This window comes from Bacteroidota bacterium (assembly GCA_017303905.1).
In the GTDB taxonomy this organism is placed as follows: domain Bacteria; phylum Bacteroidota; class Bacteroidia; order B-17B0; family Aurantibacillaceae; genus JAHEYG01.
This window is the reverse complement of sequence record JAFLBH010000005.1, coordinates 1-57671: the sequence shown is the minus strand read 5'-3', so window position 1 is coordinate 57671 and position 57671 is coordinate 1. Positions and strand designations below refer to the sequence as shown.

Genomic DNA, 57671 nt, shown 5'->3' with positions numbered 1-57671 from the left:
GCAGGTGGTGAATGGAATAAAATCACAAAAGAAACTAACTATAAAATTAAACCTGATAAAGAGAGTCCTCTATGGAATTCCTATTCTCCGATTATTTATTGGTGGACATCAACAGAAGTGGATAGTAATTCGGTTTACCGTATTGTGTATAACGGCACATTTCAAAAGATAAACAAGAAATTAAAAATGGGCAGCCTCGGATTCAGGGCGGTAAAAGATGTCCAAAATAACAAGAATTCAAAATGAAGTACTCAATTAAAACAGTAAAGGTGATCTGCATAACTGTTGTTTGCAGTTGGATTACTAATATCAATGCTCAATCAGTAAGCATTACAGATCTTTCTGAGGTAAAATACATAACAGAAAAAAGTGATACAGTAAAAATAATCGCTAAATTAAGTACAACCTCTGTCATAAATCAAATTCCTTGTGAAAAAGGATGGATTCATTTTGATAAGCGCTTTAATCCGGTAACATTTAAATTAAGTGAGGATAAAGTGCTCAGTAATTTTCAATATCCTAAGGGAACCTGGATCTACTTGAAGCAGGAAGGAATTGTCTGCGTGTTTCCAAATGAAACCCTTGTACAAGGATTCAAGTGTCGCGGAGGTGGAGGTATCTCAGGGGTACAAACGGCATTTTATAAAAGTGGCAAATTAAAAACCTTTTTTAGTGCTGATGAAGTAGAGCTTGAAGGAAAAAAATGCAAAGGTGGCTCAAAAAAGTACATCGAGCTCTACGAGAACGGAAAACTTAAAAGCTGTAATTAATGCAAGTGGCTTTGCTTATAGCTTCTCTACTTCATGTATTTGAAGAATTTGTTTATCCGGGTGGCTTTGCTTCTAAGTTTAAAAGCATGATGTCTAAGATTGGTAAAACCATTTCAACCACTTGGCTTATCATTACAAACCTTATGTTTCTCTTAGCTGTGTCTTCTGTACTTTTCATCCAAAACAAACTTTATATAATGTCAATTGTATCAATTGTATTTCTTAATGCTTGTTTACATATTGGCAAATCAATACACGCTAAAGGTTATTTTCCTGGTCTGTTCACGGCATTGTTTCTCTACATTCCGATTTATATTTTAGGCATCATTTACACGCATCTAAATTTTTCTCAAGTAATGATTTGCCTTTCTGTTGGTGCACTTCTTCACAGTTTCCCTTTTCTTATTCTTTGGTATCTTAATCCAGGTAGCAAACGCCGCTGAGTATTTCATTAATTTAAACCTTGTATGTATAAACCTATTTATTTGTCTCCTATGATTCCCTCGTATAACTTGGGTATAACGGCCAATTTCTTTATCAACATCCTCGGCTTTACAACTGTACTGAATTACGACAGTTATAAAATTCTTGTAAAAGATCATATATCTGTTCACTTGCTCAGTGCAGGCGAAAATATAGGACAAATGGAATTTTACTTAGAAGTCGATAACGCTGATGTCCTATGGAATTCAATTAAAGATAAAGTCATCGGCTTAAAAGTAAAACCGCCGTTTGATCAGGATTACGGCATGCGTGAAATTCACATTGGCATTCCTGAAACTAATACACTGATGTTCATCGGCAGTTCAATTGTTAAGTCTTCCTAAACTTATGTCTAACAATACTGAAATAATAAAAAATGCTCTACATCAAATGGAGCTACATTCGCCGGAAGGACTTCAGTTATGCTTTCAGGACGGCCTTGATTCAAATACTGTTTATGAAGGATCTTCACTATTGGAATTGTTCCTGTCAATGTACACGCGCTCTCCAAGGTTTACTGATTGTATTCGCGTCCTTAGCAAACATAACTGTGCTAGTAACGATAAACTACTTAACTATCTTTTGCTTGATGATGTATCTGGAGTTTCAATTGTATTGAACGAATTCCCGGGTATGTTAAATAAAACCTATTCATTTCGTTCTGCTTACACGCCGCTTTTTCAGGCTTCCTTATTGCACATTTGCGCCGAATTCAATCTGATAAAATGTGGGAAATTACTCTTGGCTAAAGGAATGAATGTAAATACGCCTGCCGGTAAGGATGATTTTGGTTTTGGAGGTCAATCACCGATTTTTCATACTGTGAATCAAAATTCAAATGCCTCTAAGGAGATGTTTCATTTGCTGCTTGATTACGATGCTGATCTTAATTATAACGTTAACGGGATAATTTGGGGTAAGGGCTTCGATTGGGAAACTTTTATTCCGGCTATCAACCCAATCAGCTACGCAATGTTTGGTTTACTTCCGCAAATGCACCGTAACCCAATGGAAATTGCCACCACAATCGATATAATGCAGTACAAAAAATTCGGTTTTAGTTTCAAATTACCCAACATTCCATGTAAATACCTTCAACAGTAGAACTAATTCTCTTCCAGTAAAGCCATTCTGTTTCCTTCGCTGTCAATAAATAAAGCCATATACGTATTTGGCTTTATGTTGGTTTTTTCACGAAGTATTTTCCCTTTCGCGGACGTTATTTTTAGTTGCATAATATCTATACTCGGATTTGCAGTCAAATAAACAAGTGGTCCGTCAACGGAGGGTTTATAATATTCAGAATATTTACACAAGGCTCCGGCCACTTCACCGGTTGGCGACGTAATAAAACTCATTTCAAGATCATTGGCAAGTTTCATTCTTTGTAGCTTTATTCCTAGAACCGTTTCGTAGAACATTACAGCTCTATCCATGTCAATCACGGGAATTTCTACCCAACTGAATATCGATTTATTCATAGTTAAAACTGCAAAATTATAGGTGATCGATAAAACTTTAATTACAAACGTCCTTTGTCAAATAATTTTTGTGGAAAATAGAATGTACACTACCTTAAGAAGGGTAACATAGCCTCTTCATCTATGATTTCGAATTAAATTATTAAGATATGGAAACTACAGAATTTGATAACTATAAAAGCAAAACAGAAAACGAGATTAGGTCACTTAAAAGAGTTAGCAAGATACAATCCACTATGCTCTTCGTCGGCATACTTTGGGTATTAATTTCAGGTTTTGTCACCCAGGGTAATCAGAATTTTGACTCCATTAGAACTAACGAAATCGTAGTTCAAGATAAGTATGGAAATGACAGAATAATAATATCTCCTGAAATCGTGTCTCCTAAAACAAGGCTACGAAAAGATACTTTATCCGGGGTATTGATCTTGGACGCTTCTGGTCATGATCGCGTTATCCTGGGAGCCTCACCATATGCTAATATAAAAGGTAAATTAACGAAACGTGCTATTAATGGTCCGTATGGTTTAGCTTTTAATGATAAAGAAGGACTCGAGAAAGGCGGATTTGGTTATTATGACGATAGAGGATTATCCGCGCTTGGTTTAGATGGTCCAAGCGGTGAAGGCATTGTTCTATTCGTTCCAAAAGAAGAATTGTTTGGACAAAAGGTTGGTATACTTATTAACGATCCTCAAAAAGGCGGCCAATTATTTTACATCGGAACAAACATTAAAGGACAAAATTTATTCAATATGGAAGCCCCTGGTAAAGGACAATTCTCAATTCAAACTGATTCATCTGCCTGTATAAAATTCTACGATTTTAAAAAAGCCAGTGAAGAAATAATGCTTAAGACGAAATAAATTGCTGTATGCTAAATCTTTTTGTAAAATCTTATGCTTCCATACTTATTCTGAATTTAGTTTGTATCATTATGCTTGAATCTTGTTCACCAAAATTCACGTCCACAATTATGCAAATGAATAACCCTGCAAATTTGAAGAATTCTTGTAAGTGGGATTCGCTTGCCACCGCAAACATTACCCTATACTACTATTCGGGCTTATCAAGGAAGACAGTTTCAAATTTACTCCAAAAACAAATTCAAGGTCAGGATACTTTATTAAACATAATGAATATTTCTAAGCCTGATTCTGATTCAAAAATATATTTTTGGATGTTTAAATCTCAAAAGGACAAGTACAAGTACACACAAGTAAGCTCTAACGCGCATTCTATTCAGGATTATAACTCTATTTACTGTACTTATAACAACGCAACCTCATGGCACGAACTCAGCCACATTTTATCGCAAAAATACTGGGGCCTAATACCAAAAACATCTACATACTATACCTTGGTGAATGAAGGTTGGGCATACCTGGCCGACGAAAATAACTTCTTTAAATTCTCATACTACAAAAAAGCAAAGGAGTTAATGAATAAGAATCCCGGCCTGGATCTATCACTTGTTGTTTCTAATGGTAAACAGTACAGTAGGCTTGTTCAGGAGAAGTCTTTATTGTCTGCCGCTTTCTTAAAATATCTCATACAGAAATATGGAATTGACAGTTTCGCTGAATTCTGGAAACAGCTTTCCTCTAATGATAGTGCTTTTCAATTAATTTACGGAGAGAGTTTTGATGCACTTGAAGATGATTTCAAGGTGTTTTTAGCAAATTGGGAATTAAAGTAAACACATTAATTTCATTAGGATCATTTTAGTATCTTAATACGTCTAAAAGATGTACAATGGAAAATTCGGAATTAATAGCTAAAGCAAAAGCTGGTGAAATAGCTGCTTTTCATCAACTCTTTAATCCATTTCAAAAGGAGTTAAAGGCATATGTATACAGGCTGGTTACTGATCGCAGTGATGCTGAAGATATAACCCATGATGTATTCGTTAAAGCCTTCGAAAAAATCGCTCTTTTTCAAGGAAGATCCAGCCTCAAAACATGGGTATTTAGTATAGCAACGCACATGTGTATTGATTTTTTAAGGGGGCGTAGGCGATGGGAATCTGATTCTCAGGATAGGGCTCGATTACATGCTGAAGCTAGCATGGATGTAGAAGAAGCACTCATCAACAAGAATAAGTATTCTCAATATGGTCTTTACGAAATAAAAGAGCACATCGATTTCTGTTTTACTTGTATGTCCAAAACACTTCCAATCGAACAACAAATCGCTTTAATACTAAAGGACATGTTCGACTTTACCGTTAAAGAAATAACAGAGATCATAAAGTCAACTGTTCCTACTGTAAAACATTATCTGCACGATGCTCGTAAAACTATGACTATTATTTTCGATCATCGATGCGCGCTTATCAGCAAAAAAGGAATTTGTCATCAGTGTTCCGAATTAAACGGATACTTTAATCCTAAACAAAATTCACAATATGAACTAATGAAGTTGGAGCTGGTTAAAAATGCTGATTCAAAGCAAAAGGAAGAATTATTTGACCTACGAACTAAATTGATCAAACACATCGATCCCCTCAACGCTGAGGGTTCTGATTTGCATGAAGTATTCATGCAGCTAACTCGTAAGGTGGAAGGTGAAATTGAAGATATTGACTATTAAATATTTTCAAGGCATTCTTGTTAAGATCTATTTTCTAAGCATCAGACTACCGCAGCTATCTTCCTAAGGGCATCTGCAGCTTCAACTATCTCGGGGCAGCCAATAAATATCACAGCGGCTATTACTTTACTAAAAACTTTAGATTCCTGTAGCCTTTTTTACTCTCTAAATTTTACTTTTTCATTTTTTAAGGATCATTTCCATAGTCTGTTTCGTCTAATTGGTATGAAACTTAAATTCCTATTATTTTTTTTCACAATTAAACTACTTACGATGGCTCAAAATGATTCTCTAAAATACTGTCAAACCGAAAATGGTACAATTTGTTACCGGGAGTTTGGTGTCAATAACGATTCTGTTATTTTACTCCTGCATGGTATCCCCGGTTCCTCGCATTGTTTTGATTCCTTAGCTTCTTTCCTTAGCAATCGATACCGCGTAATTGTGCCTGATCTTCTGGGTTTCGGTAATTCTTCTAAACCCAAATTCGATTATTATATGACTGCTCAAGCCGAAGCTGTTTCCTCTCTGCTAACTGATAAAGGCGTTAAGGAGCTAACTATTTTTGGTCACGATTTTGGCGGACCGGTAGCTTTAACATTCATGCGGCTTTTCAGCTATCCTAAGGTAAATAAACTAATTCTTTCGTCTACTAATGTATTTACAGATACTTACATTCCACCACCACTTCGGATGGCAAAAGTCCCTATTCTCCGCGATCTTTTCTTTTGGATGATGGCTGGTAGTAGAATGGGTATGAATATGACTTACAAACAAGCCGTAATTCAAAAGGATACTTATACGCATCAAATGTTCAATAAAAGTATAACTAAAAGCGGCATGCGTTATACCAATCGCATTTTCAAAAAAAGTTTATCTAATCTCAAATTACATTATAAGGATATTCATAATTATCTATCCGAAATTAAAATACCTGTATTGGTACTTTGGGGCGATGCTGATCCATTCTTCGCTGTAAATGTGGGCGAACGTACAGCTAAAGCAGTGCAAAAGGGTTTACTTATCGTTTATCCCAAAACCGGTCATTACGTTCCCTCAGAACAACCAAAAGCAGTTAGTGTTGATGTACTAAAATTCTTAAATGATGGAAACTAAAACATGGCTTAATAGAAAAGAGTACCCTTTCAAGTCTAATTTCTTTGAAACGGGTATTGGTAAAATGCACTATATCGACGAAGGGGAAGGTGATCCGATTTTATTCATTCATGGCAACCCCACTTGGTCATTTACGTATCGTAAAATCATCAAAGTACTTTCTGTTAAATACAGATGTATTGCTGTCGATCTCATCGGTTTTGGTTTATCTGACAAGCCTTTTAACTGGTATTACAAACCCGAACATCACGCCAAATATATCGCTGCTTTCATTGATCAAATGAACTTAAAGAACTTAACCTTGGTCGTGAATGATTGGGGTGGACCTATAGGCTTATCTTATGCTGTAAATAATCCCGACAATATCAAATCACTGGTGTTATTCAATACCTGGATGTGGTCTGTAAAAGGCTATGGTTACTACGAGAGATTTTCGGGTTTCATGGGCGGTAAATTGGGACGTTTTCTAATTAAATATTTCAATTTCTTTGGTCGTTCAGTTGTTCCAATGGCTACTGGTAATAAAGCGAATTTCCCTAAAGAAATGCAGTACCATTACTTTGCACATCTTGAAACAAAACAAGATCGGAAGGGCAGCTGGGTATTTCCAAAAGAAATTATTAATTCATCAGATTGGCTCGATTCTTTATGGCAAAAAAGACAAGCCATCAAAAAAACGCCGGTGCTTCTTTTATGGGGATTAAAAGATATTGCGTTTCGCAAAGATATCTTAAAGAAATGGGAAGATTTTTTTGACTGTTCTGAGTCTCATGAGTACCTAGATGCAGGTCACTATCCACAAGAAGAAAAAGGAAATGATGCTGCTGAACGTATTTTTAGTTTCTTGCATTCTATTTAATTAGATGACAAACGCTATAATAAAGTAAGAAATTGTATTACCTAATCCGTGTGCGATCCAACCGGGTATTATACTTCCTTCTCCGTACTTCTCTTTAACAAGCCCAATCAAATATGCACCAATACCTGATATTAAGAATATGTATAATAGAAATCCCACGCTCGAATTCGTCATCGCTGCGAATAAAACCAAATGCAAAACAGCAAAAATAAGTGATTGTGTAATGTTACCAATTAAATATCCAAAGCGCTTCATCAATCTCTTGGCAACAAATCCCCTGAAAAATATCTCCTCTGCAAACGAGGTTTTAAAACAAGCTATTATAAATAAAGATAACATTGTTATTGAACTTAATCCCATCTGATGTAGCTTACCTGTAACACTGGGTGGATTTGTCATTACAGCCTTTGTATTTTCATTGGTTAATACTAATACAAGAGTCCCTGCGATAAATACAAATGAAATCGCAACCGAGAGTAAAATAGCTTTTTTGGTTGTTTTAACTAGACCAATGTATGCCAAGAACCCTCTGGAAGTTTTGTGAATGATCAGATAAACAATAAATGGAATTAAGGTAAATACTAAAATTTGCAGTATGGCCGAAATAATTTCGCTTATCAGAAATGTCATAAGCACAAATTTAATTAAAACAAGAGTTTTCTATAATAAGAATGACAAAAGCCCTTCATCAAATTTGCCACAAAATTTAACTTAATACCTTTAACTTTGAGTAACGGTTTTCTGGATTATCTATTATTCCTTACTCTCCAAATGTTACTATGAAACATCTTAGTTATATATTAATCCTTCTCCTAAATTATATAACGCTACCCCTTCTTTCACAAATGACTTTGAATGATAGCATCGCTATGTACTTTGATGAAACAAAACGGGCTTGTACATCAAATGAAAAGTTATGGGATAAAAACATTTACGGCCCTCTTCTTATTGTAGACCCTATCTCAAGGAAAGCTTATGCCAATGAGCCTGATACATTAGGCATCCTTAAACCGGATGGTAAAATATTCATTGGTAAATTGCCTTATAATGTTGTTATCGCTAATGCTAATGTTAAATGGAGTGGTAAAAACTGGGCAATGGTTCTTTTGCCTTTCATTTCTAAAGTAAAGGAAGACCGTATTAACTTATTGGCACATGAACTTTTTCATCGTTCTCAACTATCTCTTGGATTTGAAAATAAAGATGCCAATAACAATCATCTAGATACCAAAAATGGCCGTGTATATTTAAGACTGGAATTAAACGCACTTATTAAAGCTCTTGAATCAAAAAGCAAAAAGGAAGCTGCTCGTCATTTAAATAATGCAGTTTTGTTTAGAAAACATAGACACGCTCTTTTTCCTGGCGCTGACTCTACCGAAAATGCAATGGAACTTAATGAAGGTTTGGCTGAGTATACAGGAACATATATCAGTCGTGGTTCCTTAAAGGAAGCCACTCCAAATTTGATCAGAAAGATTAAGGATTTCCAAAACGGTGGCACTTTTGTCCGTACATTTCCTTACAGAACAATTCCGGTGTATGGCTTTTTCCTGCAGGAAACTAAGAAGTATTGGAATAAAGAGATAAAGATGTCGACCCCACTTACTGAGTATTTCGTCTGGGAATTAAAATTGTCCATACCTGATGATATTGCAAAAATAGTTCTTCAAATTTCAAAGGAGTACGATTTCGATAGTGTAAATGCGCAGGAAACTGAACGGGAAGAAAAAACAAAAGCCTTATTAAATGAGTATAGGAAAAAGTTTATTGAGCTGCCCCATCTAACCATTACTTTCGAGAACAAAAAATCCTCATTCGACTCCCGAAATCTTACACCTCTTGATGATAAAGGTGTTGTTTATCCGACAATGACGGTGAGTGACAATTGGGGTGTTCTCACAATAGATAAGGTTGGTGGATTAATGAGTCCTAACAGAGATAAAGTTACGATCACTGCACCTAAGAACATTGATGGCCTAAACATTACAGGAGAAGGCTGGACAATCAAACTTACCGAAGGCTATCAGGTTTTGAAATCGAATGATGGCTCTGAAAATTACATTTTACAAAAGAAGTAGGCGCTATAGCTAATATATGTTTCGAAGCGCAGATATTAAATCTCATCTTAAATTCGCACTCTCTCTATATGCAGGTTTTTGGATTGCGGTTTATGGCTTTGTCAAAGTAGTAAGTATTCAGTTTGCTCCACCCGAAAAATTAGCTTCTAAAGTATTGGGCGATCTTACAGGGATGGAATTGACCTGGTATTATTTTGGATATTCTGGTTCGTACACTATTATTATCGGGTTATTGCAGATGGCTGGTAGTCTATTGCTCATTATTAATCGTACCCGTATCATTGGCGCTTTGATGCTATTCCCAATTATGCTTAATATTGTTTTTATTGATTACTTCTATAGAGTAACACTCGGCGCATTCGGTAACGCCATTTTTTATACACTTATTCTGCTCTTCATTCTTTACTTAGAAAGAGAAAAGCTCTTCAACGCATTCCGAAATCTTACTTTAAAGATTACATCACAGACATCGGATTCCATTTGGAAAAAAATTGGCTTTAGCGGATTATTTATTATTGCAGCTATTGTATTAAACCAACTCACAATTAATATTCTTATTGGAATTTACTCGCTATGCGAAAAACTGTAACAATAGTTTCAATGCTGTTTTCCTTTTTTGTTGTACAGCTATTTTCAGCGCAAGTATCCTGTCATTGCTATGGTAACGGCCCCTATACGATGGTGTTTGATGCAGGAATGGGTAATTGGTCAGTTTTTTTTAAGCCTTTAGCTGAAAAACTAAAAACCAAAGTTAAGGTATGTTTGTTCGACAGATATAACTACAAAAGCAGAAAGCTCCCAAAATACCGTGATCTCAAAACTATGGCAGCCGAATTTAATAGCGAATTGGAAAGGAACAACATTACTGACTCCATAATTCTGGTCGGCCATTCTCTAGGTGGCTTATACGTAAGAATGTTTCACGATTTGTACCCTCAAAAGGTGTCAGGCATGATCCTTCTCGATGCTGCCAATCCTAATTTATTAGATAGTATACCGGCACTTCGGGAAAATATCACAAAACAAACCAAACAGATCAATAAAGTCATTAACCTTGCCAATTGGGGGCTGCTGCGATTGGGAAAGAAGAATATACCCACTTTCGGCTTGCCTGAAAATTGTCTCTCTGAATATTATAAGGTAACTACCCGTAAACCCTACTACTTGATTTATCGTCTCGAGCTCGCTTCGTTTGACAAAATACTTTTGGAAAGTAAAAGCTTAGGCAAAATTGTAGATAAACCGCTACTGGTGATTGCAAGCAACGTTGGATTAAATCCACCTATTAATTCGGATTCTTCAACTGCCTCAAAATATTCTAATACTTGGGTCAATCTTCAAAAAGATCTTTTAACTATATCCACGAGATCAATTTATTCCGAAACCAACGCTGATCACTTCTTTCATGTTTCCAACCCGGATTTCGTATCACTTCAAGTTAGCAACTACCTCTTCCAAATGTTCGGGTTTAAGTAAGCACTCATTCTTGATTAATGGCGTTCGTCATTTTAATTTCTTCATTTTTGATTTTACTTCCTATATTTAAGGGTTAAATACTACCATATGAACTCATTAAGCATGATTTTCTGGTACTGATTAAGATATTATGTTTTGTTATATTTTAGAAAGAACTCTTTGGAGTAGAAAAGCCTCGGTAAAAACCGGGGCTTTTTTGTTTGTAGCTATGGCATAGCTACAATAACCGCACTTGTTTTATGTCACGAACTAAAGCACTTATTGGATACCGAATTAAAGCGAAAAGAATTGAAATGGGTTTAACGCAGCAGGAATTGGCTGCAAAGCTCTTGGTCGACCGCCAGTACATTTCAAAATTGGAGGGTGGTAAGATCAATATGTCACTGGATTATTTAGACAAAGTACTAACTGAATTAAATTGTACTGTAGATGAACTTTTTATTAATAATAAATAAAGCAGCAGTCTTCCCTACAGGTGTATTAAATGGGTAAGGCTTATGATTACTGAAATATTCGACCATAATGCAGTCTTTATGGAACAGTTTGAGAAGGTAAATCAAAGTCTTGAGGAACAATTGGCGTTCATTGCTCAGGAAACGCTTAGCGCAGTAAAACAAGCTGAGCTCTCGGTACCGGTATGCATTAAAGCTTTGGATGCGCTGAAAAAATTGGTTCAAAAGCAAGGCTTCAAGTCTGAGAAGAATGAAATATTTTTCTTTAAGTACCTCAAACCAAAAATTGCTTGCAAACTTATTTATCACATTCAGGTTTTCAATATCGAAACCGGTCGTCCTTCTGGAACAAAGAAACAGCAGAAAAAGTATTTCGAAAAACATTTAAAAGCCATAAACCGTTTTACTGAAAACAATATTGATTTGTGCCAGTATTATCGGAGCGATAGCACATTTCTCGATGAAAAGTATTTCGTCCGCGGTAAAGCCGATCTTCATTTGATCCTTGATAGCAACTTCTTTAATTTCGATTCAACCTTTAACACATCTCACGATCATTTAGTAGCACAGATTCTCGCTAACGATATGCTTTCATTATACATTCGTGAGGCCATTACAAACATAGATGCCCGCTTAAATGAACCGGAGCAAAACCAACAAAATCGCCTCACCTGGACCGATTCCAAAGCCCACTTGGTTGAACTCATATACGCACTCCACGCCACCGGTTCCTTCGAAAACGGCCGTGCCGATATCAAAGAAATAGCCTCCAGCATCCAAAAAGCATTCAATATCGACCTCGGCAACTACTACCACGTATACTTAGAGATCCGTAACCGAAAAACAAATCGCACTAAATTCTTATCTTTATTACAGGAATCCCTGTCTAAACGAATGGACGAGATGGATGAAAAGTAATGGCAAGAAAAATCATAAAACTCAACTCCTACAAAACATCATTGGGAGACTTAAGCCGATTTCGCCGAGATATTTTGGAATCGATAGGCGATGATATTGTCGAAATAAAGAATTGGAATACATTTCTCTTTACAACCTTAAACGTAATTTCACCTGTAAATAAAGGCCTTAAAGACAATCCGGAATCAATTACAAAAGCAGCTGCAAAAATAGTCTCATACTTTTATGGTAGAGTAAAGAAAGCTAAGCTCTATAAAATTACAGATGCCGGTCGCGAGGAAATTAAGATCATGGAGAAGGATGTTTTAAAAAGGTATTATGAAGATATTTTATACATAGATAAACTACCCCATCCAATTTATAGAGATTTAGAAGTTAAAGTCAAAATCGATCTAAGCTCCATTAATTCACTGATCAATCGATACGAAAAGGATTCGTACATAAAAAAACTAGTTTCAGCCAATCAACCTCCATACGATCATGAAGAGAGAATTAAGCATGACTTCTATAAAAGATGTGTTGCTGAACAAAAAAATATTTTAAACTATTATCTCTCTGGAATTAAACAAAGGGCTCTTAGCAAGGCCGGATATGTTTGGCCCAGTTTCAAAAGTATTTTTGCAGTGGGAGAGTCCTATCGAGATTTCCCGTATAAATTTCACAATCAACCTGAGATGTTCGATCATCTACTAATAAAAGAGGCTCAGCACCGTATAAATAATTTTTACATATCGGAAGCGTTAAGGCTTGAGAAACTATATCTAAAGAACAAGGAAAGCTTTTATCGTAGTTATTTCAGGAAAAAGAAGCCAGAAGCAATATTTAGTAGCATCGACTTTAATTTGGCACATGTTCCTCTCAATCCTGGCAGAAAACCAATATTTGATGAATTAAAAAGGCTCTACAAAGGTAGAAAATGGATGGCTTTCTTTGCGCTGGCAATACCTCAGGTAGAAGGTCTGTTTAGTGAGATGCATAATGTAATCTTTGATGGTCAAAAAGCAAAGTCGTTGACAGATAAGGTTCAAAAAATTCGGCCATTTCATAATTTAAGTGGTTACTATTTCGACTATTATCAATATATAGTTCCACGTCTTCGTAATCGATTTATGCATACTGGATATGAGGAGAGTTTCAAACTAAAGGCAAATGACCTTTTGACTGACCTTGAACATTTACTTCAAGTATTTTATGAATTGGAAAACCCCCTCGTGAAAATAAAAAGAATACACACTTCGCGCAGACAAAGTGAATTTGTTAATTTCAAAGGTTACGCTTCATACTTTACTCTATTGAGTTCTTTACTTCCCGCCCAGAAAGCAGCAATTAAAAAAGATCAAGAGGATTTCGAGAAGAATTTCCTCTTAGGTCATTGTGACTCCGAATTCATTTGTTTGGAACTAATTGAGCAACTGCCGAAAATGATTGATGAATGCAAAATTAAATTAGAGTATTCTGTTGAACTGAAAGGATTTGTTACTGAGTTAGAAGACAAAAACTTCAAAGAAATGAAATTAAGATTCGAAGATCCAAAGTTGTTAGAGAACGTAACAGATGCATTTCGGATTTCTTCTAATGAAATAGAAAATATTGTTTGTTCAGCTGAGTTTTTGGCTGGATATGGCAAATATTTACATAGTCTTAAAAAGGAAATAGTAGAAGGACTTAATGCTCTAAAAAAGCAGTACGGAAAGTTTACAATGAATGTCCATCAAGTCAAAACGCTTATTCTTGATAAACAAAATGAGGCTGAGGAATAATATTTCTCCCAACTCTTGATTGCCTCTTGAACTAAACCGTATCATTCTGTTCATTTTTGCTGCCTAATCATTTATTATGGCAGTAGATATCCTTACTAAAGAAGATCTAAACAACTTCAAAGCAGAGTTATTTGAAGAGATCAAAACACTAATCAGAACCAAGCCATCCTATTCAAATCACAAAGAATGGCTCAAATCTTACGAAGTCCGTAAGCTCCTCGGTATTTCACCGGGCAAGCTTCAAAATATGCGGCTTAATGGCACGCTCGCATTCACCCAAATAGGCGGCCTCATGTTTTACAGGTACGAAGACATTGTAAAACTCATGGAAGACAACAAGAAAAAACGTCCGCTCATCGCAAGGCAATCTAAATGAATTACATCATTCATTTAAATAAAGCTTTCGGAATATTTTGCGAGGATGAAAGATTAACACCCTTCCATGTGAGTTTGTATTTCAGTTTGTTTCAATACTGGAACATGGCGAAGTTTCGCAATCCCATCTCTATAAGTCGAGATGAATTAATGCGCGCTTCAAAGATAGGTTCTGTAAACACTTACATCCGCAGCATTAAAGAACTGCATACTTGGAACTACATAAAATACATTCCGTCTTATAATCCGCAAAAAGGTTCACAGGTTTACTTGTACACATTTGATAATAGTAGTAATAATTCTAAAAGTAATAGTAACGATAATGGTACTGATATATCTCATTATAAAGGCACTGGTAAAGCTGGTAACAAAGCCAAAGAAAAACCGGTGATACCTTCTATAAACAATTCAAACAAAACAAATAAACTAAAACATAATAAACATGAGCACACACGATCAAAAAATCCTAAGAAAGTTCTTTCTTCAGGTGATAGGTATTCTGTTGAGGGAGGAAAAAAGAAAAAAGATTCCGGGCAAAAAAGAAAAAAGCCATTGTCACATAGCGCAAAGACGGGATGCGAGTGGCCGCTTCTCTCACAAGTCCGCACCTACTTTATCGAGCAAAAATGGCCACTCATTGAAGCTGAAAAATTCTTCAATCACTATTCGAGTAACGGTTGGCTTGTAGGCGGCAAAACACCAATGAAAAACTGGCAAGCCTCCGCCACAAAGTGGATGCTTAACAGCGCTAATTTCTCCCTCTCCTCAGGGAGAGGGATCAAGGGTGAGGGGAAAAAGGGGGAGGTAACCCCGGGCAAACTCCAAACATCAAACGAAAAAGACTACAATGAACCCTTATGATTACGATAAAGCAATAGCTTGGCTACAAGAACGTGGCTCGCAAATATATGGTCCAGGATTCAAAATCCTGCAATCCGACCACGAACTCATAAAAAAACTGTTAAGCTATTTTTTAAACGATCAGGTCACTGCAAATAAACTCGGTATCGATCTTCACAAAGGAATTCTTCTAACAGGTCCAATTGGCGCCGGCAAATCCTCCCTCATAAATCTCATGCGCTTCTACCAACCCGCAAACAATCGCTTTATTATCCGTTCTTGCCGCGATGTAAGCTTCGAATTCATCAAAGAGGGTTACGATGTCATTCATCGATACAGCCATCGTAGCTTTCAAAACTCAGAGCCAATAATCTATTGTTTCGATGATCTCGGAACAGAAAATAATCTCAAATTCTTCGGTAACGAATGTAATATCATGGCAGAAATCCTCCTTAGTCGTTATGATCTATTTGTGTCTCGTAAACTCATCACGCACATCACAACAAACCTCTCGGCCTCCGAAATAGAACAATACTATGGCAATCGCGTTAGATCCCGTATGCGGGAGCTATTTAATCTCATCGCTTTCGATAAAACAACTAAGGATAAGAGAAAGTAACAGTTAAATATGATAAACGACCTTGGTCAAAGCATTGCCTGTTAAGACCCTTTGTTAGTTCTTTTGTATTGGTAAAACTACCTAATTTCATAGGTATTTTTACTGGTTTTTTACCTTAAACAAAGCTTTTCTTGCTAATCTTAATTGCCCTTCTTAATTTTATTCGTATTGAATAAACTAATGTAATAATTTGAATTTCTCTATGAAACAAATAACCAAAACTTTTGCTATGGCTTTTTTGCTGATAGCATTCTCGTTGCGTTCTCAAACCTATAAAATATATATGGGGCTTCTTCACGCACACTCTTCAATTTCTGACGGTAGCGGTACTCCTGAAGAAGCTTTCTTAATGGCTAAGCAAACCGGGCTCGACTTTTTTGCTCTTACCGAACATAATCACCTAGAAGCCGATGGTAAAGGTGATCGTAAAGATGGAATTTTAATTGCAAAGGATAATAAATTGTATAATGGTTCAACTACCCTTACTGTCACCACCACAGCCGGTAAAAAAGTTGTTATAAAGCCACTTATCAAAGCTGCTAAAGATGCAACAACAACCAAATTCCTTGCTTTATACGGACAAGAATTTTCAACAATTTCCTCTGGTAATCACGTCAATCTTGTTGGTATTGATGAAGTAATAAAATGTGAAAACGGCAATTATAAGGAACTGGTAGAAATGTTGGATAAAATGAAAACAGATGGCAAGAAGTTACCAATTATGCAAATGAATCATCCGGATGTATACGCTGATCTGTTTGCAAATAATCCTGATAAAAATGCATTCAACGACTACGGTATTGATGAAGATGATCTTGGGCCGCATTTCAAAAATCTAATTGCTAGGTTAGATCCATACGTTAGTCTTATTGAAGTTTTAAGTGGCCCCGCTTTAACAAAAAACATAAAACCAAATTACCATTATGATGAAACTTACGAAAGCGATTACTTTTTCTATTTGAAGCAGGGTTTTCATATCAGCCCTTCGGCTGGTCAGGATAATCATTATTACAATTGGGGCAAAGGTACAGATGCGCGTGTTGGCGTACTTGCCACTACACTAACCGAAAAAGATATATTCGATGGTATAAACAACAACAGAACTTTTGCAACCGACGATAAAAATCTTACTGCATACTTCAGTGCTAATAAAAATATCATGGGCTTATCTATTACAGCAAATGAAGATTCTGAAATAGATATTGAATTAGTTATTAATGATAAGGACGAAGCTACGAGTGAGTATAGTATAAAAGTATATGGCGGCAGTATAAAACCAGAATTAAGCACAAATGCAACTTCAACTAAATTAAAGGACGGCTTGTTGTTAGAAACAGAGGTTACCGGAAACGGTACTTTCAAGATCAAAGGGGTTAATGTTCCTGATGGACCTGCATTCATCTACATCAAAATTGTACAAGATGATGGTGGTCGCTTATGGACTGCCCCGGTTTGGATAAACTACAATACAACTACAGGTAATGTTACCTCAGGTGGAAGCGAAATATATTACTGGAGCGCTTCAAAATCATCAAAAGTTTATCACAAAAAAGGTTGCTCATCAGTCAATATGATCAATTCTGAGAATCTTCAGGAAGGTACAACGCCGCCGGAAGGTCGTACGCTGCATGAATGCAATAATCAAAGCGAAGATCATTAATAACAATAACAGCTTGAAGTTTGAAAATGGAATGTGTAAGCCTGAAATACTACCTTAATAGTGTTTAACAGAATAGTTTTTGTGATGTAGTCCTTTTGTCAAAAAAGATATATACTGGGGTAAACCCTAGGTTTTATTTATTGACTTCTTCACTAATTCGGCTTAAATTTAATGTTCCCAATCATTGAGTAAAAGGTAAGAAGTATTGAGAGTTTTGATTGAAAGTAAGTTTGTTAAGTTGTAAGAAGCAGTTTTTATTATTGACCCAGATAAATTAATTATCTAAACACAGTTGTATGGCTATATATGGTATAGGCGCTTACTTTGACGGTGAAAGAGATGTAAGTGGAGATTTTATCTCGAATAACATCGTGGCCGTAGGGTGGGGAATAGATAATGCCCCTGAATTGCACCATTATTTAAGATCCTTGAAAGTTGGAGACATTGTATACATCAAGGCAGCTTATGGCGGCGGTGATATTACTGTAAAAGGAATAGGTATCATCAGTGACAATGAAATACGCGAGGGTTTAGAATTAGCTCCTATTGCTCGGAATGTGAATTGGCTCAATACCCAAAAGTTTGTTATACCTAAACCTCAAGAAAAAAACAATGTTCGTAGTAATACAATTTACGAAGAGTTTCACCCGGAGGTGCTTAAATTGATCATTAACAGAATTAGATAAGAAATTGTATTTATGAAAGATCTTCGAATCGGTTTAGCTTTTTCAGGCGGAGGTTTTAGGGCATCAGCTTTTTGCTTGGGTGTACTAACTTATTTGGATAGGGTAAAGTATAAAGAGCAACCTCTATTAGAAAAAGTTTATGCCTTATCTACGGTTTCTGGTGGAACTATTACTGGAACGCGCTATGCTATTGGGATTAAGAATGGTGAATCGCTTGAACAAATTTACAAAGACCTTTATGATTTTTTGCGTAATGTAGATTTGGTTAATCTCAGCCTCGATCGTCTTATATCAGATGAAGGCTGGACCAACGATAGAGTAAAGAGTATCATCAATGCGTTTGCCGACGTGTATTCCAAGCAATTATTTAAAGATGCTAAATTTGGCAATCTGCTTTCGGCAAGCTCGTCAATTCACTTGAAACATATTTCCTTTAACGCTACAGAATTTGCTAATGGTGTACAATTCAGATTTCAAGTCTCTGAAAAGATCATTAAGCCCGAGCCTGGCGAACCTGATAAAGGCATTATAGGCAACTATTATTACAGAATTAGTGAATCACTGGCCGATCAAATTAGAATGGGAGATATCTTAGCATCTTCCTCATGTTTTCCGGGAGGTTTCGAGCCAATAAACTTCCCAACAGATTTTGTCTTGCCCGACAGTGATGAATTATCCAAATTAAAAAAAGATCAAAATTATCCCGTTGGGTTAATGGATGGTGGTATTGTAGATAACCAAGGCATCGAGCCTCTGCTTTTAGCAAATCAACGCATTAAAAGAAATGAACCTGAATTAGGAGAATCTAATGCTTTCGATCTCATGATTGTTTCCGATGTAGCTAGCCCTTATATGGAAGACTATAAGGCTACTAAAGTAAAACCTTTAAATTGGTTCAGAAAACGTACTCCATCTTTTTTCCTATCGCTCAATTCTTTTCTTTTGCTATCATTTTTAGCGCTTCTCTGGTATTCTGTTTCCAACCAAAAGCCGGCCTTCATTATCCTTTCCACATTTTTTATTACTTTAAACATTATTATCATCTTCTTAGCACTACTAGCACAAGTCCTTATAAAAAAAGCGAATCCTCCTAGTAAAATTCTAAGTGCATTAATCAAACTATTGCGTTTGAAATTCGGAGTGTATGATACAATTATCACCAACAGAATTAACTCTGTTATAAAAATGGCTAATGAAGTTTTTCTTAAACATGTCAGAGGTCTTCAATATTCAAAGCTTTATAAAGATAAGAGCTGGGAAAATAGAAGGATAATGAATGCTATTTATGAGCTCAGGAAAGACGAAAGTAAATTACTCGATAAAATAAAGAACGGTAAGATTAGTAAGGCCCTGGAACCTTCCGCCAAAATCCAAGAAATTTCAGCATTGGCAACAAGTATGGGTACTACACTCTGGTTTTCCGAAAGTGAATTGAAGAAAAAGAATATGTTAAATGCACTTATTGCCTGCGGACAATTCAATCTCTGTTGGAACCTTCTTGAATATATAGAAAAAATTGAAAAGAATAAAGATAACACAAACCAAAACCATCTTGATCTTATTAATTGCAAGCAACAATTAATGAATGATTGGTTAGAATTCAATAAGGACCCCTTTTGGATGGTCAAACAATCTAATTAAACAATTAAACAGAAATAAAATGGAGTTAAAGAAAAAACACACACGTCTTCGAGCGTATCAGCTTAGATCAAAAGGATCGTCATTCTCGTATTGGGACGGGACAAATCTTACGCTTTGTGAAGCCAGATATAATGACGATAATAAAGCCTCAATATGGCATGAAATAAAACGATGTGGTCAGAACAAAATCGATTTCCTTCATATAACGAGTTGGGATGCGGATCACTGTTCTTCCTCCGAATTAGAGGCGATTTTAAAGGAACTTAAGCCTAGAGAAGTAGAAATTCCAGGTTATGAAATTGATAAAAATATTCAAAATCAGGTTGATTGTTTAAAATTAATTGAAGCATATAAACTGCAAAGTACAGGAGAAACCGCGGCGCCTAAAGTTATTAAAGTAGATAAAACATTTGTCACTGATTTAGGCAATGCAACCGAATGGGCTTATGAGTCTATACACTATAATAATAGGAAAGATTATTCCAAATCAAACAATAATTCCACAGTTAAATTATTTAAGAACGGCTCTTTTTCTTTACTTAGTTTAGGAGATTTGGAGGAGGAGGAAATAAGTAATTGGTTAATCCAATTCTCTACTATAAAAAATGAGGTTGACGTAATGATTTTAGCTCACCATGGTTCTGATAATGGTTTCACATCAGAGAAATTTCTGGATGCTGTCAAGCCAAGCGTAGGTCTTAGCTTATGTGATTGGGGTAACCAGCATGATCATCCTAGCAGAACTACAATTAAAAAACTTGAGGACAGAAAAATATATAACTGTACTACTAAGAATGGAGATGTGATTATTGAATCCATAGATGATCACACAGGAGATTTTAAGGTGTGGGACTTTATGGCGGGGGGGAAAGAACTAAAGGAGGCCCCGCGGCAATTTACTTCCAAACGAAAACTGGCGAATAAGTGATGATAACGCGCACATTTCAACCAATTGGTCAAGGCGCTTTTTATACCGAAAAGCACTCTTACCCAAACGGCAATAAGTTTAATGTAGTCTACGATTGCGGTAGTTCAACTTTAACAAATAAAGAGTTACAGAATCGCATTCGCTCAGCTTTTGCAAAGGGAGAAATTATTGATGTGTTATTCATCTCTCATTTTCATAGCGATCATATAAATGGGATAGAATTTCTTAAAGACTACTGTCGCATTAAATCGGTCATACCTCCTCTTATTAATGCACAAGATAGTATCATATATGGTATCGAAAACAGTGCCGCATTTGAAAATGAAGAGAATGATTTTGATGATTTGATAAATAATCCCACTGAATATTTTTCTCCTAACACAACAATTATTCGAATAAACCCTTATGATAATGAAAATTCTAACGAACAAGAAATTATCAATTTACAGGAATTGAAAGAAGGAGATAGAAGGAATGTAAATAGTACTGTCAAATTTCAGATTGCCCAATGGATCTATGTACCTTTTAATTTTGAGCAAAAAGATCGCACCCGGCAACTTGTAGATTCATTAAAAAGACAAGGTCTCGAATTAAATAGCCTTACTTCAATTGACAGAATTCTTGGCAGTAAGGCTAAGATAAAGGAAGCCTATAACGCAATAGATGGAAATTTGAACGAAAATTCTATGGTGGTTTTTTCTGGGCCTTTAGATGGGGTTAAGTTATCTGCAAAAATTCAATTCAATGCTTTTACTGCTGGGCACTGGCATTATCGTTATTACGCTTCCTGCTTATATACGGGTGATTTTAATGCAAAGGCTTTGCCAAACGTAAAAGCAATTATAACTTTCATAGGGCAGTTTGCTCAACCTTTGGGCACTCTTCAAATTCCGCATCATGGTTCTGCGCATAATTTTTCAGATTACATTTTAGGAACACATCCATGTTTATGTGTAGTTTCAGTAGGTAACTTTAATACTTATGGTCATCCTTCTCAAGATGTTTTAAATTCCATATTAAGAAGCAATGGCCGACCGCAAGTCGTGACCGAGAACATTGAATCTATCTACATTCAAACAATTGATAATAGTTCTGGAAATTAATTTAATTGAATTAATACAATGGCAAAGAAAAAAAGCAATCCTGGCAAAAAGATAGTTAAATCAAAAAAGGCTACAAAAAAGCCTATTGATAAAAAGAAGTCCGTCTTGGTTAACAAGAAAAAGACGAATGCGCCAACTAAGATAAAAGAGTCTCTCCCAACGCGCCATTCATCTCATATAAAGGAAGATCAGTCGCTTATTCACGTCAAACAGGCAGTTCTTCCATGGGTAGTAACTGATATAAAAGGCAATGAGGATTATGGTATAGATGCAATTGTTGAGATTACAAAGGATAAACTCAAATCTGAAAACAAATTAGCCACTGGGAAAAAATTTAACATTCAGATAAAATCCACTGCCGAAATTGCAAACGATTCAGACTTGTCTGTTCAGGTGAAACGAACTACCTACTTGTATTGGTATCAAAATACACTTCCGGTTTACATTTTCTTAGTTGATTTAAAAGCAAAGTGTATTTACTATCGGTTCGTCAATGAAAAATTGATGAATGAAATTTCAAAAAGGCGACCCGATTGGCATGCGAATGATCATGTAACAATTAAATTTGATAAAGAGTTAGTTCTTGACGTTAAATCTATTGCTTCAATTGAAGAAACAGTTTACCAATGGACATATAAGCCTAAAAAAATAATAACGCCTGGGGAGTATTATTCTCATGTCAATGAAGCCGTAGATTTTGTTAAGTCACTTAAAGAACTCACAACACAACATAGTTTTACAGAGTATAATACTCAAATCGATGCCAATCTCTCCGAAATAAGTGATTCTATTTTTAATATCTGTATTATTGGCCCAAGTCGGGTTGGTAAAAGTACACTTATCAATGCGCTTACCTATAGAGAAATGTCTCCGGTTGATACTTTACCTACAACGGGCGTGCCTATTATTATGCTGCCCGGTCACCCCGAAGAAGTTTGTGTTCATTTCGCTGATGGCACAAAGAAAACCAGTGAGATTAGTTTAGACTTTGTTTCAGAATTTGCAGACCAAAAAAGAAACAAGCATAATCATAAAAAGGTAAACCTTGTAAACGTAAAGCTGAATAGCTCATTTCTTGAGAAAGGTTTCTCGATTACTGATGTACCGGGTATCGATGACATTAATCAGGGTATTAAAGATATTGCTAAATCGACCATTTATAGTGCAGATGCAATTCTTTATGTTATAAGCGTTGCTCCTCATAAAGACGGTGAATTTAAAATTACGGATCAGCACCTGGCAGACCTAAAGGAGATCAAAGAAAAAATGAATCGTGTTTTTCTAATCTTTAATAAAATAGATAAACTAAACGAAGACGAAATGACTTCGCTTAAGGTTTATATAAACGATACGCTTAAAGATTATGGTATTTCAGATCTTCTTGCCAATGAACCAATTTATATTTCTTCAAAGCAATCATTTAACCATCGTGTATTGAATGAAAATTGTCACGATTCTGTAAATGATTTAGAGGACGTTATAGTAAAATATTTAGTGAACGGCAATCTCAATGGAGTTAATAATCTTCTGTCAAACTTTGCAAATTCAATGGAGTTGGTAAAGCAATTACTTAATGTGAGTGAAGTGCGCTTAAGTAACACTGTTATTGGTAAAGATTTACAAACAAAGATCACAACAGTCCGCAAAGAACTAGGCGAACTGCAGATCTTTATTCGCGAGCAGAGAACAAAAGCTTATAATGAAATAAACACGTACATAAATAACAATTTCCAGAATATTCTCTCTAATCTCGATACCGATTTAAAGGGTAGAAGAAATAATCAGGCTTTACCTTCTCAAAGTGATATTACAACTTACTTAAAGAATGAATCTGACCTATGTGTAAGTAAAGTTTACGAGTACGTACAAAGCGTTACTTATGAGTTGCAGTCAAAGGTTAATGTTTGGGTAGGAGATAAACTAAGTAAAGTAAAGATTAATTTGAATGAGATCACAGCTGATTCTACTTTAAAATTGCCAAGTATCGAAAGATTTACTGGAAAAATATTCAATATATATCGGATCCGAGAAGATTTATCTTCAAACGTTTTGGTAACTGCATTCAACTTTATTGGAAAGGTATTTGAAGGTCTTTTTGGAGGTCTCTACAACTTATTTCGGTCAGACGATTCGCTTAAAAAAGAAAATATCGCCAAGTTAATTACACCAGCTAGGGAACATTTTAATAAGATCCAGGTCGATTTTCTGAATTCAATAAGTGATCATTTGAACAAAGTTTGCCGTTCTATAGAAAATAAAACAGTAGAGCGCAGCAAAATATACCTTGATACAATGCAAGCGGAATTGGATAAAGTTGGAACTCCATTAAATGAGCTCGAACGTAAAAATCTTGCACAATTAAAAGAGAAGTTAGTTTTATTAGAAAAGCAAGGCACAAGCCAAATGCTATCAATAAAAGATTACGCTCATGGAATCCTTTAGAACAGGTAAAGCGGTGTTCCTCCTTCCTTGCACGCAAAAGATCACGCCAGACACCGCTGTATAATTTGCATAGAGTGCAATTTTTTAAAGGTCTATGCAAAACATACAGCGTCCCTTCGGGCAAGCTGCCTGTCATGCCTTTTGCAAGTGCGGCGTCAGTCCTCACGGCAACCTTTTCCGTCCTTAAAACCACTTCGCTTCATTCGCCTTCATTTCACCCGCGCCAAAGGGCGCTGGGTTTCATTCCGTCTCCTTCACCTCAGTAGTTTTAAGTCCGCCGGCTGCCAATATTAGGCTCGCCTGCTGGTCGCTTGGGCTTCGGGCAAAGGGTCGCAAACCTCTTGGCAGTAGATAATTTTTTCTTCGTTTGCGTCTCCTTTGCCCTCGTTTTGCAGGCGCATGGCATAACTTAAAGCCCCTGCGGGATCTTTTAATGCCTGCCTGCCGAAGTACACGCAGGCAGGAGCCACGCTGGCAAAATAGGTCGCAACCGGCTTGGGGTCACCCACCAAGCCTCCTTTGCAGCCCACCCTCGCTCCACTCGCAGATCGGCTCGCAGGCACAGTGTCCGCAAACCGTTCCGTAGCTAAGCGTAGCAAAATAGCTACACTATAGCTACTCCTCTTTTTGCAGCCACTTTCCCAGCGCACGCTTAAGGCTTTTTACCTATAAATTCAACTTGAAATCCCCTGTATTTTACGTAATTTAGTTAACCAAACATGGCTCAGCAATTTCTCTTCCCCGAAGGCATTTTAGCCGAATACATAAAGGATTTTCACCTTTCAAGTGTAACTCACATACGTAATATCACAGAGTCCATTCAAAATTGGATCAATGAAATAGAATCTGGTAAACTCGCGAATCAAAAGGAAGAAGAAGTTAAATCACGATTCATCTTGAATTTCTTTGGCGATGTTTTAGGATTCAATTATGGTAACTCTCATAAATGGTCATTGCGGGAAGAAAAAAAGTCGGTTACAGATGGTACGAAATCCGATGGAGCACTAGGTACTTTTTTTGCGGATGGAAAGAATGAGATAGTAAAAGTGGTAATTGAAATGAAAGATGCCACTACAGATCTTGATAAAGCCCAGGCAAGACCAGACAAACAGACTCCAGTTGAGCAAGCATTCACTTATGCTTCAAAATCCGGTGGAAATTGTAAATGGGTCATTGTTTCGAACATGCTTGAAACAAGAATCTACGACTCTTTGGACCAGTCTAAATACCAAGTGTATTTTCTTAAGGAACTAGTTAATGATGGTAAGCTAAAAGAACTACTTTACTTATTTCATAAAGATAGGTTCGTTAAGGAGAACGAAATTTCTCATACCGAAAAATTATATGAGTATATAAAAACCCTTAAACCGAAAGACCTTAAACCGCTTCATATAATTGACCGAATATACATGTCTTTGAAAAGATTTCAAGGATTAGGTTTCGTTGATCCTAACTACTTAGCTGCTATTCCGCCATTCAACATTTTATCTGATCATGTGTGGCATTTCGAACCATGGTCGCTGTTCACTATAAATCCGGAGATAAACGACCTTATAAATGGAATAAATGTTGAAAATGGTGTTGTCACAATCACTCCGGAATATCAAACCGAAATTACAAACGCCAAAGTTGAAAATGCACAAAATAAATTAAAATGGATATTTTCATTTTTAAATTGGTCAATTATCCATGAAATTTCAGCAGTTAAAGATCATGTTGCTGTTGCAAATAGGCAAAAAAACGTGGTGAACTTTTCAAAGCGCCACATCTTCTCCTTTATTGAAGGAACCGAAGGCGTAACTAAAAACATCAACTTGTTGAATAATACTGAATGCGATTGTCTGATCTGTAACTATAGAAATTTAGAAATAGGAAAGTTTTTGAATAAGCTAAAGGCAGCTGATGGTAACGAAGACCATAATACCTTAGAGTATGCCTATGCTCATTATCTCGCTGCAACTAATGACTTTAAAAAATCCTATTTGATATTAAAAGCAATTGAAAAAGCCACTAAAGGGAAACAAGATAAGGGCGTAGAGTATTTTTTGGTTAAGCATAATATTAAACTCTTACACAATTTGATGCGCGACTATAGATTAGCAGATGCTAAGGAGATAATGAATGATATCAAGTCTATCGACTTGGATAAAGTTATTTATGATGAAATTGAGTTTGATGTCGAAAAGGAAGTGAAAAAGTATCTGGTAGATATAAAAGAAGACGTTCTGGTTTACAAGTTACAGGATGAGATAGATGATATTCTTTTTAGAATTCAAAAATTGAAGAAATTGTACGAGGATGGGGGAGCGCAAGAACTAGGTCCTCATTTGTATGTGATCCTAATGCAAAAGTACGCTATACTTTATACTCACGTACATAAGAACTATATATTTTACGATATTTTCAAGAGATACAAAGCCTTATCTGAGAAAGTTTTCAAAGGACTTGTAGTAAGCCATGATACTCCCGCATTCAACTTGCCTGAATTCTCTTCGTTCTATTTAACAGAAGCTATACTTCACGTAAGCCCATCAAACCTCAAAGAAATTGTCAAGAATACTCCGAATATCCGAATACAAGCGGGAGTTATTCAACAAATCCTCACTATGTTGAATAATTATACATCATCAGCATTTTCAGTTGGAATGATGGGTACCTTAATGGAAAATACTCTTCTAACAGAACAACTAAACAACACCAGGTTCGAATATAGATTTAACGACATATTTTCCAACCTGTTCACCATTTTAGTCAGATTGCCAATATCAAAACAAGAATTTTCTAACAGCATCCCGCCTTTGATCAATTTTCTTAAAGTGGAAAAAACGCTAGGTTGGAATAACATGGAAGCTTTAGCATATTTCATTTATAAAAAAGGCGATTTGTATGAATCAAAGGACTTAATGGATATACTACAGATCGGTATTAATGGTCATGGATATGGTTTAAATAAATACGCAAAGATTATTCAGTGGATACCACTATCATTAGAAAGTTTTCATCCTAGATTCGAGATCAATAATGATATTTTGATTCAATCCGCAATTTTAAAATGCCATCAGGAAGGAGGATCAAATGTCCATTATACTGAAATTGTGAATTTATATAAAGTGTCTAACAGCAGTGGAAAGGCACTTTTGCAAACTGCATTTGAAAACTTACTGAATCAGAAATTTAATTACTCACTATATGAGGATCTGGTAAAAAACACCGACTATGATCACAATCGAAGTAATTATTTCCAACAATACATTAAAGAGATTAATGCCGTTCGTGGTAATGCGTATAGATATGGCGAATTGGAATTAACCGATGTTATTTTCTTTGATTGCATATTCATTATTTACAAAAAGAACATTGACTTTTCTAAGGATGAGCTTAAACTATTTACAAATCTAAATCAGTTTGAAACATGGATATTAAACCCTTTGCAATACGATTATAAAAATTTCGATGCAAAGTGGTTAATTGACGTAAATATTCCGGTGATAATAGAGAGGATCAAGAACAATAAGCAGGTCGCTGAGGCAATTGAGCAAGAACTCAAAGTTAGGTTTCATCCTGAGCTGGCGAAAATAAAATATAAGTACTTTAATTAAAATGGCTAAAATTCTCTAATACAAGTTCTCAAACCGTTCCATTTCGTTAGTCGCACCTTTTAGGATGCATCTCCTTTCATTTCACTATTTGCAGCCACTTTCCAAAGCAGCTCAAGGCTGTTTTACCTGTTCGGTACAAAATAATCCTAAGCGGAAATTAATCTAGGCAAACTAGATTTATACCTTGTTTTTCGTTATCGGTATTAATAAGAATTTTAGGCAGGTCAAACTGGATATTACTACTAAACTTTAAAGTGAAATTTAAAACCATTCGTTTTTCTAAGTTTTCATAATAATTATCATTTTTCTGGGCAACTTCAACTTGAATAGTCACAGCCTGCTTTGCTGGTATTTGAATTCCATTAAAATTATTGATTGTGTGGATTTCACGTCCTGATTCTATAAACAAATTGTAAACAGTACTTTTTGGTACTTCACAAGGTTGAGGCAAGTCTCCAATTCCTGAAAACAAATGTTTAGCACGCAATTTAATATCAGACAACACAACTGTCTTATTCAAATTGTTTACTAAATGAAATTGAAATATTGGAAAGTCATTTCCTCGCTCCCAATTTAAGCGGAAGGCGTTTTTTACGTTTGGGTATGGCTCCCAGCAACTATTATCGCTTATAATGTCAATTTTGTAAACCTCTATTCCGTGAGTAGAAACCTGCCTCAGACTTGCCTTTCGAAGTTGAACTTCTTCCTTGGTGATTGTTCCTTCACCAATCTTTGAGTGGCATTTTTTACATAGTAGTAATAAATTCTCAAGAACGGTATTGGATGGATCTTCATCTATATGATGGCCATCAAAATGTTCTACTTCTTCGTCTTCACAAAATGGACACTTAGAATTAATTTCTTTTTGTAATCTGGCCCTCATCTTATTTGAAATTGCTTTACGCGGCTTCTTTTTCACAACACTTACGTCAATAGTTTCATATTTCTTTCTAAATGCCTTAAATACTTTTGATCCATTCGGCAGAAATTCACTGAATGGAATTGAATGCACAAGGAGTATTTTCTCAACATTTCTTATCAATACATCAAAAATATCGAACTTTTCTTTGTAAGACATGTCTTCAGCCTCATCAACTTTAATTGCAGCTATAACTAAAAGTTTTTGAAGTAAAGCAAGAACAGTTGAACCTTCGGTTTCGGTTACCTTTGCAAGATTTGGTTCGATTTCCTTCTGCAGAAGAAAAAAGGTATCTATGGTCAACTCACCACTTCTACCAAATTGAAGGGTATTAACTTTTTTAAGAATTACTGTTAAAGTAGGCGTAGTTATTTTTGCTAGAACTTTTGCTTCCCGGTCGTCAAAGTATAAATGAAATTTTTCATTAAGGACGCCTTTGATCTCTCTGATGTCCTTAGCTTTCATCTGGACATTTTTTAGCTCCTTATTTATATCATCAAAATCCATTTTCGATTTCTCAGTATTAAAAATACGTTTTTAGGGCCAATAAAACTAAAAAAAGTCCGCAAAGTTAAGTCTGTGCCCTGGCGGATTGTCAAGGTCAAGCCCTACGGGTTTTGCAAAAAAAATCTCCACCCACCTTATCATTATCTAATTACTTTCTCTTATAAAAAGTGCTTCCGCTTTAAATGATCTTAAAGGTGGGTAGTATTTTTTATTGCAAAAACCTTGTCAACCACCGGTCCCAGCCTTGGCAAAACAGCTTTCTTTTTTAGTTTTTTCTGCCGGGTTTTAGCTCGGTGTTTTTGTGTTTTTTCTTTGTCAGCAATTGGTTGGGTTTAGTAAAGCACACTTAAAACTAGGAAAGTTAGTGTGTAATTCTGAAATCAATCAATATGCAAAATCAAAAACAACAAAGGCAGTTAAAAGTGTATGGTAAATACCGCCAAAAAGGTCGTACAGTAGTATGTGAACCTGAAATTCGCTTAAAAGGGCAGTGGTTAAAAAATCTGGGTTTCACACCTGGTCAGTCCATCGCAGTTTCGCAAGTAAACAATTGTTTAACCATAACACTTGTATCGCATGCTTAAACACAAAATTAAAACGCATAAATTGGGAAGCACGTATAATGCTCCTCATTTTTTCATTCTGAACAAAGGTGAACAATCCGGAAAGCCTGCTCCAATGTACTGGAGTAATTGCTTTGTATTTATTGCGGAAACAAACGCTGAAAAGGAATTTTACTACTTTGTTTTTCTTGGACTGTGGGAGCTTGGCTATTTTAAAAAGGCTTTGATCGGGTCTGTAGTTCCTTATATTCGGATAGGCGATCTAACTGATATTGCAGAAGAAGCAATAAACAACATTAACACAGGCAATCGCGAATGGAGTGATGTTAGCGGTACGATAACCCAATTGGAGCAGCGTAAAACTGTTCTCCTTCAGCAAATAGAGTATATTATTAAGATTCGTCGTATTCTCCTATACAATCTGGTCAAAAGATAATATTCTTTTAACGATTACTGGAATATGATCTTGCAAATTGGGAAAGTGTATTTACCATATTTTGCAACTTGTAAAATGAGTTGTCTAGAAAGCGGTCTGTCTTATATTCCATCAGGATATCCTCAAACGGAAACTCAAAATTATTCTTATGTAATATCCCATTCTTAAAGCATGCTTTAAAAAATCCAAAACCATCCCATGTGAGACAGCGAGTATCACCGTTGTCACGAATTGTGGTATAGTGTGCAGGTTTACTTGAGAGTGAAATTCTTAAAGGCTTGTAATGTTCAAGTAGGTATTGAATTATTTCGGTGCCATAATGTCGATCTTTTAGACCTCTCAGATCTGGAGATACCTCTATTTTATTTATCCAGTATTTATCATCTTTCCACAGCTCAACTTCACCAACTTTCTCCGATCCGTTTTTGTAGAGCTGATCAAATATTTCAAACTTATACTGTTTTACTTCTTCGAACCTTAAAGCCATTTTTCAAATAATTGTTTATGCAAAGATAGCGTGCCGGCAAATTCAAAACACAAAAGATTTCCGGCATAAGGCCGTTGCACTTTTTATTCCGTTTCCTTTTGGTTTTTCTTTGCCGTCATGCAGAGAGGGCATAAAAATTATTATGCAAAAACATTCAAAAATGTCAGTAGTCGCTTCGGCACCGGTTTGTACTTTCACAAATCAAATTTTTCCTCAGCCTTTGCAAATTTCACCTTATGCCTTTAATAGGTATTTACGCAAGCAAACTTTAGTTCACAAAACTTCAAGCATAAAATCCTATGCATTGCCTTGTGGTTGCTATGTTCTTGTGCATTCTTCTGGTGTGCGTCAGCTTTCAACATTGCCTTTTTAGGCTTTGCTCATAACCTGTTCGTCATAGTTTATATTTCCTGCGACTTACTCTTTACACCCTTTATTAAAAGCCACAGCATAATCGAAATTTCTCCTAAAGTCCAGATCGGTGTTGCAATTTGAAAAACAAGAGCCTGATAATTTGGTGCCATAATATGAGTAAAAAAATGCACAACATAAGCTATACCGTTAAGGATAAGAAACACACCTAATATACGAGGAATAAACCCAGACTTATAAACTAAATAGCCAAATGGAAAAAGCCATAATCCCCAAAACATTTCTAAAGCAATAGCTACGTAATCATTAATTTTAAATAGTAGCATCGCCAACTCCTGCTTCTGACTAAGTTCAAACGTTATTAAAATTTTGCCTTTAAAAAGCATAAGGGAAGTAATATTCAAGGCTTCCGTTATAAAAACGGCTGGGATCTGTATAATAACTAATGCCACTAATAATTTAGCTTGACTTTCGTTTACTCGCTTAAACAATTTATAAAGCGTCAATCCTATTAAGATCCAAAGGACGCTGCTTACAATGCCATTGATGATTCCTGTTCTAAATATAAACTCATTAGCGAGCATCTTATTTGCCGTAGCAGCCGCATTACCTTGCACAACGGTTTTCGGCATAACGTACATTAAACTATAAGCTGCAGTTATTACCCAAAAAAGATAAAGCAACCCCGCTAGTCTTGCGGTTCTTTTAAGCGAATTAGTGCCACTATTCATAAAACATATTGATTAATTCATTTGCAGTATTAATACAGCCTAAACAAAGTGTTGCTACTACAGCTACAGCAGCTCCAAGCGCTAAGATTGCTACAGCCTTGTCTTTTAAACTATTTTGTTTGTTTGCATCTATTACGGATGCTTGAATTTTCGTGTGTTGATTTTCCATATTATTTATTTTTCTAGTTTACCTTTTTAGCTTCGGCTTCTTTACCACCTTGATTCAAAATCACTTTTGTTACCTTCCCTTGGTCATCTTTAAAAAATTCAAATTGAGCATCATTAACTTTCAAAAAGAATTTAGTTTCAGTGTCAGCGAACATTTCAATTTTATCATCGCCTGCAAGCAAATAGAGTTTGCCTTTTTCTTTGATCAATTTGAAAGCCATTAAATGTGGTATTTCATATTCTCCGGCGTAAGACTCTAATGTTTTCTCATTCACCTTTACTCCATTTTCGCTCGGTAACGGTTTATTCGTTTTTATCCATGTGTCGTTGCCGCTTAATTTGCTCATTACTATTTTTTCTACTGTATTCTTTTTTCCCCTTACAAATTCTATGGTTTGCATGGGATCTGTCTCAAAATAGAACTGATCTTTTTTAAAGGATTTTAATGATGATTTCGGGCCTCTGCCTAAATGTGAAGACAATTGGTTTTCTGAAACACTTATAATTCGTTGCTGCCCTTTTTGGTTTTCATATAGCCCGGCATACTCTTTTAAAGAGCTGCTTTCAATGGGAATTTCTTTATACTCCGTAGGTCTTCCGGCAGCAATTGCTGCCATCCTGAAAGCAATATCTGTGGGGTGTATGCAGTCACAGTTTGCAAAAACCACAACAAATACATCCTCTTTGGGCAAGTAAATTTCCATCGTACCAAAACCCTCAATGCCTCCTCCATGGTAGACAGATGGGTATCCGTAAACGTAACCTAATTTCCATCCATAACCGTAATCAACTTCTTTTCCATCACTCAGTTTATACCGTGTAAATGCTTTATCCATTATGTCTTTTTTTACCAGTTTATAAGAATGAACAGCTTGATGCCATTTAAAAAGATCTTCAACCGTCGATTGTATGGCACCCGCGGAGTAAATATGCGTATTATTCAAAACGCGCGAATTTTGGAACCCTGTTTCTCCTACGCTGTAAGATCCAACTCTATTCTTAACGATCTTTTTATTACTGGCGAAAAGAGAATTAGACATGCCGGCTGGTTTAAAAATATTTTCCTCCAAGTATTCACCGTATGCTTTGCCTGTAATTTTCTCAATGATATACCCCAATAGAAAGTAACCTGAATTACTATATTCCCATTTCGTACCCGGTGCAAATTTCATCGGCAGGTTTTTAAAGAAATCAATTACCTCGTTTGGAGTGCAGTCCAGAGCTAACTTTTTTTCGGGGTCTTTCATACCCGAGAAATTGTGAATACCCGAAGTGTGGGTTAGCAAATTTTCAATGGTAATTTTATTTCCTTGTGTTGGGTAATCCGGTATAAACTTTGTGATTTCGTCATTTAAATTTAATTTTCCTTGCTCAACTAATTGTAGTATCGCAACTGCAGTAAATTGCTTACCCATAGAAGCGATCCAAAAGACATTATCTATTTGCATTGGGGCATTTAATTCTAAGTTAGCCGTACCAAATGCCTTCTTGAAGATGATCTGCCCCTTTCTAGAGACTAAAGCAGTAATGCCAGGCTCATCAGCTTTGAATTGCTCCGAAAGAAATTTATCAAAGTAGGCAGCTAGTTCTTTGTCGTCTTTTTGTTGCGAATATGTAAGATTGAATAGAAGTGTAATGGCAATAATTAGTGTTTGTTTGATTTTGTTCATGGTTCTTAGTTTTAGTTGAATAATTAGTTATGATTTGCGATCAATTGCTTTTTCTATTTGGTAAAATATAATTCCGGTATACAAATTTCCAGGGCATGAAAAGTAGAGGTATGATAATACCGCAGAAGGTATAAGTCATTTCTTCAGCTGGTGAGCCTTTGAGTGTACCTGAGGACAATAAAGGGAAGGCTACGATCACAAGCCAAAGACACTTGTAGAAGATCATAAAGAGCATTACAGGCAGCATTCGGAGTGTATGAAACACACCTAATAAAGCAAGAGTTGAATACGCAGCCCAAGTACACCAAGCCACGGCAATCGTTGGATGCCATGCGCCTTTGTGCGTAATGATTACTCTCCAAGCTTCTGTGCCAACAAAAACAAACATTAAAACAAAATAGATTCTCATAACATATATATTAATTCTTCTTACCCCTTCGTAGTTTACATAGTCTTTTTTTAATAGACCTTTAAAACTAAATGCAGAAGGTCTTTGTGTCGGTTCAAGTACGAGATTTTGCTTATTTTCTTCAATTGAAGTCATTTTTTCTTGAGTTTATTCTTATGAGGCAAAGCTGCAGAATAAAAACAAGAGCTAGAGGCTACCGTCAACAAACAACAGATTTTGGTCTATATACAGCATAATTCTATAGCTATCTCAAACGCAACGAGTAAAAACATTTACCTACCTTTACTTAGAAAACAAGAGAATGAATACACTTTTTAATAAACGATTTCAATTTTATTTATGGGTAGGATTAGCCTGGCTATCGATTTGGATTTTTAATGCTTCGCTGAGCAGTTCCAGAATATTTTTTCCTCAATCCATTAATGAATTATGGCGGGTCATTTTTCTTATCATTGCCAATTTTGTTTTCTTCGAATATGGTCTTCCTTTTATAGTTAAGAAAAGAACAACTGTCTTTTTTAATATCCTGATTGGGAGTTTTCTTGTAGCGATCCAATTTATTATTCTATCATTTGGTTTGTATGCTTGGAAGTATCTTGGAACACAGTTGCATGTTTTCACCACCTTAAGACATGTCAAGATAATTCCGGATACAGCCTTTTCTATAGTTATTGAAGATGTGATGTATCAAGCTCAGGGCGGTTTTACTTCACTTTTCTTTTTTGGAATTTCAAAACTCTTTTATGATAACTTCAAATTAAAACAAACCGCTCAGAAATTACGCCTCGAAAAACAAGAGGCAGAATTGAATTATCTCAAATCACAAACGAATCCTCACTTTTTATTCAACACACTAAATAATATTTACTCACTATCAAGAGACAAATCTGATTTAGCTCCGGAATCAATTTTACGACTTTCAAAGATCTTACGATTCATGCTGTATGAAACCAACGGAGAATTTATAACTGTAGAGCAGGAATTAGAAATTATTAGCGATTATATCGCGCTCGAAAAAATGCGTTACGACGATTCATTGCGTCTTAATTTCAATCAGAATATAGACGATTTGAAACAACCGTTACCACCCTTATTATTGATACCACTGGTTGAGAATGCCTTTAAGCACGGTGTTTCAGAAACAAGCGATAAGCCGGTAATTGATATTGATCTTTCCGTTAACAAGAAACAACTAATATTTTGCATAAAAAATTCTACAGAAAGCTCAAATGACGATAAAACTTTGAAGGAAAATATTGGACTTTCAAATCTTAGGCGACAACTGGAATTGCTTTATAAAGATTTTAGTTTGATCGTTGAGAAAAAGGAAGCTGAGTTTACTGCTACTTTAAAAATTAATTTGGCAAGCCATGGCTAAAATAAAGTGTATTGTAATAGAGGATGAGCCATTGGCAACTAAGATCTTGTCTGATTATATTTTTCAAGTTCCGTTTCTTGAACTTCAGGCAACATTTAAAAGTGCTTTACTTGCTACTGAATTTTTGCGTGATAATTCCACCGAACTTATTTTCTTAGATATTCATCTGCCTAAATTGAAGGGCATGGCATTTTTAAAAACGCTGTCACATCCGCCTGCTGTAATTATTACAACTGCTTACAATCAATACGCTGTTGAGGGTTTTGATTTGAATGTGACTGACTACTTGCTAAAACCATTTGCATTTGAACGCTTCTTAATAGCAGTTAACAAGGTAAAGACAAAACAAATCGAAATTACTGAAAGGAAAGAAAACATTGAGACAAAGGATTCTGTTTTTATAACTGTTCAGAAAAAGAAAGTTAAGATTCTATTCTCAGAAATTGTTTACATAGAGAGCCAGCGCGAATATATTAAAATTGTAACAACAAAAAAGGAATTCATTCCAAAGATGAGCACGCACGAGATTGAAAGCATTTTACCGACAAGTCTATTCAAGCGGGTTCACCGTTCATTCATAGTATCAATTAGCAAAATTGAATCGTATACATCTGAAATCATTGAAGTGAGTGGCGCATCAATTCCAATTGGCAGGGATTATAGAGGTATCATTGAGAATTTATAGATGCCAATTATAAGCACAAAAAAAGCCGCCCGGTCCCTGAGTTTATCGAAGGGGGGCGGCTTTACTATTTGCCTTTAAAGTCACTTTCGCGGTTTAACCAACCATTTCAGCAGCACCGATACCGAAAAGCTTACCACAGCTCCAAGAGCAGCAAGGATAGCTGTTTTAATTATGTCAGATGAACCTATGTTCACCAATACGGTCAAGGCCGTTCCTGAAACAGTGCCCGCAATCGTTCCGGTAGCTATGTGATGATTCCCGCTCACAAACTACGCTTCGGAAGTTTTGTTTGTGTAGAAGCTTTCGGTTGTTGCACATTGTGCATCGCACTTGTTCTCGATTTTCAACGTCAACCAATCTTCGTTTTTGATTTCCTCTGCACCTTTATCATTCTTGCTGATTTTGGCGTTTGTGGCAATCACATCTTGGGTGGTTCCATTCTTTAGCAAACGCCCTTTAAGATCCAATTCCACTTCGGTGTTCTTTTCATAATCACCCGTTGATGTCGAATTGTAGTTCGCCTCTAATTGGGATGTTCCGCAATCGCTTCCTTTGAAAGTAAGCCTCTCTTCGGTCATTGCATCGCGGCCACCGAATACGGTTTTTAATTTTCCTTGTCCTTCAAACACGTTTCCGTTTTGAAAATTTGTTGCTTTCACGTCAATCATAACGTTAATGCCTGTTTTTGCTTTTTCCATGCTGTCTTTTTTAAATAATTAATTGTTTATAGTTCCGGCTCAATGGCTTTGAATGTTCTTAGTTTTATTCTCGCTTCAATAGATGTATCTGCTGCTCGCCCTGCATCGGCCTTGCTTAACTTGGCTCCCATGCTTACTGCGTCAATTATTCCGGCATCAGCCTTTGTAAGTTTCGCACTTGCAGCTATTGCATCTATCAATTCAATTTTGTTCATTTCAACTTCCACATCCACCGAAACATTTTGATTTGTTTCCGTGTTCTCGCAAACATTTACGTTCACGATCACTGTTACTTTGTTTTTGCTGATGTTTCTCCAAAATTTCTTTATCGCCATCAACAACGATTCTAATAGCGCTTTCATTTTTCAGCGCCTCCTTCGCATACTACTGCTTGGCTAACAGCCGTCGCTACGCTTCCGGCTACTATAACATAGCTTGCAGCAGTAATAACGGCCGCCGGTAAAGCCACAGGAGCCGCTATAACAGCGCCTCCTGCAGCAGCCAGTATTAAGCCAATAGCACGTAGTTTTTTGAAGAATTTTGGAGTTGGAGCACATAAACGTTCCACAACATTCATTTCTCCCGATGATTTTCCTCTGTTCATAGCATTTCCTCCTTAAGCTACTTCCACAATCGCAAGTGAGTTGTGCGCACCGTTTTTAAGTGAATACTGAACTAAGTTTACCATCTGGAAAAACTCTATCTGTAATAGATATATGTCTGTTCCTGCACCTGCTGGAGTACCAGTTGGTGTCAAAACAACGTTTGATGATACTGCATTGATTGGAAGATTCACTACGTTGGAGTTGAAGATCTGAATGGCTCCTGTAGCAAAGTTAATTCTCGCCCACGCACCTTTAAAAGTTACATGAGTTGCACCCGGTGGTGCGGCAATCTCATCAATTGGCACGAGCCCATTAATAGTGATCACACCTGTACCGGTATTAACAGTGAAAGGATTGTACAATACGCTTCCTAGTATTGCACGGTTATTGAAGTTAAAGCCCTTCAAAAGAAGCTTTGCGGCTGGTAAAGCGATCGCTACGCCTACATTTCTTAAACCGCGGGCACTTGTCGCATCCAGGTTCTTGATGTCTGTCATCACCTTAGTTAATCGTGATACAACACGATTATCCGCAGCAGTGTTTAGCATCGAAAAGAGGGCAGATCGTAAGGTCTTACCGGCAGCCGCAGAAGAACCAAATTCAGCGCCGTTTTCGCGCGTTCTAACGAACGCTGGGTCGCTAGCGATACGTTCACCGCTCACGCCCCCTTTTTCGCGCGCCAAATGGCCATCCTGCGTTTTATAGAAGGAAATATCTCCGATTTTCCCTTCTATCTTGATGATGCCTTTTTGTCTTGCCATTTTATAATGGTTTTAAGGATTAGTAATTGATTGAATTTATAGTTGCAACATCTCCCGGATCTTTATCGCGAATAAAATCCATTCGATACCACAAAATTATTTTGAGATCATACTCGTTTAACGTTGCGTGTCCGCAGCATACTCTTTAGTCCGTTTTGGGTTGCTTTGCCTGTTTTATATAACACTTAGTCCATATACCTTTGAAGTATGTCAAAGGCGTATATAAAGCATGGATAAGGTATGAGCGGAACCAAAAGAGTATGTATCTATCCAAAAGATGTGGTTCGGATCACCGGAAAAAGCGAAAGATATGCCCGAAGGCTACTAAACCGCATCAAAAAACACTATGAAAAGGCCAGTCACCAATTCATAACCGTTAGTGAATTCTCCGAATTTACCGGGATCGATAAGCCAGCTATAGAGGAAAACCTTGTTGATTAAAATCCATTTATTTTGATACAAAATGTTGCAATACGGCAAAACCCGCATTATATTTGAAGAAGATTTTACGTTCTTTCAATCAGCATTAAATTGTATTAAAACGAGTTTTTGTGAGTGAGATTTCTTAGGATATCCGAGAGAAATAATCACCCCCAAACTATTGATATAGCGATATTTTCCGATATTTCGGGCGTTTGGCCACCCCGACAAAAAACACAAGCCTTTCACGTAGTGAGAGGCTTTTTTATTTTCGAACGTCAAAAGCTGTTTTTAGGATGTTTATCTATTCTTAAAAATTAGTTCTTTTTGGCTAAAATTACCTCTTAATAAATTGTATTTTTGTTAATTCATTATGCAAGAACAAATTTTAATCCTCGACTTTGGTTCTCAATACACACAATTAATAGCCAGAAGGTTACGTGAGCTAAATGTGTACTGCGAAATCCATCCTTACAATAAAATCCCAAAAATAACCTCTGATATAAAAGGTGTTATACTTTCAGGTAGTCCGCATAGCGTGCGCGAAGAAAATCCGCCAAAGCCGGATTTATCAAACATCAAAGGTAAAATGCCTTTATTAGGTGTATGTTATGGCGCACAATATTTAGCTCATTTTTATGGTGGTGAAGTGGGGAAATCTAATTCACGTGAATACGGACGCGCGCATTTACAATTTGTTGATTCAAAGAATAAATTATTCAATAATATTTTTGAGGGCTCACAAGTTTGGATGAGTCATGGTGATACTATTTTAAAAACGCCTTCTAATTATAAAATTATTGCAAGTACACATGATGTGAAAGTGGCAGGATACCAAATTGAAGGTGAAGATACCTACGCTATTCAGTTTCATCCTGAAGTGTATCATAGCACCGATGGACAACAATTGCTGAAGAACTTTGTATATGATATTTGTAAATGCAGTGGTAACTGGACACCTGCTTCCTTTATCGAAACAACCATTAGTGATTTGAAAAAACAAATCGGCGATGATAAAGTGATTTTGGGTTTATCTGGCGGTGTTGACAGCAGTGTGGCGGCCGTATTATTACACAAAGCCATTGGCGCTAATTTGCATTGCATTTTTGTGGATAATGGTTTGTTGCGTAAAGATGAATTTAACAGCGTATTGGATTCATATAAGCACATGGGCTTAAACGTGAAAGGTGTGGATGCGAAAAATGAATTTTACTCAGCTTTAAAAGGTGTATCGGATCCTGAACAAAAAAGAAAAATTATCGGTAAGGTTTTTATTGACGTATTTGATAAGGAATCTAAATTGGATAAGGAAGCGAAGTGGTTAGGACAAGGAACTATTTATCCGGATGTGATTGAAAGTGTTTCTGTAAAAGGTCCGAGTGCAACTATTAAATCACATCATAATGTGGGCGGATTACCTGACTTCATGAAATTACAAGTGGTAGAGCCATTACGTAGTTTGTTTAAAGATGAAGTGAGAAGAGTAGGTCGCGCCTTGGAAATTGACGATAATATTTTGAATCGTCATCCGTTCCCGGGTCCGGGTTTAGCGATTCGTATCTTAGGTGATATCAGTGAGCAGAAAGTGAAAATATTACAAGAGGTGGATGCCATATTTATTAATGGCCTAAAATCTCACGATTTATATAATACGGTTTGGCAAGCAGGTGCGATTTTATTAAACGCGCAGAGTGTTGGTGTAATGGGTGATGAGCGTACATATGAGAATGTAGTGGCGCTGCGTGCAGTATCTTCTACAGACGGTATGACAGCCGACTGGGTGCATTTACCATATGAGTTTTTAGCGAAGATGTCGAACGAAATTATTAATAAAGTACGTGGCGTTAATCGCGTGGTGTATGATATTAGTTCAAAACCACCGGCAACTATTGAGTGGGAGTAGTAGGGGAAAGGTGAAAAGTATAAGGAGTAAGAAGAAAGTATAAGAATGAAAATGATTAGATTTAAAAGAACATATGCAGTAAGTACATTGACTTTTGTATTTATGTTTTTGTCTTTTCTTATACATGCACAGGAGAAATCTACTGATATACGAACCATCAATAATAAAAAGTATTACATTCATAAAGTTGAGAAAGGACAGAGCCTTTACGCTATTTCGAAAATTTACGGCACGGATGTGAATGTTATTTTGGCCGACAATGATGAGGCTATTGATGGCATTAAGGCAGGGCAGGAGTTAAAAATCCCGTTCGACTTAAAGCCTGCTAATTCAGTTAAGCCAATTACCAATAATACAAATTCAACTAATCTCGATACGAATCGTTACGTTTATCATAAAGTGGTAAAAAAGGAAACGATTTATTCTATTTGCAAGCAATATGAACTAACAAGCGCGCAATTAGAAGCTTATAATCCTTCCATAAGTTCAGGCATTAAACCCGATCAGATGTTGATTGTGGGCGAGAAGAAAAATTTCGGTAAGGCGAACGCACAAATTAAAGCCATCACTTTTAATGGCAATGGAAACAATACACCCGTTTTGCAAGACAGTACAATTTCTAAACCAAAGGATAAGAAAGAAAAATACAACATTGGTTTAATGTTGCCTTTTAAAATAGATGAATCGGAGTTGTTAGATCCGGGTGTATTAACGCAATCCAAAGCAAACTTTCCGCAGTTGCAATCGTATTCCGTAGATTTTTTATTAGGATTTCAGAAAGCAATGGATTCATTGAAGAGTGCTGATTGCAAAGTGGAAACGTTTATTTATGATGTTGATGATAAGGATTCGGCGAAAATTGAAAACTTGTGCAAGAGCAATGAGTTTAAATCACTTGATTTGATCGTAGGTCCGGTTTATCCTTCCGGTTTCAAAACTGTTTCCGCTTACGCCAAACAATATTCTATCCCATTGGTTTCTCCTTTTACGCAACAGAATAAAATTCTATTTAAAAATAATTTAGCTTCCAAAACAAATCCATCTCAGTTTACGTTAATGGAAGCGTTGGCTGAGTATTGTATTGATTCGTGTAAAGGAAACTCAGCAGTGTTCATTGTCAATAATGGAATGCTGAAAGAACAACAGTATGTAAAAGCATTTAAAAATTATTACAACGAACGATTGAAACAATTAAATATATCTTTAAAAGACAGTGTGGTTGAGGTAAAAGGTTTGGCAGGCGCGAAGGCTAAGTACGTTGAGGGTAAGAAAAATATTTACGTTTTATTCAGCAACAATCAAGTTTATTTAGCGGATTTTGTAACGCAGTTGGCGGTTTGGTCAGATAAAAAGGATGTAGTGTTAGCAGGTTGGCAAAATGTAACGCAAACGGATAATATTGATCAGGAATATCTCAACCGTGTTAATTATACTTTTCCTTCACAAAACAACATTGTTAACTTAAAGGCGTATTCAAGTGCCATTTTAAGTTATCAAACCGAAATGTCGTCAGATCCTTCCGATTATTATTTCATGGGTTTTGATATCGCTCAATATTATTTAACGCATTTAAAGCAGCACGGTCCTTCCTTTATAAGTGAGTTAGACAAATATCCGTTTGATGGGAATTTTTTGCGATTTAAATTTTTTCATCCGGACGCCACAACAGGATTTGAAAATCGCGGTGCCTATATTTTCCGTTATAGTAATTATCAGTTATACCGCAGTCAGTGGAAATAAACAAAGACAATATTGCCAATTGGTTAATGCAATTGCAAGATTCTATTTGTTCGGCGCTTGAAAAGGCTGACGGCAAATCAAAATTTTTAGAAGAGAAATGGGAGAGAGCTGAAGGTGGCGGCGGAAGAACCCGTGTAATGAAAGATGGTGCTGTCATTGAAAAAGGCGGTGTCAATTTCTCAGCAGTTCATGGGAAAACACCGGAATTCTTATTGAGAGACAAAGAGCATAGTTCGGCTGATAAAAGTGCATCGGAATTTTTTGCTACAGGAGCCTCCATTGTGATTCATCCGAATAGTCCTATGTTGCCGATTATTCATATGAATATTCGTTATTTCGAGATGACCGGTGGTGTGAAGTGGTTGGGTGGTGGAATAGATTTAACACCGCACTATGTAGTGGAGGACGATGCGAAATATTTTCACGGTGAATTAAAAAAAGTTTGCGACAAGCATCATGCAAATTATTACACGAAGTTCAAAAAATGGGCGGATGATTATTTTTTTATAGCGCACCGTAATGAAACACGTGGTATTGGCGGAATATTTTTTGACCGTTTAAATGAGGGAGATGGCATGAGCTTTGAAAAAAATCTTTCATTCTGGAAAGAAGTTGGTGAAGCTTTTGCTCCGATATATGTAGAACTGATCCGTCGTAATAAAAATAAATCTTTTACCGAGCGTCATAAGCAATGGCAATTGCTGCGCAGAGGGCGTTACGTTGAATTTAATTTAGTGTACGATAAAGGAACTAAGTTCGGACTGGAAACAAACGGTCGTATCGAATCTATATTAATGAGTTTACCCAAATTCGCTAGCTGGGAATATAATTTTGTACCGGAGATAAATTCTGAAGAGTCCAAAACACTTTCTTTATTGAAGAAGGAAATCAATTGGGTTTAATTTAATCCGCATACTTGCAAATTATTTTAACTTTATTACATTTATGTTATCATAAATGAAGGAATCAATTATAAATCATTGGCACAAATTATCACGTATTGGCTTACGGGAGGATGAGTCCGTAATGGAATTTCGTGAGGTAATTCTTATTAATAGATTAATGATTTTTATTCCGCTTATTATGGCGGTTTATATTCCTATAGAAATTTTTATTAACGGGTTAAAAATGATTTATGCCGTTTCGTCTATGGTTTTTTTGTTTATGGCAACTTTGGTTTTTCATCAGTACCGGTGGTTTAAATTCGCGAAATATTATTTGTATTTAATTAGCTCTTTGTTTATAGTTTTTATGGGAGTTTCTGTGGGTAAAGGAATAAATAATCATGTCATGTTTATGCCTATCCTGCTGGTAGGAGTAATCATATTTAAAACTAATGTCGATAGGGGCGTTATTTTTATGATTACAACATTCTTTTATTTATTGCAGCAATATCTGTTTAATTACGTAAGCCCTATAGCGGATATTTCAATTGAGGTAAGAGCTAGTTTTACCATTGTTTTCTTTATAATGGGTATGTTAATTGTATTTATCGTAGGTTATTATTTTATGGGAATCAATAAGGAATATGAGTCTATTATCGTTTCCCAAAAAGAGGGACTTGAGTTAAAAAATAAAGAGATTACAGATTCTATTACGTATGCTAAGCGAATTCAAAAGGCAATTTTGCCAAGCGAGGAAATTATTGCTTCTCATTTAAGGGAGTATTTTGTTTTATACATGCCAAAGGATGTGGTGGCAGGGGATTTTTACTGGATAGAAAAAGTAGGTGATGTGGTATTGTTCGCGGCTGCTGATTGTACCGGACATGGAGTTCCGGGCGCAATGATGAGTGTTGTATGTAATAACGCGCTTAATCGTTCGGTTCGTGAAAGTAATTTGACAGATCCCGGAAAAATTTTGGATAGCACGCGAGAAATAATCATAGATGAATTGAGTAAGAGTGGAGAAGATGTGAAGGACGGAATGGATATTTCTTTGGCCGCTCTCAATACTAAGTCACTCGAGTTAAAGTGGGCGGGAGCGAATAATCCGTTATGGTTATTGAGAGATAATACTATTGTAGAATTTAAAGCCGACAAGCAACCTATTGGCAGGCATATTAATTCCACACCCTTTACAACGCATGCTACTCAATTGCACAAAGGAGATTTCATTTATATTGCATCAGATGGTTTTCAAGATCAGTTTGGCGGACCAAAGGGAAAAAAGTTTAAGGCATCGCAATTAAAAGAATATTTAATGAACAACGCCAGCAAAAATCTTCAGCAACAAAAGGATTCTCTAAGGGAGGCGTTTTTAAAATGGAAGGGCAACAATGAACAGATAGATGATGTGTGCGTTATTGGCGTAAGAGTTTAATCCTTAAACCGCATTAATTCATCTTTACTGAAGGTCCATTCGGGAGTTTTCAATTCATTTCCGAAATTCACGTTGTACCAAGGACTCATTATAGGCTCGTTAAAATTTTTCAGTACATGAATGCTTTGCGCGGGCATATAGCTTTGTGCAATGGTAAACATAATATGTCCGGTTAACTTGTTTTTTACGACGTCCATAACTGTAACGGCATGTCCGGGCGAGCCGCCTTTTATAAATACATCACCGGGTTTAATGTCTTTGATGTTTTTAACCGGCACAAGTTCTTTGCTTAATGATAAAGAGCCTGCATATGTGTAAACTAATTCAAGGTATTTTTTAAACGTTTCATACGAATAATCAACTCCCGCGGTTTTAGTCCATTTATTGGTTTTAGGATTAAAACGATAACCTTCCGCATAATTCACAAATTCTGCTCTTACCCCATTGGTGAAATTGAAATGTATTTTACTGAATTGTAAAGAGTGATATAGGTACTCGGCATGAATTCGCATCACTGCATCGGCACACTGTTGCAAATCTTTTTTGCCGATGTCATAATCTACAACAGCATCATAAACATCCTGACGGTTTTTTAACTGGCCGTTGTACAAGTAAACTTTTTGGCCGGCCGGTTTTAAAGGTAAAGAGCGCAGAAATTCATCATATGTAGTAGAAGTATCGTTGATTCTTTCGAAACTATGCGGTGCTTTGATGCGGTCTTTTAAAGTTTTTCCACTTGGATTAATAAACTCAACAGAAGTTTGTGAAGTGCAGCTTGCAATGCAAAGCGTCATTAAAAGTGTACCGAGTAATCGCATAATCAAAATTAAAAAAACCGATGAATAATTCGGGATTTAAATTGAAAATATTCGTTAAATAAAAACCCCGCGAATTTCTCCGCGGGGTAACACACAAAACTTGAAAAATGGAACTTAGTTGAAATTGATTAGTCTTACGCCTACACTGAAGGGGTAAAGTTCAGGCCCCTTATTTTGTTTAAACATTTCATTTAAATTTGATTGAGCAAATAAGGTTACATTACCATAACCCACACTTACGTAACCGGCAAACTGAAACGGATTCATGTTGTAGCTGTCGTTACGGGTATTTTTAAAGGTATCACCATTTTTTACAACAATTTGTTTGGTTCTTCCGCCTAATAAATACTTTCCAACTATCCCAACGCAAACATGAAATGCCTTTTTCGGATTGGAGCTTGTGTTGAAGTCAAGCAATAATGGTACTTGCACGAAGTAAGAGCTTAAACGGTTTTTCTTATAGCTGAATGTATTGGTTGAATCTACATTTCCCCAGGTGAAAGAACTATCAGCATTTAACTTTACTTTGTTTTCGAAGTGATACAGATTCATGTCGAATCCTAAACCGGTAGCAAGGTTAACATAGTTTTTATAGATGTGAATGTTTTGCTGGAATAAATTGATTTGCCAGTTAAATGAGCGTGTATAATCCAGTTCCATGTAATTGTGTGGTTTATCAATCGAGAAGTCGTAATTTGGTGCGGTATAGCCGGCAACACCGAAGAATACGCCGTTCCAGTGACGGAAAGCCTGACTGCGTTCACGGGCGGAGTGAATGCTGTCGATTTTATGGTCGTCATCGGCAATGATAATTTTCTTATTACCCCAATTAAAACTTGTGCTTGATGAGTCTTTACCGGTCACTTTTTTTTGTGAATCGTCCGGCGCAATTTTTACAATTTGCGATGAGGAAGAACCTTCTGCCGAAACTTCTTTAGGGTCGCCTTTAAATTTAATGCTACTCGCGCCGGTTGCGTTGGCGCGTAGTTTTTGTGAAGAGAAAATTTTAGCTGTAGAAGCACCAGATGCGGTAACGTCTACGTTTTCGTTCATTAATTTGTAAGATTTTAAACTGGATGCGCCACTCACATCTGCATAAAGATTTTTATTGGTTCCGCTTAAATTAACCTGTGATGCTCCGGCAGCAATTGTTTTTATGCTGCGTGTTTCGCAATCGATGTTAATATTACTTGCGCCTGAAGCTTCAATGGTTAAAGAGTCAGCTTTTAAATTTCCGATTGTTTTAAAATTTGTTGCACCCGATAAAGAAAGATTATTTAAAGTATTACCGGTGATTCTGATTTTGTAAGACCCTTTAATGGTACCGCTGGCTTTAATAAAAAGTGTATTGTCGCTCACTTTGGTTTCAATGTTATTGAATTCACTTTCGTTGGCTTCAACAGTCAGACTTAAAGTATCCGACTGGCGATAAGAAATGGTTGGAGCACCTGAGGCGTCAATTTTTGTAAAGCTGCTTATTTCGCGGGTTTGTGAGCTTTGAGCGTTTAGTCCGCATGCAGTGATGGCTGCAATGGCTGTAAGTATGTATTTTGCTTTCATAATATTTTTATATAATGTTTAGTTATTTACGGATGTTTCTTTTCTTAAAATTTCAGTGGGATTACCATTGTACTTAATATCGCTGGCTCCGCTTGAGTTAGTGACTAATTTTTGTGAGGCATACACCTTTGCAGATGAAGCGCCACTGGCTGTTACCAATGTGTTTTGAGAAATCAAATCACCGGCTTTTAAACTAGATGCGCCACTTAAGTCGGCCACTAATTCAGTAGTGTTTCCACTCAATTTAATATTGGAAGCGCCTTCCATTTCGCTGATTACTTTTTTCGCGCTTAAAGGCATCTCCACTGAACTCGCTCCTTTAGCAATAATTGAGAACGTTTCTGCTTTTACCGGTGCAGGAGCCTTGAAGTTAGAAGCACCTGACATATTTAAAGCATCTAATTGCGGACTTGTGATTTTAATTTTAAAGGAATGTTTGTAATTACCATTGGCTTTTACATACAGTACATTTCCCTTAACAACAGTTTCAATGTTTTTAATTTCATTTGCATCGCCTTCAATAATTAAAGAAGTTGTATTGCTATTTTCGTAAACGATGCTTGCAACCCCGGTAGCGTTAATTTTAGTAAAGTTACTGATGTTACGTTTATCCGTGTTTTGTGCACAAGCCGCAAAGGTACTTACAAAGGCGAGTGACAGTAATATGTTTTTTGTATTCATAGTTTAATGTTTTTAATTCGGCCGTTTAGTAATAAGACGAACGGTGATTAAAAAAAGTTACAGCTTAATTGAATTTATTTTTATAAACTGTAAAATTACCTACCGATAAAGTGTACTCTTCGGTATCGCCATGAACGTTTTCAGTGGCATTAAGTGTTTTTACACCCATTTGATTCAGATTCTTTAACGCTTTACGAGCACGATCGAATAATCCTTTTTTCTCGGTATTGCTCGCTACGGCTTTTTCATCTTCATCATAAGCTTGCTCGGTGATGATGTATGCTTTTTTATTTTTTACTTCAGAAGAAGGAGCAATTTCATTGATTGTATTATTGGCGCTCACGCTTGAAGTATTTAAAGAGGCGATTGCATTATTTTCTGAAGGAGTAACACTGTTATTGTTTACAATAACTTCAGGTTCTGTTACAGTGGCTGAGTTAGAACCAATGCTTGTATTTTTGATTTTATTCTTTAAGCTAACATTAGCAAGCGTGTTTTTAGTAGTATTAACAGAGTTTTCGGTTTCTGATGCGGATTCACTCGCAGTATTTGTGTTTTCTTTATTTTCATCGGAATTAAGCGGCGCGATTGTGTTGGTATTTAAAACTTTTACTTCGCTTAATTCTTGTCCGCTATTATTTTCAACATTAAAGAAACGGAACATAAACACAAAGGTTACCAATAATAATAAAGCAGCAGCCATAGATAAAGTTTGACGGCTGAATAACCAGATAACTTTTGCCTCTTTCTTTAAATCGCTTTTGTTTTCAAATACAATATTCAGTTCAGGTTGTAAAATTGTTTTCTGAAACAAGCCTAATTCTTTTTTAACTGAAGGGTATTGAGAAGCTAATGATTCTATTTTGTTTTTTTCTGCAGCAGATAAATTATTCTCTATATAATCAACATATTCTTCATCGCTTACAAGTGGTGTAATTTCTTTTTTAAGATTATTCTTGTTTTCAAAAGTAACGTTTGCAGCTTCCAGCTCTACCAATTCCAACTCACTTAAATCGATGTTTAATTCAGGATGTAAAACAACAAACTGTTGTAATAATGCAGTATCAGCTTTACTTAAATTGCCTTCCATATAGTCGAGCAAGTAAGCTTCATAATTTTCTAATGTGATGTTTGCCGCTTTCATATTACAACCTCCATTTTACCAATGTAATTTTTCAGAAACTGACGTCCTCTGAAAATATAAACTTTAACCTGACTCTCGCTTAAATTGGTAATTTCACCAATCTCAGCATAATCGTAACCTTCGTAGTCGCGCAGCATAATCACTGTCTTTTGAATTTCAGGCAACTTATCTAAAGCTTCATTTAGAATAGCTTTTAAGTCGCTATAGTTTTTTTCGTAAGCTAAATTGTGCTCCTGAACTTCATTAAAACTGCCTTGTTTTTTTGCACGACGCGTGTAATCGATTAAAGTGTGGTATCCGGTAGTAAATAAATATGATTTTGCTTTTTCAGCTTCAACCTGATCTACCTTACGCCACATTTTTTCGAAAGTATCCTGTACAATATCGCGCGCAGCATCCTTATCCTTAATATGCTTCAAGATGAAGCGATACAAAGCATCCGAATGTGTATCCACGCAGTTATTATATTCGGTTACGGTCATTTACAGTAATAAGACGTATGGTAAAGAGGTTTTGTTACAGCAAAAATAGAATATATTTGAAATTTATATCGCTAAATATCAATTATTTACGTTAAAAAATGAAAAACCCCGGCTTTTGGCTCGGGGTTTTTAAAGGTATTAAAATTTATTTCTTGGCGTAGCGTTGTCTTCTGCTTAAGCCATCACGCGAACCAAATGATTTTTTTTCTTTAGAGTCGCCATCACGCTTTTTGTCGCCATCGCGTTTCTTATCGCTGAACTTTTTATCGCCATACGATTTCTCTCCGTATTTTTTGTCGCCGAATTTTCTATCGCCACCTGATGATTTGCGGTCGCCAAATGATTTACGATCGCTGTATTTTCTGTCACCACCGCCTGAACGGCCGCCTCCAAATTTTCTATCGCCACCACCTGAGCCGCCGCTACTTTCTTTGTAACGTTTTTCGGAAATTTCAAGAGATACTTTACGGTTATTAAATTCAATGCCGGATTTATTCACCGACATGAAATCATCAACGAATTTACTTTCGGTTTCAAAAAACGAAAAACTGTTTTTAACGTCTACATTAAATACCATACGCGAATGTACTTTTGCTGATTCAGCTAAAAACTCTTTCAAAGAATTTTTATTAAAGCCATCCATCATACCAACATTTACGAAGAAGCGTTTCGTTTTATTGTTGTTTCCACCGTCTTTCGCTGAATTTAAATCAGGCGCATTTTGGTAGTAGTCATAGAAACGGTTAAACTCTTCTGAAATAAATCGTTTAATGATTTCTTCCTTACTAAGGTCTTTTAATTCCTCATAAACTTTTGGTAAATATTTTTCGATGTCTTCATCACGAACTTCTACATCGTGTAATTTTTTCACCAAGTGAAACAATTGTTTTTCGCATACTTCAACTCCATCAGGAATTGGCGCGCTTTCAAACTTTTTGTTTAGGATACGTTCAATGTCTTTAATTCTTCCGGTTTCTTTCGGAGTAATAATAGCGATTGACATACCTGAACGACCCGCACGTGCTGTACGTCCGCTTCGGTGCGTATAATTTTCTACATCTTCCGGTAAATTGTAATTGATAACGTGTGTAATATTATCCACATCAATACCACGTGCGGCAACATCGGTAGCCACTAACATTTGTAAAGTGCGGTTACGGAAACGTTTCATTACAAAATCACGTTGCGATTGCGATAAATCACCATGTAAAGCATCAGCGCTGTAACCATCTTTAATTAAAGCATCGGCTACTTGTTGGGTTTCTGCTTTGGTACGGCAAAATACCATTCCGAAAATTTCCGGATAGAAATCGGCAATACGCTTTAATGCTAAATAACGATCGCGTTGATTTACTAAATAATAAATATGTTTAATGTTTTCTGCACCTTCATTACGCTTACCCGCGCTTATTTCAGCAGGATTGCTCATGTAGTTACGCGCAATGCGTTCTACTTCTTTAGGCATAGTAGCGCTAAATAACCAAGTGTTTTTAGTAGAAGGCGTTTGTTCAAGAATAACATCTAAGTCATCTTTAAAACCCATGTTCAACATTTCATCCGCTTCATCCAGTACAACGATGTTGATGGTTTGTAATTTTACCGCACGGCGTTCAATTAAATCAACTAAACGTCCGGGTGTAGCAACAATAATTTGTACTCCGTTTCTAATTTCGTTAATCTGATTTACAATACTAGAGCCGCCATATACAGCTGTAATATTTAAACCTTTAACGTATTTACCGAAGTTTTTTAAATCGTTGGTAATTTGTAAACACAATTCGCGCGTTGGCGCTAAGATTAATGCTTGCGTATCTTTATCGCTTGCATCAATAGTGTTTAAAATAGGAAAACCAAACGCGGCAGTTTTACCGGTTCCTGTTTGTGCTAATGCAACAACATCGGTTTGCGTTGTAGTTAACAACGGAATAGATTGTTGTTGAATAGGCGTAGGATTTGTGTAGCCAAGATCTTTAATGGCTTGCATAAGGCTTGCGTGAAGCCCTAGTTCTTCAAAAGTCATAATTTTTATTTTAGATTAAACATTAACTGCTTCAGAAAATTCAACTCCGCAGTTAATGCCATACGGCCGACAAAATTCGCTCGAGTTAAACTCACTAAACAGTGATTTCGGGCACAAAGATAGGTTAATAAAACCCAAATACCTAATCTTTTACGTTTTAGTAACAATTTTAGACGGAATTTACACTGTAATTTTTATATTTTTGCGACTCGAACTTATGAAGAATCACTATGCAATAATTATGGCCGGCGGCGTTGGTACACGTTTTTGGCCAATGAGCACTAGCTCTCACCCTAAACAGTTCTTGGATATTTTAGGGACAGGTCGCACTTTATTGCAACAAACCTATGATCGATTATTGCGTGTTTGTCCGAATGAAAATATTTTTGTGGTAACGAGTTCTTCGTATGAAGAGCTGTGTAGTACGCAACTTCCTAAATTACCAAAGCAAAATATTTTATGTGAACCTTCTCGTAAGAACACTGCGCCTTGTGTGGCGTATGCTTCTTATAAAATTCATAAGATAAATCCAAAAGCCATAACAATCGTAGCACCAAGCGACCATTTAATTACAAAAGAAGATACGTTTGTGAAAGCCATTAATTCTTGTTTTGCAAAGGCCGAGAAAGAAGATTGTTTGGTAACCTTAGGAATTAAACCTACTCGTCCGGATACCGGATATGGCTATATTCAGTTTATAGAATCCGATAAAAAGGAAAAGGATAAGCGTATTTATAAAGTAAAAACATTTACTGAGAAGCCTGACCACGATATGGCAAAGTTTTTCATGGAGAGTGGCGACTTTTTATGGAACTCAGGAATTTTTATTTGGAGCACAGAGAGTATTACCAAAGCAATGGAAACTCACGATCCTGAATTAGCGAATGTGTTTAAAGAAGGATGGGATGATTACAATACAAAGAATGAAGCAGCTTTTATAAAAAAGGCATACAATACCTGTAAAAATATTTCTATCGATTATTCGGTGATGGAAAAAGCGAAGAATGTTTATGTACGTTCTTCTATCATCGGGTGGAGCGACTTAGGCACCTGGGGTTCTTTATATACGCATTTAAAACACGATGATAATAAAAACGCTATTGTAGGTAAAAACGTAATGCAGTACGATTGCAATAACTGCATTGTACAAGTACCTAAAAACAAATTAGTGGTGTTACAAGGTTTGGAAGATTATATTGTGGTAGAGTCGGAAGATGTATTGATGATTTGCAAAAAGCAGGACGAGCAGCAAATACGAAACTTTGTGAATGATGTGAAGGTGCAAAAGGGCGAGAATTACGTTTAAAGTTCTGTTTTAACCCGACTATTTCACCCACATTAATACTTTATCGTTATTCTTGTAAGAATCAAAATCCTTATCAAAAAGTATTACAAAAAAATCTACCAGAGGTAGTATTCCGAATATCCCGCCTAAGCTGGCGATATACGCTACAGGTACATAGGGTTTGGTTCCTAAATAAATTCGATGCAATCCAACAATCCCAAACGGAAACGGAAATGCTAAAAGAGCTGCCGTTAATTTTTGTCGGTTGAATTGTTTTTCTCTTAAGCGTTTTAAAATCGGAAGCGGTCTTTCTTTTTCTAAGTTTTTAAATTCAATCACACTTACTTCAGTAACGGTATGACAACTATCCCAATAAACAATAACCCCATTGTCTGCATTTATCTTTGCGCAAAGAAGGGTGAAAAGTATGAGAATGATTTTTTTCATTTTAGATCGAGTCAACGGTATGCTTATGAATCATATTTTATGTCAGTTCGAGCGGAGTCGAGAACTATCAGGCCGCGTCTCGACTCCGCTCGACGTGACACGTTAATCAAAAATAAAAAAGGGATTGTCGCGAAAACAATCCCTTTTTTAAAAGATTAAACAATTTAATGTTATTCAAAATGAACTTAGCGCCAGTCCTGAGCTTGTCGAAGGATTATTTCTTAGCCGCTAAATAAAGTTCGTTTACTTTATTCCAGTTAATAACATTAAAAAATGCGCTGATATAATCCGGACGACGATTTTGGTAATGTAAGTAATAAGCGTGTTCCCACACATCCATTCCTAATACCGGCGTGCCTTTACAAGTGTCAGGTAAATCCATTAAAGGATTATCTTGATTAGGCGTAGAGCATACTGCTAATTTTCCTTCTTTTACGCATAACCAAGCCCATCCAGAACCAAAACGTGTAGCACCTGCTTGAGCAAATTGAGTTTTGAAATTATCGAATGATCCAAATTCAGCTTCAATCGCTTTTCCAACTTCATTGGTTGGTACACCACCAGCGTTTGGAGCCATGATGTTCCAGAATAAAGTATGGTTGTAATGTCCGCCACCATTGTTACGAACAGCCACCGGATACTTAGAAATATTTTTACAAATTTCCTCGATGCTTAATTTTTCCGCATCTGTTCCTGTAACTGCAGCATTTAAATTGGTTACGTAAGCATTGTGGTGTTTTCCATGATGTATTTCCATGGTACGCGCATCGATATGCGGCTCCAACGCATTAAATGCGTAAGGTAATTTTGGTAATTCAAAAGCCATATTTTTTTGTTTTTAAAGGTTAATAAATGAATACCCGAAGTTAGGTATTAATTGAGTTTTTAAAAATTAAATTATGATAAAAACCATAAAGTGTTAGTTACTTAATTAAACACTTTTAAACTACTTTATGGTTTTTCAAGAACTTCAACCGCTTTTTTAATGCTATTGTCGGTTTGGTTAATGATAGGATAATAAGCGTCTTTATCAAAAAGGTTTCGGCCAATAAGTGCTTTAAGCAGCTGTTTTAGATTGGTTTTGCTTTTCTCAAATTCAGCTTGAGTTCCTTCTACTTTTTTGTTTTTCGAAAAAGTAAAAAACTCATTCATCACGTTATCGTTTAGGGTATAATTACTTACAAATTTATCCGCCGAGTAGGCTTTCAGCAATTCGGCACGATGTTTATCACAATATTCAAAAGCAAACGTATTAATGACACCCGCATAAAAAGCCCGGTTTACGAATGGAGTGTATTTTGCTGTGTCAAGTGGTACAAAAATATCAGGCATAATTCCGCCGCCACCGTAAACAATTTTCCCTCCCGGTGTAATGTATTGCTTACTCTTATCAAGTTTAGAGCTATCGGCATGTACTAATTCTCCGTCGTTGTATCTTTCGATTTCTTCATTGTAATACGCTTCATTGCCTTCGTCATAAGGTTTTTGAATACACCTTCCGGTTGGTGTGTAGTAACGCGCAATAGTCAGGCGAATGGCAGAGCCATCCGGTAAATCCAACTGATCTTGCACTAAACCTTTTCCAAAGCTACGACGGCCAATTATGGTCGCGCGATCATTATCCTGAACTGCACCGGCTACAATTTCGCTGGCACTGGCACTTCCTTCATCAATTAAAATTACAAGCGGATTATTTTCAAAACTTCCATGTGTACTGGCTTTATAAGTTTTTTTAGGGTTGGCACGACCTTGCGTGTATACAATTTGCAGACCGTTAGTTAAAAATTCGTCGGCAATATCTACGGCTGCTTTCAAAAATCCTCCCGGGTTACCACGTAAATCCAAGATTAATTTCTTCATCCCTTTAGTGCTTAAATCATTAAAAGCTTTGAGATATTCATCGTAAGTTGTAGAAGCAAATCGGCTAACTTTTATATAACCGATGCCGGGTTTAACCATATAGGAAACATCAACGCTGTAAAGTGGAATTTCATCGCGTGTAATACTGAAGTCGATTGTTTTTTTAACGCCGCTTCTTAAAACAGTAACAACAACAACCGAGCCTTTTTCTCCACGAAGTTTATCAAACACTTCCTTATTCGTTATTTTTACACCGGCTACATTTTTCCCGTCTACCTTTATGATTTTATCACCGGCTTTTACACCAAGCTTTTCGGATGGTCCGCCGGCAATGGGAGTAATGACACGAATGGTATCTCCGTAAATATTGAATTCTATACCTATGCCTTCAAAATTACCTTGTAAAGATTCATTCACATGTTTAAAATCTTCGGCGGGAATATAATCAGAGTGCGGATCAAGACTCTTCAACATGGATGTAACCGTTTTTTCCACTAATTGTTTTTTGTTAATGGAGTCAACATATTGTTCTTCTATATAATCTAATAAATTATTGATTTTACGATACGGATTGCTTTTACCCGGCATCGAGTTATCGCTGATAATTGTATTTTCGAAGGAGAAAAAATAACCCGCGAAAATCCCAATAACCAAAACAATTGAAAAGTAAAGTGGAAGCAAGGGGTTGCTCTTAGGTTTTACTTCGTTTTGGTTGAGTTCCTGCATTTTTGTAAATTTGTGTAAAGGTAATGCTTTAACAGGAAGTAATTGTAAATGTTTTTCCCTAAAAAAATAAAAATTGTATCAGCGCTTGTAATCTGCTTGCTAGTGGTTTTGTCGTGTAAAAAGAAGGCGCAGCAAGTGAATAACAGTAATATTCCGTACACGCCTGTTAATCTTAATATTTATCCAAATGACCCATTAAATTTTAAATTGCAAACTGCCGGAGGTTGGATGTATTTTAATGGTGGTATACACGGAATTATTGTTTACAGGAAATCACAAACAGATTTCGTAGCATTGGAGCGTGCTTCAACTTACGACGCTGATAATTTTGAAGCACGCGCAAAGGTTCAATCAGACAATTTCACATGTAGGGATACCATAAGCGGATCAAAATGGCAAATTGTAGATGGCGCTGTAATGTCAGGACCAGCCACCTTACCATTAAAACTTTACGGAACCAGTTTTGATGGTAATACCTTAAGGGTTTTTAATTAATCAAATTATTTTTTCGCAACAGATGGGGTGGATTTCCACTCGCATGTTTTTACGAGATGTAAAATATCTTCGCGTAAAAAATCAATCACGATTTTAAGTGAATCGATGTTCGGAACTGCATCAAAATATAGAGCGCCTCTTAAAAAATGATGTGTGCTGTCGGTAAGATAAAACTGAACGGATGAAGCAGTGTTACCGGCAATATCGTAAACTAAACCATACACTTTGGCGCTGTCTCTTATCACTAAAGATTCATCTAAACCGGTTGCTTTAATTTGATGACGGATAGCAAAATTGCGGGAGTCTTCCAGAAAAACGTTGAGGTCATTATTTACCGCTTTATAACTTAAGTGAATCGTTGCTCCGAATTTCGGAAAGCTGATATTATACCAACAAGGCTCTGCGTTTTTATGTTTATCATTACTTATAGTTGCATAGGCAGGAATTTCGAAACGATAAGGGCAAGTTGTATCGAAAGAAATGTATTTCTTTTCCGGAAAATCAATTTTAAAATAACCACGCGGTTTAGGCGAATAAATTTTATCATCTTCATCTTCGCATGCGGTTAGCAATAAACAAGGAGTAAGGAGTGCTAAAAAATATTTTAAGAATGTTTTCAAATTAAAATGGTAAATCACTGCTGTTTGTGCCTTCGTTAGAATCTCCGGAATTTTGTTGATTTTGATCGCGGCGTTGTAAAATTACAAATTGGTCGGCAACAATTTCAGTGGTACTGCGTTTGTTTCCGTCTTTATCATTCCATTGTCGGGTTTGCAATCTGCCTTCAATATAAACCTGCATACCTTTTTTTAAAAGTTTTTCGGCTGTTTCTGCAAGCGTGCGCCACATGACAATGTTATGCCACTCGGTTTGATCAATGCGATTACCGTTTTTGTCTTTAAATGATTCGGAAGTTGCAAGACTAAAATTTACACGGGCGATATTCCCTTCCAGATATTTTAATTCAGGGTCCTTACCCAAGTTTCCAATTAAAATGACTTTGTTTACACCTGCCATAGTATGAAGTACGTTTTGATTAACACAAACAACAACATAAAAATCATCAAAAACAAGTTTGTGAATTGGAGAGTGGTAATATTTGCCGGTTAGAGTAAATTTTAGCCGTTTTTAGTAAAATATTGGTCGAAATTTTGAACGATTTAGTAGTTGATTTTTAATGATTTGCTTGAAAAACAAGTTTTTTTCGAATTATTTTCTCAAAAAATTTTGCGGAATGAGATTTCGTTCATACTTTTGCCACCCCGTTTTATGCGGGACGTTAATTTGAAGTATTGAGAAAGGGTTTTTGATGAGTAAGGGCGGTTTAAGAGACGGCCAACTGTTCATCTGAAATTGCTGACTTAAATATACACGTTCATTGAAGGAAATGATTGCCAAAAATGTAGCAGGTAATTTGTTGAAGAAACGATTATCACATGAAGATGATATTAGTTGAGAAACTGATTCATCATACCCTTGAGGGATTGTGTTTAGACAT

Annotated in this window: 61 protein-coding genes and 1 pseudogene (1 of these 62 running past the window's edge); 37 read left to right on the top strand and 25 right to left on the bottom strand. The window is 36.3% G+C overall.

Annotated features, from left to right (window positions below; genetic code table 11):
- The 5 genes in view from J0L69_15540 to J0L69_15520 are tightly spaced (at most 51 nt apart) and all read left to right on the top strand, a layout consistent with a single transcriptional unit that may run on beyond the window.
- Nucleotides 1-246, top strand: the 3' end of a protein-coding gene (locus tag J0L69_15540) for a hypothetical protein (GenBank protein MBN8694607.1). The gene continues 381 nt to the left of window position 1, outside the view; 246 of the gene's 627 nt are visible here — the last part of the coding sequence; the start codon falls outside the window, past its left edge; it ends in the stop codon at nucleotides 244-246.
- Nucleotides 243-770 (top strand): hypothetical protein, encoded by a 528-nt coding sequence (locus J0L69_15535; GenBank protein MBN8694606.1) that lies wholly within the window; start codon nucleotides 243-245, stop codon nucleotides 768-770. The genes J0L69_15540 and J0L69_15535 overlap by 4 nt, the downstream gene beginning before the upstream one ends.
- Nucleotides 771-775: 5 nt before the next feature.
- Nucleotides 776-1213 carry an HXXEE domain-containing protein gene (locus tag J0L69_15530; GenBank protein MBN8694605.1) on the top strand — a complete coding sequence of 146 codons (438 nt, stop codon included), beginning with the start codon at nucleotides 776-778 and terminating at the stop codon, nucleotides 1211-1213.
- Between the two features lie 51 nt (nucleotides 1214-1264).
- On the top strand, nucleotides 1265-1597 hold the full coding sequence (locus J0L69_15525; GenBank protein MBN8694604.1) for a hypothetical protein: 333 nt from the start codon (nucleotides 1265-1267) through the stop codon (nucleotides 1595-1597).
- Between the two features lie 46 nt (nucleotides 1598-1643).
- Entirely contained in the window at nucleotides 1644-2357 is a 714-nt protein-coding gene (locus J0L69_15520; protein ID MBN8694603.1) for an ankyrin repeat domain-containing protein, read from the top strand.
- A gap of 2 nt (nucleotides 2358-2359) precedes the next feature.
- On the opposite strand, the gene J0L69_15515 is transcribed toward J0L69_15520, so the two are convergent.
- Complete coding sequence (locus tag J0L69_15515) at nucleotides 2360-2734, bottom strand: VOC family protein (protein MBN8694602.1); 375 nt, start codon at nucleotides 2732-2734, stop codon at nucleotides 2360-2362.
- A gap of 236 nt (nucleotides 2735-2970) precedes the next feature.
- On the opposite strand from J0L69_15515, the gene J0L69_15510 reads away from it, so the two are divergent.
- From J0L69_15510 to J0L69_15490, 5 genes are all read left to right on the top strand, one after another.
- A complete protein-coding gene (locus J0L69_15510) occupies nucleotides 2971-3600 on the top strand; it encodes a hypothetical protein (GenBank protein ID MBN8694601.1) in 630 nt (209 codons plus the stop codon).
- 8 nt (nucleotides 3601-3608) lie between these two features.
- The gene (locus J0L69_15505) at nucleotides 3609-4433 is read left to right on the top strand and encodes a hypothetical protein (protein MBN8694600.1); all 825 of its coding nucleotides are present in this window, start codon (nucleotides 3609-3611) and stop codon (nucleotides 4431-4433) included.
- Nucleotides 4434-4489: 56 nt separating this feature from the next.
- Nucleotides 4490-5326, top strand: a complete 837-nt coding sequence (locus J0L69_15500; protein MBN8694599.1) for an RNA polymerase sigma factor — start codon at nucleotides 4490-4492, stop codon at nucleotides 5324-5326.
- A 273-nt stretch (nucleotides 5327-5599) separates the two neighbouring features.
- Nucleotides 5600-6442, top strand: coding sequence for an alpha/beta hydrolase (locus J0L69_15495; protein MBN8694598.1), 843 nt, complete (start codon nucleotides 5600-5602; stop codon nucleotides 6440-6442).
- The gene (locus J0L69_15490) at nucleotides 6429-7301 is read left to right on the top strand and encodes an alpha/beta fold hydrolase (GenBank protein MBN8694597.1); all 873 of its coding nucleotides are present in this window, start codon (nucleotides 6429-6431) and stop codon (nucleotides 7299-7301) included. Before J0L69_15495 ends, J0L69_15490 begins: the two co-directional genes overlap by 14 nt.
- Here the strand turns inward: J0L69_15490 and J0L69_15485 are convergent, their stop codons facing one another.
- Nucleotides 7302-7931, bottom strand: a complete 630-nt coding sequence (locus J0L69_15485) for a CPBP family intramembrane metalloprotease (GenBank protein ID MBN8694596.1) — start codon at nucleotides 7929-7931, stop codon at nucleotides 7302-7304.
- A gap of 215 nt (nucleotides 7932-8146) precedes the next feature.
- Between J0L69_15485 and J0L69_15480 the strand changes: the two genes are divergently transcribed.
- The 16 genes from J0L69_15480 to J0L69_15405 all read left to right on the top strand — a co-directional run bounded on the left by J0L69_15480 (nucleotide 8147) and on the right by J0L69_15405 (nucleotide 27881).
- Nucleotides 8147-9382 carry a hypothetical protein gene (locus tag J0L69_15480; protein ID MBN8694595.1) on the top strand — a complete coding sequence of 412 codons (1236 nt, stop codon included), beginning with the start codon at nucleotides 8147-8149 and terminating at the stop codon, nucleotides 9380-9382.
- A gap of 16 nt (nucleotides 9383-9398) precedes the next feature.
- A complete protein-coding gene (locus J0L69_15475; protein ID MBN8694594.1) occupies nucleotides 9399-9971 on the top strand; it encodes a hypothetical protein in 573 nt (190 codons plus the stop codon).
- A complete protein-coding gene (locus J0L69_15470) occupies nucleotides 9956-10858 on the top strand; it encodes an alpha/beta fold hydrolase (GenBank protein MBN8694593.1) in 903 nt (300 codons plus the stop codon). Before J0L69_15475 ends, J0L69_15470 begins: the two co-directional genes overlap by 16 nt.
- Before the next feature lie 239 nt (nucleotides 10859-11097).
- Nucleotides 11098-11313 carry a helix-turn-helix transcriptional regulator gene (locus tag J0L69_15465; GenBank protein ID MBN8694592.1) on the top strand — a complete coding sequence of 72 codons (216 nt, stop codon included), beginning with the start codon at nucleotides 11098-11100 and terminating at the stop codon, nucleotides 11311-11313.
- Nucleotides 11314-11355: 42 nt separating this feature from the next.
- Nucleotides 11356-12228: an RteC domain-containing protein gene (locus J0L69_15460; GenBank protein MBN8694591.1), complete on the top strand. Its 873-nt coding sequence runs from the start codon at nucleotides 11356-11358 to the stop codon at nucleotides 12226-12228.
- Nucleotides 12228-13988, top strand: coding sequence for a hypothetical protein (locus tag J0L69_15455; protein MBN8694590.1), 1761 nt, complete (start codon nucleotides 12228-12230; stop codon nucleotides 13986-13988). Before J0L69_15460 ends, J0L69_15455 begins: the two co-directional genes overlap by 1 nt.
- A gap of 76 nt (nucleotides 13989-14064) precedes the next feature.
- Nucleotides 14065-14364 carry a helix-turn-helix domain-containing protein gene (locus tag J0L69_15450; GenBank protein MBN8694589.1) on the top strand — a complete coding sequence of 100 codons (300 nt, stop codon included), beginning with the start codon at nucleotides 14065-14067 and terminating at the stop codon, nucleotides 14362-14364.
- A complete protein-coding gene (locus J0L69_15445; protein MBN8694588.1) occupies nucleotides 14361-15224 on the top strand; it encodes a transcriptional regulator in 864 nt (287 codons plus the stop codon). Before J0L69_15450 ends, J0L69_15445 begins: the two co-directional genes overlap by 4 nt.
- Nucleotides 15211-15822, top strand: a complete 612-nt coding sequence (locus tag J0L69_15440) for an ATPase (GenBank protein MBN8694587.1) — start codon at nucleotides 15211-15213, stop codon at nucleotides 15820-15822. The genes J0L69_15445 and J0L69_15440 overlap by 14 nt, the downstream gene beginning before the upstream one ends.
- A 202-nt stretch (nucleotides 15823-16024) precedes the next feature.
- Nucleotides 16025-17482, top strand: coding sequence for a CehA/McbA family metallohydrolase (locus J0L69_15435; GenBank protein MBN8694586.1), 1458 nt, complete (start codon nucleotides 16025-16027; stop codon nucleotides 17480-17482).
- Nucleotides 17483-17778: 296 nt separating this feature from the next.
- Nucleotides 17779-18168: a hypothetical protein gene (locus J0L69_15430; GenBank protein MBN8694585.1), complete on the top strand. Its 390-nt coding sequence runs from the start codon at nucleotides 17779-17781 to the stop codon at nucleotides 18166-18168.
- Between the two features lie 12 nt (nucleotides 18169-18180).
- On the top strand, nucleotides 18181-19809 hold the full coding sequence (locus tag J0L69_15425) for a patatin-like phospholipase family protein (protein ID MBN8694584.1): 1629 nt from the start codon (nucleotides 18181-18183) through the stop codon (nucleotides 19807-19809).
- Nucleotides 19810-19828: 19 nt separating this feature from the next.
- Nucleotides 19829-20737, top strand: coding sequence for a hypothetical protein (locus tag J0L69_15420; GenBank protein ID MBN8694583.1), 909 nt, complete (start codon nucleotides 19829-19831; stop codon nucleotides 20735-20737).
- Nucleotides 20737-21840, top strand: a complete 1104-nt coding sequence (locus tag J0L69_15415; protein MBN8694582.1) for an MBL fold metallo-hydrolase — start codon at nucleotides 20737-20739, stop codon at nucleotides 21838-21840. Before J0L69_15420 ends, J0L69_15415 begins: the two co-directional genes overlap by 1 nt.
- A gap of 18 nt (nucleotides 21841-21858) precedes the next feature.
- Entirely contained in the window at nucleotides 21859-24282 is a 2424-nt protein-coding gene (locus J0L69_15410) for a DUF4365 domain-containing protein (GenBank protein ID MBN8694581.1), read from the top strand.
- Between the two features lie 719 nt (nucleotides 24283-25001).
- A complete protein-coding gene (locus tag J0L69_15405) occupies nucleotides 25002-27881 on the top strand; it encodes a hypothetical protein (GenBank protein MBN8694580.1) in 2880 nt (959 codons plus the stop codon).
- A gap of 157 nt (nucleotides 27882-28038) precedes the next feature.
- On the opposite strand, the gene J0L69_15400 is transcribed toward J0L69_15405, so the two are convergent.
- A complete protein-coding gene (locus J0L69_15400; GenBank protein MBN8694579.1) occupies nucleotides 28039-29307 on the bottom strand; it encodes an HNH endonuclease in 1269 nt (422 codons plus the stop codon).
- A gap of 389 nt (nucleotides 29308-29696) precedes the next feature.
- Between J0L69_15400 and J0L69_15395 the strand changes: the two genes are divergently transcribed.
- Nucleotides 29697-29891, top strand: coding sequence for a SymE family type I addiction module toxin (locus tag J0L69_15395; protein ID MBN8694578.1), 195 nt, complete (start codon nucleotides 29697-29699; stop codon nucleotides 29889-29891).
- The gene (locus J0L69_15390; GenBank protein ID MBN8694577.1) at nucleotides 29884-30306 is read left to right on the top strand and encodes a hypothetical protein; all 423 of its coding nucleotides are present in this window, start codon (nucleotides 29884-29886) and stop codon (nucleotides 30304-30306) included. The genes J0L69_15395 and J0L69_15390 overlap by 8 nt, the downstream gene beginning before the upstream one ends.
- 7 nt (nucleotides 30307-30313) lie before the next feature.
- Here the strand turns inward: J0L69_15390 and J0L69_15385 are convergent, their stop codons facing one another.
- Nucleotides 30314-30793, bottom strand: coding sequence for a hypothetical protein (locus tag J0L69_15385; protein MBN8694576.1), 480 nt, complete (start codon nucleotides 30791-30793; stop codon nucleotides 30314-30316).
- Between the two features lie 160 nt (nucleotides 30794-30953).
- Between J0L69_15385 and J0L69_15380 the strand changes: the two genes are divergently transcribed.
- Nucleotides 30954-31166 (top strand): hypothetical protein, encoded by a 213-nt coding sequence (locus J0L69_15380; GenBank protein ID MBN8694575.1) that lies wholly within the window; start codon nucleotides 30954-30956, stop codon nucleotides 31164-31166.
- Between the two features lie 28 nt (nucleotides 31167-31194).
- Here the strand turns inward: J0L69_15380 and J0L69_15375 are convergent, their stop codons facing one another.
- From J0L69_15375 to J0L69_15360, 4 genes are read right to left on the bottom strand one after another with little or no spacing between them, the layout of a single operon-like run.
- Nucleotides 31195-31896, bottom strand: coding sequence for a DUF4386 domain-containing protein (locus J0L69_15375; protein MBN8694574.1), 702 nt, complete (start codon nucleotides 31894-31896; stop codon nucleotides 31195-31197).
- Nucleotides 31889-32065, bottom strand: coding sequence for a hypothetical protein (locus J0L69_15370; GenBank protein ID MBN8694573.1), 177 nt, complete (start codon nucleotides 32063-32065; stop codon nucleotides 31889-31891). The genes J0L69_15375 and J0L69_15370 overlap by 8 nt, the downstream gene beginning before the upstream one ends.
- Nucleotides 32066-32078: 13 nt before the next feature.
- Entirely contained in the window at nucleotides 32079-33734 is a 1656-nt protein-coding gene (locus J0L69_15365) for a serine hydrolase (protein MBN8694572.1), read from the bottom strand.
- A gap of 40 nt (nucleotides 33735-33774) precedes the next feature.
- Complete coding sequence (locus J0L69_15360) at nucleotides 33775-34278, bottom strand: hypothetical protein (protein ID MBN8694571.1); 504 nt, start codon at nucleotides 34276-34278, stop codon at nucleotides 33775-33777.
- 166 nt (nucleotides 34279-34444) lie between these two features.
- On the opposite strand from J0L69_15360, the gene J0L69_15355 reads away from it, so the two are divergent.
- On the top strand, nucleotides 34445-35521 hold the full coding sequence (locus J0L69_15355; GenBank protein MBN8694570.1) for a sensor histidine kinase: 1077 nt from the start codon (nucleotides 34445-34447) through the stop codon (nucleotides 35519-35521).
- Nucleotides 35514-36206: a response regulator transcription factor gene (locus J0L69_15350; GenBank protein ID MBN8694569.1), complete on the top strand. Its 693-nt coding sequence runs from the start codon at nucleotides 35514-35516 to the stop codon at nucleotides 36204-36206. The genes J0L69_15355 and J0L69_15350 overlap by 8 nt, the downstream gene beginning before the upstream one ends.
- A gap of 80 nt (nucleotides 36207-36286) precedes the next feature.
- Here J0L69_15350 and J0L69_15345 read toward each other — a convergent pair whose 3' ends face one another.
- The 5 genes and pseudogenes from J0L69_15345 to J0L69_15325 all read right to left on the bottom strand — a co-directional run bounded on the left by J0L69_15345 (nucleotide 36287) and on the right by J0L69_15325 (nucleotide 38270).
- On the bottom strand, nucleotides 36287-36472 hold the full coding sequence (locus tag J0L69_15345; protein ID MBN8694568.1) for a hypothetical protein: 186 nt from the start codon (nucleotides 36470-36472) through the stop codon (nucleotides 36287-36289).
- Between the two features lie 3 nt (nucleotides 36473-36475).
- Complete coding sequence (locus tag J0L69_15340; GenBank protein MBN8694567.1) at nucleotides 36476-36904, bottom strand: hypothetical protein; 429 nt, start codon at nucleotides 36902-36904, stop codon at nucleotides 36476-36478.
- A gap of 134 nt (nucleotides 36905-37038) precedes the next feature.
- Nucleotides 37039-37119, bottom strand: a pseudogene (locus J0L69_15335) (DNA-binding protein HU).
- Between the two features lie 143 nt (nucleotides 37120-37262).
- On the bottom strand, nucleotides 37263-37481 hold the full coding sequence (locus J0L69_15330) for a hypothetical protein (protein MBN8694566.1): 219 nt from the start codon (nucleotides 37479-37481) through the stop codon (nucleotides 37263-37265).
- Nucleotides 37482-37520: 39 nt separating this feature from the next.
- Nucleotides 37521-38270, bottom strand: a complete 750-nt coding sequence (locus J0L69_15325; GenBank protein ID MBN8694565.1) for a hypothetical protein — start codon at nucleotides 38268-38270, stop codon at nucleotides 37521-37523.
- 793 nt (nucleotides 38271-39063) lie between these two features.
- Between J0L69_15325 and guaA the strand changes: the two genes are divergently transcribed.
- The 4 genes from guaA to J0L69_15305 are packed head-to-tail and all read left to right on the top strand — an operon-like array spanning nucleotide 39064 to nucleotide 44655.
- Nucleotides 39064-40593: a glutamine-hydrolyzing GMP synthase gene (guaA, locus tag J0L69_15320; protein ID MBN8694564.1), complete on the top strand. Its 1530-nt coding sequence runs from the start codon at nucleotides 39064-39066 to the stop codon at nucleotides 40591-40593.
- A 51-nt stretch (nucleotides 40594-40644) separates the two neighbouring features.
- Nucleotides 40645-42333: a LysM peptidoglycan-binding domain-containing protein gene (locus tag J0L69_15315; GenBank protein ID MBN8694563.1), complete on the top strand. Its 1689-nt coding sequence runs from the start codon at nucleotides 40645-40647 to the stop codon at nucleotides 42331-42333.
- On the top strand, nucleotides 42330-43235 hold the full coding sequence (hemF, locus tag J0L69_15310) for an oxygen-dependent coproporphyrinogen oxidase (protein ID MBN8694562.1): 906 nt from the start codon (nucleotides 42330-42332) through the stop codon (nucleotides 43233-43235). Before J0L69_15315 ends, hemF begins: the two co-directional genes overlap by 4 nt.
- Nucleotides 43236-43290: 55 nt before the next feature.
- A complete protein-coding gene (locus tag J0L69_15305; GenBank protein ID MBN8694561.1) occupies nucleotides 43291-44655 on the top strand; it encodes a SpoIIE family protein phosphatase in 1365 nt (454 codons plus the stop codon).
- Here J0L69_15305 and J0L69_15300 read toward each other — a convergent pair.
- The 6 genes from J0L69_15300 to J0L69_15275 form a co-directional block, all read right to left on the bottom strand.
- Nucleotides 44652-45473, bottom strand: a complete 822-nt coding sequence (locus J0L69_15300; GenBank protein ID MBN8694560.1) for a DUF4846 domain-containing protein — start codon at nucleotides 45471-45473, stop codon at nucleotides 44652-44654. The genes J0L69_15305 and J0L69_15300 overlap by 4 nt on opposite strands.
- A gap of 114 nt (nucleotides 45474-45587) precedes the next feature.
- Nucleotides 45588-47033: a DUF2807 domain-containing protein gene (locus J0L69_15295; GenBank protein ID MBN8694559.1), complete on the bottom strand. Its 1446-nt coding sequence runs from the start codon at nucleotides 47031-47033 to the stop codon at nucleotides 45588-45590.
- 18 nt (nucleotides 47034-47051) lie between these two features.
- Nucleotides 47052-47714 (bottom strand): DUF2807 domain-containing protein, encoded by a 663-nt coding sequence (locus J0L69_15290; protein ID MBN8694558.1) that lies wholly within the window; start codon nucleotides 47712-47714, stop codon nucleotides 47052-47054.
- 64 nt (nucleotides 47715-47778) lie between these two features.
- The gene (locus J0L69_15285) at nucleotides 47779-48858 is read right to left on the bottom strand and encodes a hypothetical protein (protein MBN8694557.1); all 1080 of its coding nucleotides are present in this window, start codon (nucleotides 48856-48858) and stop codon (nucleotides 47779-47781) included.
- Nucleotides 48855-49340 (bottom strand): RNA polymerase sigma factor, encoded by a 486-nt coding sequence (locus tag J0L69_15280; GenBank protein ID MBN8694556.1) that lies wholly within the window; start codon nucleotides 49338-49340, stop codon nucleotides 48855-48857. Before J0L69_15280 ends, J0L69_15285 begins: the two co-directional genes overlap by 4 nt.
- A 145-nt stretch (nucleotides 49341-49485) precedes the next feature.
- Nucleotides 49486-51360: a DEAD/DEAH box helicase gene (locus tag J0L69_15275; GenBank protein ID MBN8694555.1), complete on the bottom strand. Its 1875-nt coding sequence runs from the start codon at nucleotides 51358-51360 to the stop codon at nucleotides 49486-49488.
- Between the two features lie 217 nt (nucleotides 51361-51577).
- Here J0L69_15275 and J0L69_15270 point away from each other — a divergent pair, with 217 nt between their 5' ends.
- A complete protein-coding gene (locus J0L69_15270; GenBank protein ID MBN8694554.1) occupies nucleotides 51578-52666 on the top strand; it encodes a mannose-1-phosphate guanylyltransferase in 1089 nt (362 codons plus the stop codon).
- An 18-nt stretch (nucleotides 52667-52684) separates the two neighbouring features.
- On the opposite strand, the gene J0L69_15265 is transcribed toward J0L69_15270, so the two are convergent.
- The 3 genes from J0L69_15265 to J0L69_15255 form a co-directional block, all read right to left on the bottom strand.
- Entirely contained in the window at nucleotides 52685-53092 is a 408-nt protein-coding gene (locus J0L69_15265; protein MBN8694553.1) for a TM2 domain-containing protein, read from the bottom strand.
- A 214-nt stretch (nucleotides 53093-53306) separates the two neighbouring features.
- Nucleotides 53307-53918: a superoxide dismutase gene (locus J0L69_15260; protein ID MBN8694552.1), complete on the bottom strand. Its 612-nt coding sequence runs from the start codon at nucleotides 53916-53918 to the stop codon at nucleotides 53307-53309.
- 125 nt (nucleotides 53919-54043) lie between these two features.
- Nucleotides 54044-55678, bottom strand: a complete 1635-nt coding sequence (locus tag J0L69_15255; GenBank protein MBN8694551.1) for a S41 family peptidase — start codon at nucleotides 55676-55678, stop codon at nucleotides 54044-54046.
- Nucleotides 55679-55726: 48 nt separating this feature from the next.
- Between J0L69_15255 and J0L69_15250 the strand changes: the two genes are divergently transcribed.
- Complete coding sequence (locus tag J0L69_15250) at nucleotides 55727-56173, top strand: hypothetical protein (protein MBN8694550.1); 447 nt, start codon at nucleotides 55727-55729, stop codon at nucleotides 56171-56173.
- Between the two features lie 5 nt (nucleotides 56174-56178).
- Here J0L69_15250 and gldD read toward each other — a convergent pair whose 3' ends face one another.
- From gldD to J0L69_15235, 3 genes are all read right to left on the bottom strand, one after another.
- Nucleotides 56179-56793 carry a gliding motility lipoprotein GldD gene (gldD, locus tag J0L69_15245; protein MBN8694549.1) on the bottom strand — a complete coding sequence of 205 codons (615 nt, stop codon included), beginning with the start codon at nucleotides 56791-56793 and terminating at the stop codon, nucleotides 56179-56181.
- Between the two features lies 1 nt (nucleotide 56794).
- Nucleotides 56795-57190 (bottom strand): single-stranded DNA-binding protein, encoded by a 396-nt coding sequence (locus J0L69_15240; GenBank protein ID MBN8694548.1) that lies wholly within the window; start codon nucleotides 57188-57190, stop codon nucleotides 56795-56797.
- A 192-nt stretch (nucleotides 57191-57382) separates the two neighbouring features.
- The coding region (locus J0L69_15235; protein ID MBN8694547.1) for a hypothetical protein at nucleotides 57383-57671 on the bottom strand (289 nt) is incomplete at its 5' end.

What these genes read in the sequence shown, in the direction of transcription:
- J0L69_15430 (MBN8694585.1), top strand. Translation starts at nt 17,779, where the DNA reads ATGGCTATATATGGTATAGGCGCTTACTTTGACGGTGAAAGAGATGTA.
- J0L69_15275 (MBN8694555.1), bottom strand. Translation starts at nt 51,360, where the DNA reads ATGACTTTTGAAGAACTAGGGCTTCACGCAAGCCTTATGCAAGCCATT.
- J0L69_15370 (MBN8694573.1), bottom strand. Translation starts at nt 32,065, where the DNA reads ATGGAAAATCAACACACGAAAATTCAAGCATCCGTAATAGATGCAAAC.
- J0L69_15290 (MBN8694558.1), bottom strand. Translation starts at nt 47,714, where the DNA reads ATGAATACAAAAAACATATTACTGTCACTCGCCTTTGTAAGTACCTTT.
- J0L69_15380 (MBN8694575.1), top strand. Translation starts at nt 30,954, where the DNA reads ATGTCAGTAGTCGCTTCGGCACCGGTTTGTACTTTCACAAATCAAATT.
- J0L69_15360 (MBN8694571.1), bottom strand. Translation starts at nt 34,278, where the DNA reads ATGACTTCAATTGAAGAAAATAAGCAAAATCTCGTACTTGAACCGACA.
- J0L69_15355 (MBN8694570.1), top strand. Translation starts at nt 34,445, where the DNA reads ATGAATACACTTTTTAATAAACGATTTCAATTTTATTTATGGGTAGGA.
- J0L69_15455 (MBN8694590.1), top strand. Translation starts at nt 12,228, where the DNA reads ATGGCAAGAAAAATCATAAAACTCAACTCCTACAAAACATCATTGGGA.
- J0L69_15295 (MBN8694559.1), bottom strand. Translation starts at nt 47,033, where the DNA reads ATGAAAGCAAAATACATACTTACAGCCATTGCAGCCATCACTGCATGC.
- J0L69_15445 (MBN8694588.1), top strand. Translation starts at nt 14,361, where the DNA reads ATGAATTACATCATTCATTTAAATAAAGCTTTCGGAATATTTTGCGAG.
- J0L69_15500 (MBN8694599.1), top strand. Translation starts at nt 4,490, where the DNA reads ATGGAAAATTCGGAATTAATAGCTAAAGCAAAAGCTGGTGAAATAGCT.
- J0L69_15325 (MBN8694565.1), bottom strand. Translation starts at nt 38,270, where the DNA reads ATGGCAAGACAAAAAGGCATCATCAAGATAGAAGGGAAAATCGGAGAT.
- J0L69_15375 (MBN8694574.1), bottom strand. Translation starts at nt 31,896, where the DNA reads ATGAATAGTGGCACTAATTCGCTTAAAAGAACCGCAAGACTAGCGGGG.
- J0L69_15300 (MBN8694560.1), bottom strand. Translation starts at nt 45,473, where the DNA reads ATGCGATTACTCGGTACACTTTTAATGACGCTTTGCATTGCAAGCTGC.
- J0L69_15440 (MBN8694587.1), top strand. Translation starts at nt 15,211, where the DNA reads ATGAACCCTTATGATTACGATAAAGCAATAGCTTGGCTACAAGAACGT.
- J0L69_15490 (MBN8694597.1), top strand. Translation starts at nt 6,429, where the DNA reads ATGATGGAAACTAAAACATGGCTTAATAGAAAAGAGTACCCTTTCAAG.
- J0L69_15365 (MBN8694572.1), bottom strand. Translation starts at nt 33,734, where the DNA reads ATGAACAAAATCAAACAAACACTAATTATTGCCATTACACTTCTATTC.
- guaA (MBN8694564.1), top strand. Translation starts at nt 39,064, where the DNA reads ATGCAAGAACAAATTTTAATCCTCGACTTTGGTTCTCAATACACACAA.
- J0L69_15525 (MBN8694604.1), top strand. Translation starts at nt 1,265, where the DNA reads ATGATTCCCTCGTATAACTTGGGTATAACGGCCAATTTCTTTATCAAC.
- J0L69_15520 (MBN8694603.1), top strand. Translation starts at nt 1,644, where the DNA reads ATGGAGCTACATTCGCCGGAAGGACTTCAGTTATGCTTTCAGGACGGC.
- J0L69_15395 (MBN8694578.1), top strand. Translation starts at nt 29,697, where the DNA reads ATGCAAAATCAAAAACAACAAAGGCAGTTAAAAGTGTATGGTAAATAC.
- J0L69_15255 (MBN8694551.1), bottom strand. Translation starts at nt 55,678, where the DNA reads ATGCAGGAACTCAACCAAAACGAAGTAAAACCTAAGAGCAACCCCTTG.
- J0L69_15265 (MBN8694553.1), bottom strand. Translation starts at nt 53,092, where the DNA reads ATGAAAAAAATCATTCTCATACTTTTCACCCTTCTTTGCGCAAAGATA.
- J0L69_15470 (MBN8694593.1), top strand. Translation starts at nt 9,956, where the DNA reads ATGCGAAAAACTGTAACAATAGTTTCAATGCTGTTTTCCTTTTTTGTT.
- J0L69_15280 (MBN8694556.1), bottom strand. Translation starts at nt 49,340, where the DNA reads ATGACCGTAACCGAATATAATAACTGCGTGGATACACATTCGGATGCT.
- J0L69_15425 (MBN8694584.1), top strand. Translation starts at nt 18,181, where the DNA reads ATGAAAGATCTTCGAATCGGTTTAGCTTTTTCAGGCGGAGGTTTTAGG.
- J0L69_15480 (MBN8694595.1), top strand. Translation starts at nt 8,147, where the DNA reads ATGACTTTGAATGATAGCATCGCTATGTACTTTGATGAAACAAAACGG.
- J0L69_15505 (MBN8694600.1), top strand. Translation starts at nt 3,609, where the DNA reads ATGCTAAATCTTTTTGTAAAATCTTATGCTTCCATACTTATTCTGAAT.
- J0L69_15510 (MBN8694601.1), top strand. Translation starts at nt 2,971, where the DNA reads ATGCTCTTCGTCGGCATACTTTGGGTATTAATTTCAGGTTTTGTCACC.
- J0L69_15415 (MBN8694582.1), top strand. Translation starts at nt 20,737, where the DNA reads ATGATAACGCGCACATTTCAACCAATTGGTCAAGGCGCTTTTTATACC.
- J0L69_15385 (MBN8694576.1), bottom strand. Translation starts at nt 30,793, where the DNA reads ATGGCTTTAAGGTTCGAAGAAGTAAAACAGTATAAGTTTGAAATATTT.
- J0L69_15460 (MBN8694591.1), top strand. Translation starts at nt 11,356, where the DNA reads ATGATTACTGAAATATTCGACCATAATGCAGTCTTTATGGAACAGTTT.
- J0L69_15260 (MBN8694552.1), bottom strand. Translation starts at nt 53,918, where the DNA reads ATGGCTTTTGAATTACCAAAATTACCTTACGCATTTAATGCGTTGGAG.
- J0L69_15330 (MBN8694566.1), bottom strand. Translation starts at nt 37,481, where the DNA reads ATGAATGTTGTGGAACGTTTATGTGCTCCAACTCCAAAATTCTTCAAA.
- J0L69_15475 (MBN8694594.1), top strand. Translation starts at nt 9,399, where the DNA reads ATGTTTCGAAGCGCAGATATTAAATCTCATCTTAAATTCGCACTCTCT.
- J0L69_15350 (MBN8694569.1), top strand. Translation starts at nt 35,514, where the DNA reads ATGGCTAAAATAAAGTGTATTGTAATAGAGGATGAGCCATTGGCAACT.
- J0L69_15515 (MBN8694602.1), bottom strand. Translation starts at nt 2,734, where the DNA reads ATGAATAAATCGATATTCAGTTGGGTAGAAATTCCCGTGATTGACATG.
- J0L69_15495 (MBN8694598.1), top strand. Translation starts at nt 5,600, where the DNA reads ATGGCTCAAAATGATTCTCTAAAATACTGTCAAACCGAAAATGGTACA.
- J0L69_15390 (MBN8694577.1), top strand. Translation starts at nt 29,884, where the DNA reads ATGCTTAAACACAAAATTAAAACGCATAAATTGGGAAGCACGTATAAT.
- J0L69_15315 (MBN8694563.1), top strand. Translation starts at nt 40,645, where the DNA reads ATGATTAGATTTAAAAGAACATATGCAGTAAGTACATTGACTTTTGTA.
- J0L69_15270 (MBN8694554.1), top strand. Translation starts at nt 51,578, where the DNA reads ATGAAGAATCACTATGCAATAATTATGGCCGGCGGCGTTGGTACACGT.
- J0L69_15250 (MBN8694550.1), top strand. Translation starts at nt 55,727, where the DNA reads ATGTTTTTCCCTAAAAAAATAAAAATTGTATCAGCGCTTGTAATCTGC.
- J0L69_15450 (MBN8694589.1), top strand. Translation starts at nt 14,065, where the DNA reads ATGGCAGTAGATATCCTTACTAAAGAAGATCTAAACAACTTCAAAGCA.
- J0L69_15410 (MBN8694581.1), top strand. Translation starts at nt 21,859, where the DNA reads ATGGCAAAGAAAAAAAGCAATCCTGGCAAAAAGATAGTTAAATCAAAA.
- J0L69_15405 (MBN8694580.1), top strand. Translation starts at nt 25,002, where the DNA reads ATGGCTCAGCAATTTCTCTTCCCCGAAGGCATTTTAGCCGAATACATA.
- J0L69_15340 (MBN8694567.1), bottom strand. Translation starts at nt 36,904, where the DNA reads ATGGAAAAAGCAAAAACAGGCATTAACGTTATGATTGACGTGAAAGCA.
- J0L69_15485 (MBN8694596.1), bottom strand. Translation starts at nt 7,931, where the DNA reads ATGACATTTCTGATAAGCGAAATTATTTCGGCCATACTGCAAATTTTA.
- J0L69_15285 (MBN8694557.1), bottom strand. Translation starts at nt 48,858, where the DNA reads ATGAAAGCGGCAAACATCACATTAGAAAATTATGAAGCTTACTTGCTC.
- J0L69_15420 (MBN8694583.1), top strand. Translation starts at nt 19,829, where the DNA reads ATGGAGTTAAAGAAAAAACACACACGTCTTCGAGCGTATCAGCTTAGA.
- J0L69_15240 (MBN8694548.1), bottom strand. Translation starts at nt 57,190, where the DNA reads ATGGCAGGTGTAAACAAAGTCATTTTAATTGGAAACTTGGGTAAGGAC.
- J0L69_15435 (MBN8694586.1), top strand. Translation starts at nt 16,025, where the DNA reads ATGAAACAAATAACCAAAACTTTTGCTATGGCTTTTTTGCTGATAGCA.
- J0L69_15535 (MBN8694606.1), top strand. Translation starts at nt 243, where the DNA reads ATGAAGTACTCAATTAAAACAGTAAAGGTGATCTGCATAACTGTTGTT.
- J0L69_15400 (MBN8694579.1), bottom strand. Translation starts at nt 29,307, where the DNA reads ATGGATTTTGATGATATAAATAAGGAGCTAAAAAATGTCCAGATGAAA.
- J0L69_15305 (MBN8694561.1), top strand. Translation starts at nt 43,291, where the DNA reads ATGAAGGAATCAATTATAAATCATTGGCACAAATTATCACGTATTGGC.
- J0L69_15465 (MBN8694592.1), top strand. Translation starts at nt 11,098, where the DNA reads ATGTCACGAACTAAAGCACTTATTGGATACCGAATTAAAGCGAAAAGA.